Origin of the sequence: Dokdonia genika (genome assembly GCF_042652845.1) — a bacterium.
In the GTDB taxonomy this organism is placed as follows: Bacteria; Bacteroidota; Bacteroidia; order Flavobacteriales; family Flavobacteriaceae; genus Dokdonia; species Dokdonia donghaensis.
This window is the reverse complement of sequence record NZ_JBHSHB010000023.1, coordinates 173,015-217,465: the sequence shown is the minus strand read 5'-3', so window position 1 is coordinate 217,465 and position 44,451 is coordinate 173,015. Positions and strand designations below refer to the sequence as shown.

The 44,451-nt window shown below is 38.6% G+C and carries 36 protein-coding genes and 2 tRNA genes (1 of these 38 running past the window's edge); 14 read left to right on the top strand and 24 right to left on the bottom strand.

All coding sequences use genetic code 11. The features are described from left to right. The 6 genes from ACFO5T_RS12215 to ACFO5T_RS12190 all read left to right on the top strand — a co-directional run. On the top strand, positions 1-341 hold a 341-nt coding region (locus ACFO5T_RS12215; protein ID WP_380034421.1), incomplete at its 5' end, for a T9SS type B sorting domain-containing protein. Between the two features lie 482 nt (positions 342-823). Continuing rightward, entirely contained in the window at positions 824-1,492 is a 669-nt protein-coding gene (locus ACFO5T_RS12210) for a TetR/AcrR family transcriptional regulator (RefSeq protein ID WP_380034754.1), read from the top strand. 27 nt (positions 1,493-1,519) lie between these two features. Next, the gene (locus tag ACFO5T_RS12205; protein WP_375253142.1) at positions 1,520-3,187 is read left to right on the top strand and encodes a peptidase domain-containing ABC transporter; all 1,668 of its coding nucleotides are present in this window, start codon (positions 1,520-1,522) and stop codon (positions 3,185-3,187) included. After that, the gene (locus ACFO5T_RS12200; protein WP_380034752.1) at positions 3,188-4,540 is read left to right on the top strand and encodes an HlyD family secretion protein; all 1,353 of its coding nucleotides are present in this window, start codon (positions 3,188-3,190) and stop codon (positions 4,538-4,540) included. Continuing rightward, on the top strand, positions 4,540-5,946 hold the full coding sequence (locus tag ACFO5T_RS12195) for a TolC family protein (protein ID WP_380034749.1): 1,407 nt from the start codon (positions 4,540-4,542) through the stop codon (positions 5,944-5,946). Before ACFO5T_RS12200 ends, ACFO5T_RS12195 begins: the two co-directional genes overlap by 1 nt. Before the next feature lie 156 nt (positions 5,947-6,102). After that, positions 6,103-7,248 (top strand): glycoside hydrolase family 5 protein, encoded by a 1,146-nt coding sequence (locus ACFO5T_RS12190; RefSeq protein WP_380034746.1) that lies wholly within the window; start codon positions 6,103-6,105, stop codon positions 7,246-7,248. A gap of 81 nt (positions 7,249-7,329) precedes the next feature. On the opposite strand, the gene ACFO5T_RS12185 is transcribed toward ACFO5T_RS12190, so the two are convergent. The 11 genes from ACFO5T_RS12185 to ACFO5T_RS12135 form a co-directional block, all read right to left on the bottom strand. Next, positions 7,330-11,010 (bottom strand): ABC transporter permease/M1 family aminopeptidase, encoded by a 3,681-nt coding sequence (locus tag ACFO5T_RS12185; protein WP_380034743.1) that lies wholly within the window; start codon positions 11,008-11,010, stop codon positions 7,330-7,332. A gap of 2 nt (positions 11,011-11,012) precedes the next feature. Next, positions 11,013-11,903: an ABC transporter ATP-binding protein gene (locus ACFO5T_RS12180; protein ID WP_380034740.1), complete on the bottom strand. Its 891-nt coding sequence runs from the start codon at positions 11,901-11,903 to the stop codon at positions 11,013-11,015. Between the two features lie 191 nt (positions 11,904-12,094). Next, positions 12,095-12,169 (bottom strand) — tRNA-Val (locus ACFO5T_RS12175). Positions 12,170-12,204: 35 nt separating this feature from the next. Beyond that, positions 12,205-12,279: transfer RNA gene (locus tag ACFO5T_RS12170), tRNA-Val, on the bottom strand. A 107-nt stretch (positions 12,280-12,386) separates the two neighbouring features. Then, a complete protein-coding gene (locus ACFO5T_RS12165; RefSeq protein WP_380034737.1) occupies positions 12,387-13,604 on the bottom strand; it encodes a bifunctional folylpolyglutamate synthase/dihydrofolate synthase in 1,218 nt (405 codons plus the stop codon). A gap of 28 nt (positions 13,605-13,632) precedes the next feature. After that, entirely contained in the window at positions 13,633-14,466 is an 834-nt protein-coding gene (locus ACFO5T_RS12160) for an energy transducer TonB (RefSeq protein WP_380034734.1), read from the bottom strand. A 62-nt stretch (positions 14,467-14,528) separates the two neighbouring features. Beyond that, complete coding sequence (locus ACFO5T_RS12155; RefSeq protein WP_021778197.1) at positions 14,529-14,921, bottom strand: ExbD/TolR family protein; 393 nt, start codon at positions 14,919-14,921, stop codon at positions 14,529-14,531. A 1-nt stretch (position 14,922) separates the two neighbouring features. Further along, a complete protein-coding gene (locus ACFO5T_RS12150) occupies positions 14,923-15,627 on the bottom strand; it encodes a MotA/TolQ/ExbB proton channel family protein (protein WP_021778196.1) in 705 nt (234 codons plus the stop codon). 59 nt (positions 15,628-15,686) lie between these two features. Beyond that, positions 15,687-17,090, bottom strand: a complete 1,404-nt coding sequence (gene nhaD, locus ACFO5T_RS12145) for a sodium:proton antiporter NhaD (RefSeq protein ID WP_021778195.1) — start codon at positions 17,088-17,090, stop codon at positions 15,687-15,689. A 46-nt stretch (positions 17,091-17,136) separates the two neighbouring features. Beyond that, positions 17,137-18,369 carry a Glu/Leu/Phe/Val dehydrogenase dimerization domain-containing protein gene (locus tag ACFO5T_RS12140; RefSeq protein WP_021778194.1) on the bottom strand — a complete coding sequence of 411 codons (1,233 nt, stop codon included), beginning with the start codon at positions 18,367-18,369 and terminating at the stop codon, positions 17,137-17,139. Positions 18,370-18,434: 65 nt separating this feature from the next. Then, a complete protein-coding gene (locus tag ACFO5T_RS12135; RefSeq protein ID WP_380034729.1) occupies positions 18,435-19,541 on the bottom strand; it encodes an anhydro-N-acetylmuramic acid kinase in 1,107 nt (368 codons plus the stop codon). Positions 19,542-19,625: 84 nt separating this feature from the next. Here ACFO5T_RS12135 and ACFO5T_RS12130 point away from each other — a divergent pair, with 84 nt between their 5' ends. Beyond that, positions 19,626-20,768: an acyl-CoA dehydrogenase gene (locus ACFO5T_RS12130; protein ID WP_035325475.1), complete on the top strand. Its 1,143-nt coding sequence runs from the start codon at positions 19,626-19,628 to the stop codon at positions 20,766-20,768. A gap of 60 nt (positions 20,769-20,828) precedes the next feature. Here the strand turns inward: ACFO5T_RS12130 and ACFO5T_RS12125 are convergent, their stop codons facing one another. The 3 genes from ACFO5T_RS12125 to ACFO5T_RS12115 are packed head-to-tail and all read right to left on the bottom strand — an operon-like array spanning position 20,829 to position 24,905. Then, positions 20,829-21,638, bottom strand: a complete 810-nt coding sequence (locus ACFO5T_RS12125; protein WP_380034726.1) for a DNA/RNA non-specific endonuclease — start codon at positions 21,636-21,638, stop codon at positions 20,829-20,831. 9 nt (positions 21,639-21,647) lie between these two features. Then, positions 21,648-22,748, bottom strand: a complete 1,101-nt coding sequence (locus ACFO5T_RS12120; protein ID WP_380034723.1) for an ABC transporter permease — start codon at positions 22,746-22,748, stop codon at positions 21,648-21,650. 3 nt (positions 22,749-22,751) lie between these two features. Continuing rightward, complete coding sequence (locus tag ACFO5T_RS12115; protein ID WP_380034720.1) at positions 22,752-24,905, bottom strand: carboxy terminal-processing peptidase; 2,154 nt, start codon at positions 24,903-24,905, stop codon at positions 22,752-22,754. Between the two features lie 147 nt (positions 24,906-25,052). Between ACFO5T_RS12115 and surE the strand changes: the two genes are divergently transcribed. The 5 genes from surE (at position 25,053) to ACFO5T_RS12090 (ending at position 29,888) form a co-directional block, all read left to right on the top strand. Then, complete coding sequence (gene surE / locus ACFO5T_RS12110) at positions 25,053-25,826, top strand: 5'/3'-nucleotidase SurE (RefSeq protein WP_380034717.1); 774 nt, start codon at positions 25,053-25,055, stop codon at positions 25,824-25,826. A 63-nt stretch (positions 25,827-25,889) separates the two neighbouring features. Then, entirely contained in the window at positions 25,890-26,177 is a 288-nt protein-coding gene (locus tag ACFO5T_RS12105) for a hypothetical protein (RefSeq protein ID WP_380034714.1), read from the top strand. Beyond that, entirely contained in the window at positions 26,177-27,298 is a 1,122-nt protein-coding gene (gene lpxB, locus ACFO5T_RS12100) for a lipid-A-disaccharide synthase (protein WP_380034711.1), read from the top strand. The genes ACFO5T_RS12105 and lpxB overlap by 1 nt, the downstream gene beginning before the upstream one ends. A 29-nt stretch (positions 27,299-27,327) precedes the next feature. Next, complete coding sequence (locus ACFO5T_RS12095; RefSeq protein ID WP_380034708.1) at positions 27,328-27,801, top strand: C40 family peptidase; 474 nt, start codon at positions 27,328-27,330, stop codon at positions 27,799-27,801. A 62-nt stretch (positions 27,802-27,863) separates the two neighbouring features. Further along, positions 27,864-29,888: a ComEC/Rec2 family competence protein gene (locus tag ACFO5T_RS12090; RefSeq protein WP_380034705.1), complete on the top strand. Its 2,025-nt coding sequence runs from the start codon at positions 27,864-27,866 to the stop codon at positions 29,886-29,888. 5 nt (positions 29,889-29,893) lie between these two features. Here the strand turns inward: ACFO5T_RS12090 and ACFO5T_RS12085 are convergent, their stop codons facing one another. The 3 genes from ACFO5T_RS12085 to ACFO5T_RS12075 all read right to left on the bottom strand — a co-directional run bounded on the left by ACFO5T_RS12085 (position 29,894) and on the right by ACFO5T_RS12075 (position 34,364). Continuing rightward, the gene (locus ACFO5T_RS12085; protein ID WP_380034702.1) at positions 29,894-30,433 is read right to left on the bottom strand and encodes a thioredoxin family protein; all 540 of its coding nucleotides are present in this window, start codon (positions 30,431-30,433) and stop codon (positions 29,894-29,896) included. 110 nt (positions 30,434-30,543) lie between these two features. Beyond that, entirely contained in the window at positions 30,544-32,133 is a 1,590-nt protein-coding gene (locus tag ACFO5T_RS12080; protein WP_380034699.1) for a peptide MFS transporter, read from the bottom strand. 41 nt (positions 32,134-32,174) lie between these two features. Next, positions 32,175-34,364 (bottom strand): S9 family peptidase, encoded by a 2,190-nt coding sequence (locus ACFO5T_RS12075; protein ID WP_380034696.1) that lies wholly within the window; start codon positions 34,362-34,364, stop codon positions 32,175-32,177. A gap of 174 nt (positions 34,365-34,538) precedes the next feature. Between ACFO5T_RS12075 and ACFO5T_RS12070 the strand changes: the two genes are divergently transcribed. Both ACFO5T_RS12070 and ACFO5T_RS12065 read left to right on the top strand, forming a co-directional pair. Continuing rightward, positions 34,539-35,852: a hydroxymethylglutaryl-CoA reductase, degradative gene (locus ACFO5T_RS12070; RefSeq protein WP_380034693.1), complete on the top strand. Its 1,314-nt coding sequence runs from the start codon at positions 34,539-34,541 to the stop codon at positions 35,850-35,852. An 11-nt stretch (positions 35,853-35,863) separates the two neighbouring features. Further along, positions 35,864-36,778, top strand: a complete 915-nt coding sequence (locus ACFO5T_RS12065; protein WP_380034690.1) for a GYDIA family GHMP kinase — start codon at positions 35,864-35,866, stop codon at positions 36,776-36,778. 85 nt (positions 36,779-36,863) lie between these two features. On the opposite strand, the gene ACFO5T_RS12060 is transcribed toward ACFO5T_RS12065, so the two are convergent. The 7 genes from ACFO5T_RS12060 to ACFO5T_RS12030 all read right to left on the bottom strand — a co-directional run. Further along, on the bottom strand, positions 36,864-39,005 hold the full coding sequence (locus ACFO5T_RS12060) for a peptidylprolyl isomerase (RefSeq protein ID WP_375252780.1): 2,142 nt from the start codon (positions 39,003-39,005) through the stop codon (positions 36,864-36,866). A 77-nt stretch (positions 39,006-39,082) separates the two neighbouring features. Then, complete coding sequence (locus ACFO5T_RS12055) at positions 39,083-40,381, bottom strand: hemolysin family protein (protein ID WP_380034686.1); 1,299 nt, start codon at positions 40,379-40,381, stop codon at positions 39,083-39,085. Further along, positions 40,381-40,575 carry a hypothetical protein gene (locus ACFO5T_RS12050; protein ID WP_021778176.1) on the bottom strand — a complete coding sequence of 65 codons (195 nt, stop codon included), beginning with the start codon at positions 40,573-40,575 and terminating at the stop codon, positions 40,381-40,383. The genes ACFO5T_RS12055 and ACFO5T_RS12050 overlap by 1 nt, the downstream gene beginning before the upstream one ends. Next, positions 40,572-41,144 carry an LPS export ABC transporter periplasmic protein LptC gene (lptC, locus tag ACFO5T_RS12045; protein ID WP_380034683.1) on the bottom strand — a complete coding sequence of 191 codons (573 nt, stop codon included), beginning with the start codon at positions 41,142-41,144 and terminating at the stop codon, positions 40,572-40,574. Before lptC ends, ACFO5T_RS12050 begins: the two co-directional genes overlap by 4 nt. Further along, positions 41,144-42,523 (bottom strand): tetratricopeptide repeat protein, encoded by a 1,380-nt coding sequence (locus tag ACFO5T_RS12040; protein WP_380034680.1) that lies wholly within the window; start codon positions 42,521-42,523, stop codon positions 41,144-41,146. The genes lptC and ACFO5T_RS12040 overlap by 1 nt, the downstream gene beginning before the upstream one ends. 17 nt (positions 42,524-42,540) lie before the next feature. Further along, positions 42,541-43,788: a hypothetical protein gene (locus ACFO5T_RS12035; protein WP_380034677.1), complete on the bottom strand. Its 1,248-nt coding sequence runs from the start codon at positions 43,786-43,788 to the stop codon at positions 42,541-42,543. Continuing rightward, positions 43,781-44,451, bottom strand: partial view of a type III pantothenate kinase gene (locus tag ACFO5T_RS12030; protein ID WP_380034674.1) — the 3' portion only. 55 nt of this gene lie beyond the right edge of the window; the window shows 671 of its 726 coding nt (coding positions 56-726); its start codon lies off the right edge, out of view; its stop codon occupies positions 43,781-43,783. The genes ACFO5T_RS12035 and ACFO5T_RS12030 overlap by 8 nt, the downstream gene beginning before the upstream one ends.

The following is a 44,451-nucleotide window of genomic DNA, read 5'->3' as shown; positions in this document are numbered from 1 at the left end:
CCATTTTTGGAAGACTAGCAAGTGGTAACTGTTCGATCTCTGAGTTTGAAATAGGGATTATAGATTACCCACGTTTCTTTACACCTAATGCAGATGGTTTTCACGATACGTGGAATATTATAGGGCTAGGGGTGGATCCTAACCTGAATGCGAAGATTTTTATCTTTGATAGATACGGGAAGCTCTTAAAACAGCTGAGCCCTACTAGCCCAGGATGGGACGGTACCTTTAATGGCCAACCGATGCCGAGTAACGACTACTGGTTTAGAGTAGAGTTTACAGAGGTAGATGACCTAGGGACACAGAGAACGGTTAATGGGCACTTTACGTTGAAGCGATAGGTCTTAAGAACTCATAATGCACTAACAAATTTTAAACATTCATTTTCAACAATTTAATTAAAGAAGAATTGTGGTTAAAACCTCTGTGTAGAAATGAAACCAAAGTATGATCTTGAAACTCTGGAAATGGAACTAAGTCAGAAGGAATTTGTTTAACTTTTACTTTATAGCATTCAAAACTAAATAGATCCAATAACTTTACTTTATAGCCCCGATTGCAATGAAAATCCCGCAACTGCCTGGCAAGGCCGGCGTGAGGAATTGCAATGTAAAGCGGGAAACTCCCTATTTAGAGAGGCTCTAGCCATCGTGCTCCTTATAATTATAAAAGTTTACACACGTAGAAACTTTCTTTACAATATAATTATATTCTACGTCTATAAACTATATTACAACTGTTGCTACCTCAACAAAATGCATCACTTTCATAACAAATAGTTAAACTTTTAATCATAATAGTATTACTATCATATCTTTGTGATATGGAAAGATTACGCATACAAATCACAATAGATCCAGCCTTGTACACTCGTGATCCAGAGACCACAGACCTAGGTCGTAAGATCGTGAGTAAGAGTATTGAGATGATAGATGAGCTAGGTTTTGAAAAGTTTACTTTTAAGAAGCTTGGCCTTGCAATTAACTCTAATGAGAGCTCGATATACCGATATTTTGAAAGCAAACACGCTCTTCTAGTATATCTTGTAAGCTGGTACTGGAGCTGGATTGAGTACAAAATTGTTTTTGCGACTACTAACGTAAGTGACCCTTCTATAAAACTACTATCTTGTATAGATCTCCTTACTAAAGATGTTATAGAAGACACGAGTATATCTTATGTAAACGAAGTAATACTGCACCGCATAATCGTAGCGGAATCATCAAAAGCATACCATACTAAAGATATAGATAAAGAAAACTCAAAGGGATACTATAAAACTTATAAGCGAGTAGTACAGCGTGTGAGTGACTTTGTTACAGATATACACCCTACGTATGAGTACCCGCATATGCTTATCTCTACAGTAATAGAGGGCGCACATCACCAGCGCTACTTTTCAAAGCATTTGCCATCACTTACAAATGTATGTGAAGGAAAAAATAACATTACAGAATTTTATAAGGAATTAGTACTTAATGCTATTAAATAGTTGCATTATATAAAGACACATCTTATTATGAATAAAGAAATGACTCCTTGGAAACGTTTTCTAAATATGCTCAAACTGGACAGGCGTGACATCAAGCAAATTTTATTTTATGCGATTTTTGCAGGTCTAGTAGCACTCACACTACCTCTGGGTATACAAGCAATTATAAACTTAATACAGGGTGCGCAAGTGAGTACCTCTTGGATTGTGCTTGTTGTACTCGTGACACTAGGTGTTGCCTTTCAAGGTATATTGCAACTTATGCAAATACGCATACTTGAGAATATACAGCAAAAGATTTTTACAAGATCATCTTTTGAATTTGCTTATCGTTTTCCTAAAGTTAAAATGAGCGAATTGCGTGATGTTTACCCACCAGAGCTTGCAAATAGATTTTTTGATACTCTTACAGTACAAAAAGGATTATCAAAAATATTATTAGATTTTCCAGCGGCGATATTACAAATTGTCTTTGGTTTAATGCTTCTCTCCTTTTACCATCCATTTTTTATTATTTACGGTTTTTTACTTGTCATCTTAGTGTATCTCGTTTTTAAATTTACCGCAATAAGAGGGCTACAGACCAGTCTTTCAGAATCTAAGAGTAAGTATAAAGTGGCACACTGGCTACAAGAAATAGCGAGATCTCTTATAAGCTTTAAACTCTCGGGCCGCACCTCACTAGCTATGGAGCGCAATAACACACTTACCGAAAAATACCTTGAGGCTAGAGAGAGTCACTTTAGAATTCTGGTTATACAGTTTATACAAATGATAGGCTTCAAAGTGCTTGTCACTGCGGGACTCTTACTCATAGGTGGACTACTAGTTTTAAACCAGCAAATGAACATTGGTCAGTTTGTAGCTGCAGAGATTATAATCTTACTCGTAATAAGCTCTGTAGAAAAGCTTATTACTGGGCTTGAGAGTTTTTATGATGTACTTACATCTTTAGAAAAAATAGGGCAAGTGGTAGATAAAGAGATAGATCCTCAGGTAGGTTTTGATCCTTTTGAAAATCATAAAGACACAGATATTCAAATAGATAATGTTACCTACGCTACCCCACAAACGGGTGATATACTCTCAAACATAAAACTCAAAATAGAGACAAAAGACAGGTTGCTCATAGATGGGGTGTCTGGGTCTGGTAAAACTACTTTATTAAAACTTATCTCTGGTATCATAGAGCCTACCGCTGGCGCTATTTATATAAACGATCTATCTCTCAAAGGGCTACATCCTAATGCATATAGGTCTCAAATAGGGCAAGTACTCCCGGAGCAAAATCCTTTTGAGGGCACGATACTAGAAAACATCACATTTGGCAATAAAGAGATTTCTCAAGAGAGACTTAATGAGGTTATAAAAATAGTAGGCCTACAAGATTTTGTGCGACAGCAGTCTAATGGTTTGCGTACAATGCTCTTTCCAGAAGGACAGCAAATCCCACATACCATATCTAAGCGCATCTTGCTTGCAAGGGCAATAGTACACGAGCCTAGAGTACTACTTCTCAAAGATGCTCTCGAGCATTTTGAAAGTACAGAGGCACGCGCGATTATGGATTACCTCATCCACCCAGATAGACCTTGGGCACTCGCTGTCTCTAGTAATAATAAAGACTGGCAAGCTCAATGTAATCGATATATCAAACTCGAGAATGGAAAAATCATAACTCAAAAGAAAAACTAAATGCTTAATATATCTGAAAATCAACTTAACAAGAAGGTGGATATACGTGGGTATTCCGCTTTCGCGAAAGCGCAAAAAAAACAGCACTTTAAGTACTTTAATAGATTTCTCGTGGCCTTTGCCATTATAGGCGTGATTATCCTCTTTTTACCTTGGACACAAAATGTTACAGGAAAAGGGTTTGTAACCACTCTCACACCAGACCAAAGACCACAAACTATACAGTCTCAAATACCAGGACGTATAGAACAATGGTTTGTACGCGAGGGAGATTATGTGAAGAAGGGCGACACTATACTGCGCATTTCTGAAATTAAAAATGAATATCAAGATCCGCTTCTTGCCGAAAGAACTAGACAGCAGCGTGATGCAAAAAGTAATGCAGTAGGCTCTTATAAGTCTAAAGTACAAGCGCTAGAAAATCAGCTAGGGGCTTTACAGCGTGAGCGCGGTTTAAAACTACAACAGGCAGAAAACAAACTCAAGCAGTCTCGTTTTAAAGTACAGAGTGATAGTATAGACCTAGTAGCTGCAAGAACAAATAGAGATATTGCTCAAACACAGTACGAACGTACCGCAACATTACAATCTGAAGGTTTAAAAAGTACAGCAGAGGTAGAAGATAAGCGCCTTAAATTACAAGAGACAGAGGCAAAACTTATCTCTCAAGAAAATAAATTACTAGCGAGTCAAAACGAGGTGCTTAATGCAACCCTTGAGATCTCTAGAACACAAGCTACCTATGCCGAAAAAATAAGTAAAGCTCAGAGTGATAAATTTACAGCCTCTTCTGCTCAATATGACACAGAAGCACAGGTAAGTAAACTAGACAATGCATCTACTAATTATGAGATACGTAGCACATTACAATATGTAGTTGCTCCTCAAAATGGATACATAAACAAAGCTATAAAAGCAGGTATAGGAGAAACTTTTAAAGAAGGTGAGCAACTGGTAGGCATTATGCCAGCCGACTATGACCTAGCTGTAGAGACTTTTGTAAGACCTATAGACTTACCACTCATACATACCGGTGAGAGCATACGTGTACAATTTGATGGATGGCCGGCTATCGTATTTAGTGGGTGGCCAGATGCCTCTTTTGGGACCTATGGAGGTACCGTGGTTGCTGTCGAAACTTTTATAAGTAGTAACGGAAAATTTAGAGTTCTTATCGCTCCAGATCCAGAGGCCGAAAGCTGGCCAAAAAACGTACGTGTAGGCTCTGGTGCACAAACTATTGCTTTACTTAATGATGTACCTATCTGGTATGAACTATGGAGACAGCTCAATGGTTTCCCTGCAGACTATTATTTACCAGATGGAAAAGAACCTGTAAAAAATAAAAAGTAATGAGATTAAACACTTTCATTATATTAACAAGCTTGTTAAGTCTGTTTACTACTGTGAGTCACGCTCAAGAGAATGTCTCAACCCTAGAAAACACTTTTACTTTTGAAGAGTTTATAGGCTATGTAAAGCAGCACCATCCGCTTATTAAACAGGCAGAGCTTGTACTTACTACTGGCGAGGCAAACTTACTTAAAGCTCGAGGGGGATTTGACCCAAAAATTGAGGTAGACTACGACCGCAAGAAGTTTAAAGGGACTGAGTACTACGACCAGCTCAATGCTACTTTTAAAATTCCTACCTGGTACGGGATAGACCTTAAAGGAAATTTTGAAGAAAATACTGGAGAGTTTCTCAATCCTAACCTTACGGTTCCAGAAGATGGACTGTACAGTGCTGGTGTATCCTTTTCTCTTGCACAAGGACTTCTCATTAATGAGCGTATGGCAACGCTCAAAAAGGCTCGCTTTTTTGAACAACAAACGCAGGCAGATAGGGACTTGTTGGTCAACAATCTCATATTTGAAGGAAGTCTGGCCTATTTTGACTGGCTAGAGGCAGAAAATGAAAAACGCATCTACACCACCTTTTTAAAAAATGCAACGACTAGACGTAAAGCTGTAGAGCGCAGTGTAGAAGAGGGTGATAAGGCTGCTATAGATATTACCGAAGCTCGTATTACAGAGCAAAACAGACGACTCAATCTCGAAGTCGCAACACTCAAAGCGCAAAAAGCTCGTCTTGTGGTGAGTAACTTTTTATGGCTAGACGGTGTCCCATTAGAAATAAATGAGACTGTAAACCCAGTGTTTCCAGATCTTACGGTACTTGATGCCTCACTCCTACTAGCTGGTATTACAGACGTCTCAGTTTTTATGGCAAACCACCCTAAGTTGAGAAGCCTAGACGCAAAAATCAATAGTTTAGAAGTAGATAGATTTCTTAAGAAGAATAAGCTTTTACCTAAGGTAAACTTGCAATACAACTTCTTAACCCCAGATGGAGACCAACTTAATAGCCTCAATACGGCAAACTATAAGGCCTTTGTAGATGTAAGCTTCCCTATATTTTTACGTAAAGAACGTGGTGACCTTAGGCTTGCAAAAATAAAGGTACAAGATGCAGAGTATGAGCGTAGCGCAAGCACCCTTTCTATACAAAACAAACTAGAAGCCACACAGGCAGAAATCACATCTCTGGCTACCCAAAATACACTTATTGCAAATATCGTAACAGATTATGAAGCACTCGTAAAGGCCGAAGAACGTAAATTCTTTTTAGGAGGTAGCTCACTCTTTCTTATCAACTCACGTGAGCAAAAGCTTATAGATTCAAGACTCAAGTCTAACGCACTACTGGTAAAACAACTGGCTGCTAAGGCTAAGTTATACAACGCTGCAGGATTATAACTTTTTACGCTTTCGCGAAAGCGTAATCACCCTCAACACAAATATCTTATTACACATAACATTGCCTTATGATACTCTGGCAATGTTATGTTTTTATATTTTGTAATTTTAATAGAATTTTTTCTACAAAAAGGAAATGCACAAACCTATTAAATTATGAAACTACAGCTGAACAAGTACATCTTATCTATACTTATAAGTATAAGCTCGCTGGCCTGCTCTGACAACGAAACGCCAGAAACGACAAATCAAAATCTTCCAGAAGATGAAAACCCTGTGGCAGATACAAGTATAGACATACCAGGTACTATAAGAGACATCTCATCTACAACACTTGTTGCCGAAATGGGTATAGGATGGAATCTTGGTAATAGCCTAGATGTAGAAAATGCAGATAAAACCGCCTGGGGAAACCCATTACCCTCACAAGCTATTATAGATAAGGTATACGAGATGGGCTTTAGAACACTAAGAGTACCTATCACGTGGGGATACGACCAGCAGTCTACAGCACCGTATACTGTTAATGAAGATTTTATGACTCAAGTGCAAGAGACAGTAAATTATGGAATAAGTAAGGATATGCACGTTATTATAGACGTGCATCACGATAATGCCTGGTTACGTCCTACTACAGAAGATGCACCGGCCGCAAAAGAACGACTAGCAAGTTTATGGACACAAATAGCAAATCGATTTAAGAGTTATGGTGACAAACTCATCTTTGAAACACTCAATGAAAATAGACTTCTTAACTCTCCAGAAGAGTGGTCTGGCGGTACAGAAGAGGGAAGAACAATCCTCAATGAGTATCACCAGACAGCGCTTAATGCTATAAGAGCTACTGGAGGCAACAACCTAGGTCGTCATGTTATGATAAGTACTTATGCAGCAAGTACAACACCCGCGGCGATGGATGGACTTGTACTGCCAGAAGATGACCACCTTATAGTTTCTTTACATACCTATTTCCCTTGGCCATTTACAGGTCAAGAAGATGGCACAGCAAACTGGGGAACAGATGAAGAGAGAGCACAACTCGAAAATGAATTTGACTACATTAGAGAAAAATGGATTGTACAACAAGGACGTCCTGTAATATTAGGCGAGTGGGGCGCTATAGACAGAGATAACACAAGCACTAGAGAAGCCTATATGCAGTTTTATGTTGAGCAAAGTTTAGCACGTGGTCTCTTACCTATAGTTTGGGATGATGGAGGGAACTTTAGACTCTTAGATAGATCAAATCTAGAGTGGCACTTCCCCACCCTAGCAGAAACTATAATTGAAGCAAGTAACTAGTACTGTAGAAAATGACATAAACAAACAAGCCTCACTCTTAATTAAGTGAGGCTTGTTTGCTTATAAGCGATGTATCTAGTTTTACTCTTCTATAGTAGCGGTGTTTTCTGTTACCTTTTTACGGTTATCACTTCCTCTTCTATCTATGAGTTTATTAAATGGATCTATACCAGCTTCTACAGGTTTTTGATCTACGATGACATCAAAATTATTATTGATATCGCTCACCTTTATCTTCTGTAAGTATAGAACGTTCTCATCACCTGTCTCCTCATTTTCTTCTCCAAAGATACCAAGCTCTATATAATCACTTAGTAGTAAAGATACTATTGCATCTTCTTCTCCTTCTGGAGTATAGGCAACACTGTCTCCTTGTTTTGAAACAAATTGCTTTTTACCTTTTTTCTGAGAGTGATATTTACTCACAAATGCTTTTACATTTACAGCATACTTACCATCTGGAAGTTCTGTATAATTAGCCTCATCTACTTTATTATCATACAGTGTGATTTTTTCAAACATATCTGTAATAAGATATTGTAATGAGTCTGGTGTTACCGCTCTTAAGTCATTTACAAACTCTGTAGCCGTAGGATATGGACTGGCCTTAAATTGATACTTCTCTGCAAATCTTTTGGCAACTCCATTAAAGACGTCTTCACCTAGATAGTCACTCATTGCGTAAAGTACTAGCGACCCTTTTTGATAATGGATATATTGCTGGTTTTCATTATACATTAATGGCTGTTCTTTTATTTGCTCGGCTGTTCTACCTGTGAGATAGCCATCCATAGCATCTTTTAAGAAACGACGCATTTGGGTTTTTCCATACGTTTTTTCTAACACCTTAAGTGAGCTATACTCAGACATACTTTCTGATAACAAAGTAGCTCCTTTTACCGGAGCACCTATCACTTGGTGTGCCCACCACTGGTGTGCAAGCTCGTGAGCAGTAATAGACAGAGGGTAATCTACCGCATCTTGATCCTCGTCATCTACATCTGCTACAAAACCTAAGCCTTCACTAAAAGGGATTGTATTTGCAAATGCCTGTGCAAAAGTTCCGTAAGCCTTTGGGAACTCAATAATGCGCACCTGCTTATGCTGGTATGGGGTATAATTAGTACCGTAATAGTCTAGCCCCTTTTTCATACCGTTCATCATACGATCTAAGTTATATGTATGATCTGGATGGTGATAAATCTCAAGGTTAATACCATTATACACCTCTCTCTTGACCTCGTAAGATGCACTTAAGAAGGAGTAAAAGTTAAGCATCTTAGAGTCCATCTTATAGTGATAGTACTTGCGTCCATCTTCTTCCCACTCTTTTGTGAGGTATCCTGGTGCGATTGCAATTTGATCTGGAGCCGTGCTCAAGGTTGCCTCAAAGTCTATCCAGTCACTATATCCTCCTATATAGTTACGATCTCTTGCTCCCGGGGTGTCTGGGTCTGGCATTCTATCTTTAGGCGCGAGGTCATACTTTTTACGCACCTCTGTATTACGTATTTCAAAACGCTCATCATACCCTATAGAAGGAAACATCCCGTAGTTTACAAAAGTTCCGTTTGTAGAAATAGGAGACTTATCGTCTAAAAATTTGTTCTCCTCATTCTCCATTGTAAACTTAAATACCAGTGTGTCTCCAGGTTGCATTGCTTTCGCGAAAGCGTACATTTTATAGTTATAATCTTCATTATCATAAACAATCTCTGCCTCACGATCTAGTGTGATTTCTGTAGGGTAATCTGTGAGGTTTACGTGCAGGGTATCTATGGCTACTGAGTCTTTATTTACCATTGTAAATGTTGCCCCAGCTTTAAAATCACGCGACTCTGGATACATATCCATAAAAGTATTTACAGCAACAAGTCGTGGCTGTGGGATGCCGGCATATTTACCTAAATCTCTTTCGGCCTGCACGCGTAATTCTTCTCTTTCTTTACCGGTGAGCAGCTCATTTTCTACATTATTTATGTACCAAGAATAACTACCTATCGCTAAAAAGACAATGAGGCTTGCCACTGCTGTGGTAATGACGGGTGTAGTTAATCTCGCTTTCGCGAAAGCAAAACGCGCCTTTGCCGTAGCCCCCATACCGCGCCTATAGAACACTATAGCCGCCATAAGTAAGATAATACCGAAAGCAATCCAATATACTCTAAACGTATAAAAACGCGGTAGTACGGTACCATAACCATCAAAATCTGACGGGCTAGGCGTTCCTCCAGAGTTAAAGTCAAAAATAGCTTGCTGGACACCGATCGCATTCTGAAGTAATGGAACTCCTATACCTATGACCAGTAAGGTAACAAGACCTACCCATTTATTTTTAATTAAAGTATGTACGAGTAATGCCAGTAATATCCACGGTACATATTTCCATACATTAATTAAAAATGCTTGAAATACGTAGAGATCTATCTGGTAGTCATAAAACCCTTTTAAGGTTTGAAAAGCGAGACCACAAAGTATTAATACAACTTGTAAAAAAGCTGTCATTAGGAATAATGAAATACCTCTAGAGACTAGAAATACCCAATCTTTTGTAGGTGTCACATCTACAATCTGATTGATGTGAGCTGCCTTTGCCCTGTCCATTAAAAATCCAGAATATAAGTGTATGAGCAAGAATGAAAATAACACGATATATGCAGATGGCTCTGCGAGCATTGTCCACGTTTTTGGTAAGATTGCCGTATTATATATAAGTTGAGAGAAACTCATCATTACAAAGGTCAGTACAATAGCTAGAAACGTAATTATTATAAACGGCCAGCCAGTAATGATGTATTTAGTATCACTTTTTACGAGCTGCCATAGCGTTTTAAACTGCCCCACTATTGAGAAGTCTGTAGTGACGGCAGGCATCTCTATGCGTTGTATTTTACTAGAATTTTTCTTTACTGCTCTAACTGCCTTTTTCTTAAAGAAATTAAAGCGCATAGCGTGCTGCTGAAAGTTAAAACGTGCAATGATTAAAAAGAGGATTCCAAAGGATATGCCTGCCCACAATAATCTATTGTAAAGTAAAGTACCCACCATAGGTATAGATTTATTGTTTTGCTCAACTGGTGTCCAGTACTCTGTAGCATCTGCTAGTGCCACATTTGCCATAGGGTCAAAAAGCGCATACCACAATGTATCGTCTGCATTATCTGCCATACTTGTCGCTATAAGCTGGATAATAATCATCGTGAGTACAGTCATAAATCCAATGTTGAGATTACGAGTAAACACGACTATAGCAAAAACAATCGCACTGTAAAAAAGCACATTAGGAAATATGATAAAAGCAAACGGCTGTACATAATTCCATAAACTAAAAGGACCCAAAAGTGCCTCATTAGATCCTGGAAGGACAGATCCTACAAGAAGACCTAATATGGTAGCGATAGCTATTAATAAGTTAATGGTTATTGCTGCCGAGAATTTGGCAAGTAAGTACTGCACCTTAGTAAGCGGGTACGAGTACAAAACATTGTGCATATTGTTTTTAAAATCTCGATCTATTGTGCCTCCTGTAATAGAAGGAATTAATAGATAAGCAAGCATTGCCAGCTGTGATAAAATACCCGTTATAGCCAGCGGACTATTTAGATAAACATTGCTAGTCACTGTAACATTATCATTACTAAAAACGCCTAAGCCAGCTGCCATTATAAGTACAGCTAGTAAAAACATTATGGCAGAAAATATATAAAAAAGCGGTTTCTTAAACCACGTCTTTATCTCGTGTAGATAGATAGTACTAAACATAACTATGCTACCGTTTGAGATTGATTCTTATTGAGTGTTGTAAAATACACATCTTCTAGTGTGGCAGCTACTGGTTCAAAACCTTCTCCTGGCATACTCTCGCTATAAACTCGCACATCTAGATCGTTTGTATCATTAAAGCTAGATGATATTACATTATGGCTATTCTGTAATACTTCTACACCTTCTCTAGAGGTTGTAGTTTTCCAGATATGTCCCTCTAGGCTTTGCACTAATTCCTTTGGAGTGCTTTGCGATAAGATTTTACCTCCATTAAGAATTGCCATATCTGTACATAATTCTTTTACATCATCTACAATGTGTGTTGAAAATATAACGATGTGGTTTGTCCCTATCTCACGTAATACATTTAAAAATCTATGACGCTCTGCTGGATCAAGACCTGCTGTAGGCTCATCTACAATAATTAGTTTTGGGTTATTAAGCAATAACTGGGCGATACCAAAGCGTTGCTTCATCCCTCCAGAATATCCTGCTACGTGTTTATTACGCACATCACTGAGGTTAGTCACCTCAAGCGCTTTATCTACAATAGCTGTACGCTCCACTTTATTTGTAATTCCCTTTAGGCTTGCAAAATAGTGTAGCAAGTCACTGGCACTCATTTTAGGGTATACTCCAAACTCTTGAGGTAAGTACCCAAGTGTTTTTCTAAATTCAATTTTGTTGTTAAGTATATCAAGTCCATTAAAGTCTATCTCTCCTGTATCTGGCTCTTGTAATGTTGCAATAGTTCTCATAAGAGAAGACTTTCCTGCACCGTTAGGTCCTAGTAGACCAAACATTCCTGCCTTTATATCTATGGTTACATTATCAAGGGCTTTTACACCGTTAGGGTACGTTTTTGAGACATTCTTTAAACTTAGAATCATATATATGGTTTTTGTTAGTGCATAAGTATATCAATAATACATATTGTTACACCACAAGAGCGCATATAAAAGAATTAACCACCTGCTGCATATGCTCAATGACTGATAGTTCCTTTGTAAGTAATGCATTACAAGATAGTATAGAGGAAATATAATGCATAAAAAAAGGCTCCCATTTCTGGAAGCCTCTGTGGGCGCTAAGGGATTCGAACCCCTGACCCCTTGGGTGTAAACCAAGTGCTCTGAACCAACTGAGCTAAGCGCCCGATTATTTTTAGACAAGTTTATCGTTTCTTGTTTGTGGGCGCTAAGGGATTCGAACCCCTGACCCCTTGGGTGTAAACCAAGTGCTCTGAACCAACTGAGCTAAGCGCCCCGACTTATGTAGTCAAGTAACATTAAAATGATAGCGTCGCCATTATTTCAATGCGGGTGCAAATATAGAATTAAAGTTTAATAGTGTAAAATCTTTTGCAATAAAAATTAAATTATTTCTGCTACAACAAAGGTGCTTCCGCCTATAAAAATAAGATCACTGGTTCCTGCAACCTTTTTTGCCGCCTTAAATGCCTCTTTTACACTAGGGTATGCTTTACCCTTAAGTCCTAAGCCTTCTGCTTCCTTTTTTAATTGTTGTACTTCCATTCCTCTTGGCACGGCAGGTTTACAAAAGTAATAAGAGGCATATCCCGGAAATAATGGTAAAATGCTCTCTAAATCCTTATCTGAAACTACGCCTAGTACAATATGTAAATTCTTATAACGCTCCTTACCTAATTGATTCATCACATAAGTAAGCCCTTCCTTATTGTGCCCAGTATCACAAATCACCTTTGGCTCCTCTTGTAATATTTGCCACCTTCCCTGGAGGCCCGTATTTTTTACCACGTTCTTTAATCCCTTTGCAATATGCTGGATCCCTACGTGAAAACTCGCTCCCTGCAAAACAGAAAACGCTACTTGAACCGTACGTATGTTGTTTTTTTGATAATCTCCCACTAGGTCAGATTGCATAGGCATTAAGTCAAAATCGTAGGCTTTGTGAAGGGGTGCATTACGCTTTCGCGAAAGCGTACTAAAGACCTTCTCTGTCTCTTCATTATACTCACCTATTACAACAGGCACATTCTCTTTAATAATGCCTCCTTTCTCTGCAGCTATAAGCGGGATGGTATCACCCAAAAACTGCGTGTGATCCATACCAATATTTGTTATAACCGAAAGTACGGGTGTAATAATATTTGTGGCATCTAGCCTACCTCCTAAGCCTACCTCTATGATAGCAATATCCACTTCTTTTGCTGCAAAATAAGAGAAGGCCATCCCCACAGTCATTTCAAAAAATGATAGTTGATGCTCTTCAAAAAAGGCTTTGTACTTTTTTACAAACCCCATTACAAACTGCTTACTACAAAGCTCACCGTTTATTTTTATGCGCTCTCTAAAGTCTTTAAGATGTGGTGAGGTATATAGCCCTACTTTATAACCTGCTTCTTGTAAAACAGATGCCATCATATGACTAGTAGATCCTTTACCGTTTGTGCCTGCTACGTGAACGGTTTTAAATGCGGTATGGGGATTGCCTAGATGTGCTGCTAGAAGATTTATGTTACTTAGGTCTGCCTTGTATGCAGCAGCTCCCTTACGTTGATACATAGGTAGCTGGTTAAAAAGCCAGTCTAAGGTTTCTTGATATGTCATTGTGATATAAAGATAGGTGTTACGACTATTAGTCTGAGAGACTAAAGCGGTATACTATTTTTCCTATTTGTTTTGAAGGCGCTTTTGAGTCCGCATTAAATTTTGTGGCAAGTGCTGCTGCTTTTGCTGGCTCTAAGAGACATCGTGTGTTATTTGTAGTGCCTCGCACTCCTGGTGTGGCTTTTATAACTTTACCGGTACGGTCTACCTCAATACTCACCACAACTACTCCTGACTCATTACACTCTTGCTGGCGTTTTGGTTTTCCTAGCGCTTTACGACCTCCTAGCTGGTAGTTACCATCGCCATCTAGACCTCTTCCGGTACCATAATAACTAGATGCGTTAGGGTCACCATTAGGGTCGCCCTTGTCTCCAGCTTGGCTATCATTACCTTCACCTCCTTGTGCTACTCCATCCTTTTTAGGACCATTAATAAGTGCGTCTAGTGCACTTGTGGTAGACTTATCTGGTTTAGGATCTGGCTTTGCTTCTTCTACTGGTTTTTCTACGGGCTTTTCTTTTGGTTTCTCAACCTTAGGCTTTGGTGTTTCCTTTGGTTTTTTTTCTATAACCGGAGCATCTTCTGTGTCTTGCGTGACAACCTCATCCTTAATTTCTGGTTCTGGAGGAGTGGGTTCTGGTTGTGGTGCTGTATTTTTTGGTGCAGATGCTACAGGCTTTGTAGGCTGTACATTACCAGAACCTACACTAGAGGTTCCAAAGTTTACGGCTATACCTCCTTCTTCTGGCGGGTCCATATAATTCATCCCCACCATAAACATAAGCAATAATATAATCGCCATAATAATACTACTTATGGTGAAAGATTTGCGTTTATGTATGGTATCTAGGTATGCCAAGGTATATTTATTTAAGAGTGTAATTACGCTTTCGCGAAAGCGTACCAAAAACCATTTATCAATTAGTTAGGCCTTACCGCTAGTACAATTTTGTACTTATTACGGTTTGCGATATCCATAATCTTTACGGCATTTTCTATAGGCACTCCTTCTTCTGCTCTTAGTATAATGGTAGGTTCTTCTACTCCAGCTAGCTCGCTATTGATAAAGCCTTCTATACCGTTTTCTGTCACACGCTCCTTGTTCACATAATAGTCAAGGTCTTTTGTGATGCTTACAGATAGGTTTTGCTTGTTACTGGTTTTTCCTTTTGCTTTAGGCAAAATAAGATCTAGGGCATCTGGCGTGATGGCTGGTGAGGTTAACAGAAAGAATACAAGTAGTAAAAAAACAATGTCTGTCATACTACTCATACTGAACTCTGGGCTCACTTTATTTCTTCCGCGCAGATTCATACTAGCTAGGCTCGTTTAATAGGTCTAAGAAATCTACCGCATTTGCCTCCATAGAGTGTACTACTTTATCTGTACGCACTACAAGGTGGTTATATCCCATATAAGCAATAATACCCACAATAAGACCAGCAACTGTAGTGGTCATCGCGGTATAAATACCCTCTGCAAGCGTACCCATCTCTGCTTGTCCAGAACTTGTTGCTAGTGTATGAAAGGCAAGTACCATACCTATTACAGTCCCTAAGAACCCAATCATAGGAGCTGCTCCCGCTATGGTAGCAAGTACACTCACATTGCGCTCTAGTTTATAGACTTCTAGTTTCCCTTGATTTTCTATAGCTGTATTAATATCCTCAAGAGGGCTCCCTATACGAGAGATTCCCTTTGCGGTTAATCTAGATACTGGAGAGTTAGCCTGAGCACAGTATATTTTTGCTCCTTCTATGTTACCAGAAGCGACATTATCTCTTATTTGATTCATAAAATTACCATCTACTTTTGAGGCTGCTTTTATAGCAAAGAGTCTTTCAAAATAGATATAGATAGCCACAAAAAGTAGTACAAATAGAACAGCAATAATGATAATTCCCGCTGTACCTCCAGTTAAGAGCAAATCTATGATAGATAGTGTCTTCTCTACGGGCTCGTCTGTAGCAAGAATATCTGCCGCATCTTGAGCTCCGTCTTGAATAAGTGTATTAAGCATATGTTTATTAATTGAGGCTTTAGAATGAAACGAACGTTATTTTAGAAAATTGCCTAGACTTAAGCACCCATTGTTCCTCCCGTAAGAAGAACAAAGGCAATAGCTCCCGCAGCAAACCCTACAAAGGCTAACCACGTGATCTTTTTAAGGTACCAGATAAAATCTATCTTTTCCATTCCCATAGCTGCAACTCCTGCCGCAGAACCTATGATAAGCATACTTCCTCCTGTTCCGGCAGAGTATGCAATAAAGTGCCATAGTAAACTGTCTGTCTCTGCAGTATACATACCCATAGAGGCAGCCACAAGTGGCACGTTATCAATAATAGCAGATAGAATACCAAGTATTACTACCACAACATCTTGATTAGGTACCGCTCCATTAAGAATCTCTGCAACATAACGTAATGTTCCCACTGGATCACCAGCTTCAGACACACCATATACAAGACTTTCAAGTCCTGCTACCGCCATTAATATTCCTAAAAAGAAAAGGATACTTGAGATCTCGATACGAGAAAGTGCTTTGTGAGCACTGTATAAGTGCTTACGCTCTTTTGTGAAGTCTTCTTCTGGGTGAATGTACTCAGATACTAACCACACTACACCTAGTGCAAGCATCATACCCATATAAGGAGGTAAGTGTGTTATTGTCTTAAAAATAGGCACAGATACTATCATACCTAGCCCTAAGAAAAGCATTGTTTTACTACTTAGTAATCTTCCAGCTTCTTCATCTTCTTGTGTGTCTACAACTATATCACCTTTAAAAGCTGGCAAGTAGGTTGCAATAAAGAATGGTATAACAAAACAAATTACAGAAGGTATAATTACAAACTTAATAAGTCCCATTGCTGTAACATTATCTGCAATCCAAAGCATTGTAGTTGTAACATCTCCAATAGGTGACCAAGCTCCCCCTGCATTTGCAGCAATTACTACCATTGCAGCAAACCAAAGACGTTGCTCTCTGTTTACAATAAGCTTACGTAATAAGGTAATAAGTACAATTGTAGCGGTAAGGTTATCTATTATAGCAGAAAGTATGAATGCTAGTATCCCTATAATCCATAACAACTTCTTCTTGCTACGAGTTCTTACAGCTCCTTTAAGAACTTCAAAACCTCTGTGAAGATCTATAATCTCAACAATGGTCATCGCTCCTATAAGGAAGATAAGTATCTCTGCTGTTTTACCTAAGTGGTGTAAAAGTGTGTTGTCAAAACCGTGCTCTGCATCGTGCAAGGCATCTCCCGTAAGAGGCACCCCATTAGGAAACAAGCTATAAGCTTGCTCATAGGTGTCTATTACGTCAAACCAGCCTAGGTGAAAACCTACTGCTAGAAATGCCCAGATAAGTGATGCCATAATAAGTGCAGGCACTGTTTTATCAAGTTTAAGAGGATGCTCAAGGGTTATAGAAAGGTACCCGATAATAAAAATGAGAATAATTACTGATTCCATATGTATATAAAGTTGGTGTGATTATTACATCTTACAGATGCAAGTATTAAAGTAATTCTTTTAATGCAATTTCAAAAGCTGTCTTGCTTATATTTTGTTTTGAACTGTTATTCTGATACGTATTTTCTATAGCATTACGTATAGTTTGTGATGTATCGTTAAAGATAGCATCATCTGTCATTTGTACGCGGCGCTCCATAAAGTATGCAAATACTCTTGCCATACCACAGTTTGAAATAAAGTCTGGTATAAGACTCACCTTTGCGTCTGTATGCTCCATTATAGGTCCAAAGAAAATTTCTTTATCTGCAAACGGTACGTTTGCACCACAAGAAATAACTTCCAGCCCCGTATCTATCATTCTATTAATTTGATCTTCTGTAATAAGACGAGAAGCTGCACAAGGAGCAAAAATCTCTGTCTCAAGATTCCATATCTCCTCGTTCATTTGTGAGAATGGTATCAATCCTTCTGTAGAGGCGTTAAGTGTATTACCTGTTTTATTAAGATACATATCTCGTATCTCCTCAAAGGTAAAACCTTCTTTGTTTATAAAACCTCCTACAATATCTATAATGCCTACTACTTTTGCACCCATTTGCGCTAGGTAGTAAGCCGCTGCTGCGCCTACGTTTCCAAAACCTTGTACCACGGCACGCTTGCCCTTTACATCACCTCCGTAAATATCATAATAATGACGTACTGCTTCTGCAACACCATATCCAGTAATCATATCTGCTACGGTATACTTGCGTGTTACATCTGGAGAAAATGACGGGTTTTCTATCACCTTTATGACTCCTTGCCTAAGTTGTCCTATACGGTTAATCTTATCTGCCTCTGTAGGTTGAAAGTGCCCAGTAAAAACGCCTTCTTGTGGGTGCCATACGCCACTCTCTTCTGTAATAGGTATTACCTCGTGTATCTCGTCTACATTAAGATCACCTCCCGTACCATAATAACTTTTAAGTAGTGGTGACACGGCTTTATACCAGCGCTCTAGTACTCCTTTCTTACGAGGATCTTTTGGGTCAAAGTTAATTCCAGATTTTGCTCCACCTATAGCTGGACCAGAAACTGTAAACTTAACCTCCATAGTTTTGGCTAGAGAAAGGACTTCATTTTTATCAAGTCCTACACGCATACGTGTACCACCACCAGCGGCACCTCCTCTTAAAGAGTTAATAACTACCCACCCCTCTGCTTCGGTTTCTGGGTCGTTCCAGTGAAAAACAATCTCTGGTGACTTATCTTCGTATCGCTGTAAAAGCTCTCTCATATATTTGATTAAGTAAGCCCCAAATATACAAACTTGAATCACCTTCTAGAAGAAGTGTGCATAAATTAAGAATCATATAACATTCCGCTAGAGTGGTCTTTTGATGCTCCGGTGACACTTGCAAGGCAATTAGGAAGCCCCTCAAGCCTTAAAATCCCTAATAAACCAAAAACGAGAGCCTCTTTAAATTCAATAAGTTGCGCATCTGGCACTATAAGATTTAACACAGCTCCCTTGACCCTATTTGCTTTATACTGAGCTTGCACACGACCTAGTAAATAGCTATTGTAAGCTCCTCCTCCTGTGACTAAAACTGAGGTGTTTTCTTTAAACTGAGTGGCAATTTGCACAGCAATATGCTCTGTAAACGTCGCCAGCAAATCTATATCAGAGACTTTATAAGATTCAATTATTGGGAATACCTGTTCGTGCACCCACTCTATCCCCAGAGATTTTGGTGCTGGAGAGCCATAATATGGTAAACTATTCAATTCCTTTAATAAGGGAGCGTGTACGGTTCCCGCTTTCGCGAAAGCGCCCTCATCATCAAACGGTTTACCCAACTTATGAGCATAGGTATTGAGCACAACATTAACTGGACAAATATCATACGCCAGCCGAACTCCATTTTCCTCAGTCGAAACATTTGCAAATCCACCAAGATTGAGACAATAATCATATGTGCCAAACAACAGCTTATCTCCTATAGGAACAAGCGGTGCGCCTTGCCCACCTAGCGCTACATCTTGCACCCTGAAGTCGCAAACCACTTTATGACTAAGCAACTGAGCAAGTTCTGGAAGATTACCTATCTGTAAAGTAAAACCATCTTGTGGCTGGTGTAATATAGTGTGGCCGTGGGAGCATACAGCATCTACCTGCTTTATACGATACTTAGCTTTAAATGTATTTATCACCTGAGCTAAATATATTGTATATGATGCATTTAATGTAGAGAGCGCCACTGTTGAGAGTGTATGTGCTGTTCTTAGTTTATCTACCCAGTCATTTGGGTAAGCAATCGTTTCTGCATTGATTATCTGAGCATTAAAGACTGGATAAACCTCACCAGCAATTTGAGGTGACATACTCACTTTAATAAGCGCGCAGTCTATTCCATCTAAGCTGGTACCACTCATCACACCTATAACGTTATAGTTTTTTTGTTCCATCACCCTAAATCTATTGAGAAAAGCATAAGAAACAAGTATATTTGTACAGATTTTTTACACAATCGTTAATATTTAGAATTGACTATGGATTTTAGCTTAACAGAAGAACACCTTATGATACGCGACGCTGCTCGCGATTTTGCACGTACAGAATTACTAGACGGAGTAATAGAAAGAGATAACATACAACAGTTTCCTGCAGAACTTGTAAAGAAAATGGGTGACCTAGGCTTTATGGGTATTATGGTTGATCCAAAATATGGGGGAAGTGGTATGGACGCAATTTCATATGTTCTTGTTATGGAAGAGCTGTCTAAAATAGATGCCTCTGCATCTGTAATTGTTTCTGTAAACAACTCATTGGTATGCTACGGTCTTGAAGCTTATGGGTCTGAAGAGCAAAAACAAAAATACCTTACTAAACTTGCTACAGGTGAAATGGTAGGTGCTTTTTGTCTTTCTGAGCCAGAAGCTGGATCTGATGCAACTTCACAAGCTACTACAGCAATAGATAAAGGAGATCACTACGTACTTAATGGTACAAAAAACTGGATTACAAATGGAGGACGCTCTGATGTGTATCTTGTAATCGCTCAAACTGATAGAGAAAAAGGTCACCGCGGTATCAACGCTTTTATAGTTGAGAAAGGGATGGAAGGTTTTGAGGTAGGGCCTAAAGAAGACAAACTAGGTATACGTGGTAGTGACACGCACACACTACAGTTTAATGACGTAAAAGTACCTAAGGAAAATAGAATAGGTGAAGACGGATTTGGTTTCAAATTTGCAATGAAAACACTTTCTGGAGGACGTATAGGTATTGCCGCACAAGCACTAGGTATTGCTTCTGGAGCATACGAGCTTGCTCTTAAATATTCTAAAGAGCGTAAAGCCTTTGGTACAGAGATTTGTAACCACCAAGCTATCGCTTTTAAACTTGCAGATATGTATGTAGAGATAGAAGCCGCACGTCACCTGGTGATGAAAGCCGCTTGGGATAAAGATCAAGGTAACAACTATGATCAATCTAGCGCTATGGCAAAACTTTATGCATCAAAGGTTGCAATGGAGCAAACAGTAGAAGCTGTACAAATACACGGCGGTAACGGTTTTGTAAAAGAATACCACGTAGAGCGATTAATGCGTGACGCAAAAATCACTCAGATATATGAAGGAACTAGTGAGATTCAAAAAATTGTAATCTCTAGAAGTCTTATAAAAGGATAATTACTTATCTCTTTACAAATAAAAAAAGCGGCACTAGGCCGCTTTTTTTATATTATACTTTTATCTAAGCTTCCAGCCCTTAGTACTAGTGCTGCCCTCTAGCCTATCTTCTACACTATCTTCAAGCTCTGGAAAGAAGTCTATGCCAGTAAGCTTTTCTATCTGATCTACAGAGGTGACAAATGTTTTAAGAGACTTATTTGATGCTTTGTGATTCATTAAAAAGGCAATCATTTTTGCATCTCCTCCAGATTGATCATAAACAATTTTATAAAAGGATTCTGGTACGGTAACTCCCTCTGTACCTATGGCGCCCATTTTATCTTTTAACACACCACCAGTCACTACATAAACTCCATCATACTTCTTTGCCCAGTAACGCACTTGCTGCTCAAGTTCATTCCAGATACCAGCATTAAAATCGTGCCTTTGCGGACTAATATTACTTGTCAAAAAAGTTTCTTCATAGGCCGCTTTACTAAACTCCCTATCACCTGCTGGGCACAAATGCCCACGATCATATCCAGATTTTTTATAATTACGCCAGTGTGCAGACTCCGTCTCCACCTGAGGGTCTACCTCAAAATAAGGACGTTTAAAATCATTATTTACAATGTGGCTTTTCTTAAGTTCGTAGGCCACCCATTCTGCTTGTTCATCTCTCTCACTATAACTGAGCGAGTAATAATTATGGTGAACCACCTGCCCCGTGGTAGATGTAGGTAAAAAGTAGGTGTTTGTAGTTGCCTTCGGCTGTCTGCCCTGCTCTATCATAGGAGCATCTACAGCCTTGTTTGCATAATTTTCAAATGCATACCAAGCAAGTGTAAAAACAATAACTAGTAACGGATAGGTGTATTTTCTTTTCATTAATAAAATCTAATTTTTTACATCCAGTGCGTCCCTTAGAGCATTACCTACTAGCATAAATGCCATTACAAGCAACATTATCGAAATACCTGGGATGATGGCAAGATACGGCTTCCCAAGGATGATATAACTATAGTGATCTTTAATCATAGCTCCCCAGCTGGGTGTAGGTGGTTGTGCTCCTATACCTAAAAAACTCAATCCGCTTTCTATAAGGATGGCCCCTGCAAAGTTTGCTGCCGAAATCACTATGAGCGGCGCTATAACGTTAGGTAAAATATGCTTTACAATAATACGCCCATCTGTATACCCTAGTGCTCTTGCTGCTGTAACATATTGAATTTGTTTTACACCCATAACCTGCCCTCGCACAACACGAGCCACCTCAACCCACATTGTAAGCCCTACTGCGATAAAAACTTGCCAGTATCCCTTACCTAATGCAAGAGTAATTGCAATAACAAGAAGCAAGGTTGGGATAGACCAAGTCACATTAATAATCCACATAATAGCGGCATCTACTTTTCCGCCAAAATAACCTGCTAGCGAGCCCATAAACAGACCTATAATAAGCGATATAAAAACCGCTACAAATCCTATAGAAAAAGATATTCTCGCACCTATGAGCATCCTACTCAAAAGATCTCGGCCGTACTTATCGGTACCTAGTATAAATGTACGTGGGGATATGTACGCTTTCGCGAAAGCGTTATAATCTTCAACCCCATTTATAGTAACTTTTTTTGGTAAACCCACCACTCCGTCACTCATATACGGGATGTATGTAATACCATCGTTTTCTAGATTATAAGTGGTTATGGGTATTTCTGTATCTGAATTAATCTTGCCCGAAAACCATCTAGAAATAAATGACTGCTCCACCTTTAAGTCACTTGGGATAGTGAGTACATCTACCGTAAAGCCGGGCGTTTGTGAGTGGATAGAGAGGTGCATCTGGTTTGCATTCTCACTACTATCTGGAGCGATCACATAAGCAAATAAAGCAGCTAGACCGCACAATATGATATACACCAAACTCAAAACGCCCCAAAAATTTCTTTTAAATTTTTGGAGCGCTAGGCTTGTTAATGAATTTGCTCTTTGCGACATTTATTAATCCTTAATAGTCACAAGCTTATCTCTTCTAATATTGTTGATTTTTAAATCATTAAGCACATTAAGTGCCTCTTCTACATAAGCGTCTTTTGCTAAATTTTTGTGCCAGCGCTCACGCTTTTCTTGAAGGATAGTATCTTTTTCAAAAAGTTGCTGCTCATACGGTAGTGACTCATAAGTGAGCTTTGTATCGTAATCATCTATGGCATCAAACTTCTTTGCAAATGACTCACTTTTTGCTAGTCTTGCTTTGTATTTATCATAGTTGAGCGACCACTCTTTATCATCGCGACGTTCTTTAATCCACTTTGCATACTCATCTACTAGCTGCAAGTGCTCACTCCTAGACATACGTTGGTTACTGTTTTCGATAGTTTGCTCAAAGTCTACATAACCATCCCACACATCATAATCTGCAGCTTTTATTTTATCCCAAGGAAGTGGATTTTCTTGATCACGCTCGCCTATGTCTACATATGTAAAACGATCTGGAACAACTACGTCACTCTTTACACCTTCTAGCTGTGTTGACCCTCCATTTACTCTATAGAATTTTTGAGTTGTAAGTTTAAGAGCTCCTAGATCTCCATAAGGGTTTTTACGCAGGTAAGAATTAAGGTCTGCTACGTTTTGCACAGTCCCTTTACCATAGGTCTGTTTCCCTCCTATAATAATGGCTCTTTTATAATCTTGCATTGCTGCAGCAAGTATCTCACTGGCAGATGCAGATATCTCGTTTACTAAAATCACGAGGGGTCCATCCCATAATACAGAAGAGTCTCTATCTTCTAGCACCTCTGGTTGATCACCATTAGAAGCTACTTGTACAATAGGTCCATCTTTTATAAACAAGCCGGCAATATCTACCACAGTTTTAAGCGATCCTCCACCATTGTTTCTAAGATCTATTACTAGTCCTTCTACTCCCTCTTTCTTGAGACGTTCTATCTCCTTCTTTACATCACTTGCAGCATTTTTTTCTTTGTAATCATCCATTGTAAAGTAAAACTTAGGCAGGTTTACGATGCCGTATTTTTTACCATCTTTCACCACCTCTGCAGACTTTGCATAGGTTTCTTCTAGCTCTACAATATCACGTTCTATAGTAATCTCCTTTGTACTACCGTCTAACTTAGTCTTTACTGTGAGAATAACTTTAGTTCCTTTAGGGCCTTTTATGAATTCTATCGCATCTTGAAGACGCATACCTACAATACTTAAGGCATCTTTCTCATCTTCTTGACGAACTTTCATAATGATATCTCCCTCACGTAGCTCATCGCCTCTCCAGGCTGGACCACCAGAAATAATATCTGTAATACGTACTTCGCCTCCCTTCTTTTGAAGTCTAGCACCTATCCCTTGAAACTGACCACTCATTTGTGTATCAAAACGATCTTTTGCCACTGGTGCAAAATAATAGGTGTGAGGATCAAACTCTTCTACTATAGCATTTAAGAATACTGCAAACCAGTCTTTGCGCTCAAGCTCTAATGTAAATTCGAAAAACTCTTTTGTATTATCTGCAACTTCTTCTCGTGCTTTTAACTCAAGCTCTTCATTAGAAAGAACCTCTTTCGGCTCAGCTGCTTCTTTATCATCTTCCTCTTCATCTACCTTTTCTTGGTCTTCTCTTAAATCATAGTAAGAGCTAAGCGCATTAAGCTTAAGTTGCTGTCTCCATCTGTTTTTAAGCTCTTTTTTGTTTTTTGCAAAAGGTTGCTTTTCATACTCTGTATTGAGAATCTCTTCCTTTTCAAAGTCAAAAGGTTTTTTAAGTAACTCTTCTTGTATTTTATTTGCCTCCTCTGTACGTTCTATAAGACGGTTGTAAGTAAGATCAAAAAATGATAAATCTTTATCTCTTATCGCATCATCTATTTGTGTTTTATACTTTTCAAACTCTTCTATATCCTTTTTGTAGAAAAAACGACGATATGGATCTAGCGCGTCTATGTAATCATCAAAGACATTTGCAGAAAACTCATCGTTTATATCTTTTGCGTCATAATGACCTCGCTCGAGTAAGTAAGCAATAAGATCTAAAAGGGTTTTATCTTTATCTGGATCGTCAAACGACTTTGTAGTAAAACTGCAACTCGCAACTGAAAACAACAGTAACAGCGCTATTAATTTTAAATTCCTCTTCATAAAATTCAGTATTTTCACGTAACTAGCAATTTACATTAAAAATTGTGCCACAAAAAGAGCTGCGGTCGTAATCTTTTGTTAAACCCCGCCAGCACACTTATTAATGTACAATTTACGTATTTTCGTATATAGAACACAACTCCTGCTATGAACAAAAAACCACTTATACTTATTACTAATGATGATGGCATCACCGCACCCGGCATACGCAACCTTATAGATGTGATGCTCAACATAGGTGATGTTGTTGTAGTTGCTCCAGATAGCCCACAAAGTGGGATGGGGCACGCCATTACCATAAATGACACACTCTACTGCGATCCTGTTAAACTAGATCCAGATGCTACGCACAAAGAATACACGTGTTCTGGAACTCCTGCAGACTGTGTAAAACTTGCAAACCAGCAAATTCTCACCCGCAAACCAGATATTTGTGTAAGTGGCATTAACCACGGCAGTAACTCAAGTATAAATGTTATATACAGCGGCACGATGAGTGCAGCAGTAGAGGCCGGTGTAGAAGGCATCCCAGCAATAGGGTTTTCGCTTTTAGATTACAGTCACGATGCAGATTTTGAACCTGCAAAAAAATATGTAGAACGCATCACAAAACAAGTTCTCAAAAACGGCTTACCTAAAGGCATCGTTCTAAACGTAAATATCCCAAAATTACCTGCAGATAAAATTAAGGGCACCAAAGTATGTCGCCAGGCAAAAGCACAATGGGTAGAAGATTTTGACAAGCGCACAAACCCTATGGGTAGAGACTATTACTGGCTCACGGGCGAGTTTGTAAATCAAGACAAAGGTGAAGATACAGATGAGTGGGCACTATCACAAGGCTATGTTTCTATCGTACCCGTACAGTTTGATCTTACGGCACATCACTTTATTCAAGAACTTAATGAGTGGGAAGGATAGTAATTACGCTTTCGCGAAAGCGCATCTATTCCCTTTAAAACTTTTCGCGAAAGCGGAAAAATTATGAAAAAAGATATTCTCATAGGCATAATTATAGGACTACTAGCAAACACCATAGGCGTTATTATTTTTTCCTTTTACATAGGCACAACACAAGATCGCACTCTTACTAATGTATTACAAACTGCCCTGGCAGAGGGAAGACTTGGCAAAATTATAGCAATAGGTGCCGTTCTTAATCTAGTAGCATTTTTTGGACTTCTTAGACAAGGACAAGATGCACGAGCAAGAGGAGTACTCCTTATGACCATCGCTATGGCTTTTGTGACAATGATATTAATGTTTAGCTAATGAAGTATTACATTCTTGCCGGTGAGGCTAGCGGAGATTTGCACGGTTCAAATCTTATGAAAGCCTTGTATAAACAAGATCCTGAGGCAGAGATACGCTTCTGGGGTGGTGACCTTATGCAAGAGGTGGGCGGTACTCTAGTCACACACTATAAAGAAAGAGCCTTTATGGGCTTTATGGAGGTGATTACCAACCTCCGTAAAATTAGTGGACTTATAAAAGAATGTAAAAGAGACATTGCTAGATTTGAGCCAGATGCACTTATTCTTATAGACAACAGCGGTTTTAACCTACGTATAGCAGCGTGGGCACACCCACTAGGTGTCACTACACATTATTATATAAGCCCTCAAGTGTGGGCATCACGATCTGGTCGTGTAAAAAAAATTAAGGCCTGTGTGGACCATATGTATGTCATTTTACCATTTGTAAAAGATTTTTATGACACGTATGATTATGATGTAAACTTTGTAGGACACCCACTACTTGATGCTGTGGCAAACAGAGAGCAAGCAGATGCTGTGGCATTTGCACAAGAGCATAATCTTGATGAACGCCCTATGATTGCCCTACTTCCCGGTAGCCGCACACAAGAAATTAATGCGATGCTAGAGGTGATGCTTAGTGTTATACCTAACTATCCAGACTATCAATTTGTGATTGCAGGCGCGCCTAGCCAAGAAGCCTCTTTTTACGAGTCATTTTTAAAAAATCACGATGTACAACTCGTGATGAATAAAACCTATGACATACTAAGCTTTGCAAACGCCGCACTTATCACTTCTGGTACCGCGACACTTGAGGCTGCAATATTTAAAGTACCCCAAGTGGTTTGTTATAAGGCAAATGCGGTTTCTTATAGTATTGCAAAACGTATTATAAAAACCAAATACATCTCACTTGTAAATCTTATTATGGACAGAGAAGTCGTAAAAGAACTGATACAAGGTGACCTCAACACAAAAAACCTAAAGCACGAGCTAGACAAGATTACAAACGACTCGTATAGAGAGCAACTATTTACAGACTATTTTGAACTAGAGAAAAAACTGGGTGGTGCTGGCGCTAGTGATAAAACTGCAAAACTTATTGTAGATATCACAAATAACGAAAACAACTAACAAGATCACTCCAAATCTCATAGCTCCTTATGAAACACTTTTTTGCCGTATTATCTCTACTACTAGTACTTACCTCTTGCGGTAGCTCAAAAAGAACCGCTGTAAAAGAAATTAGTACCACAAAAACAGAGCGCATTATAAAGCAGGCGCAAGCATTTTCTGGAACTCGTTATAAATTTGGTGGGACTACGCGCAAGGGTATGGATTGCTCTGGTCTTATCTATGTTGCTTTTCAAAAAGAAAACATTGTCTTACCTAGAGTGTCAAGAGATATGGCACAACGAGGCAAACCCGTAAAAAATAAAGATATTGATAAAGGTGACCTCTTATTTTTTAGAACTTCAAAAAGCGGCAAACGCATAAACCACGTAGGCCTAGTAACAAAGGTAGATGGCGATGACATTTATTTTATACACGCCACAACCTCAAAAGGAGTACTTACCTCAAATCTTAACGAGCGTTACTGGAATCGTGCTTATGTAATGGCGAGACGTGTTCTATAAAACATAATTTACTATCTTTCAGACAATTAATACTTGTAAAAAGCGAGTATTTATAGTTATCTGTGAGAAAAGTAAATATTCCTATTTTAACGCTACTCATATCTATCACCATAGGTATAGTACTGTATGACTACATTAAGATCCAAGCTATTACAGTTTGGATTTGCTCAATACTCTTATCCCTTACTGGAGTTTTACTTAATACATTTAGCCGTAAAAAAATCATAGGCTCAGCACTCTTTATGTGCTGTACTTCTGCATTATTTATCACCATAGGTTATCTATCTAGAACTTATACTGATGATACGCGCTCGCAGACTCATTATACACATACTAACACAGAGGGTTCACACACGCTACTTGTTAAAATAAATAGGGAATTAAAACCTACGTTGTATCAACATAAGTATCTAGTAGATCTCAAAGCCATAGATAGCACTATTACTACTGGTAAATTACTTCTCAACATTTATAAAGACTCTGCAACCATATTACCAAAAACTGGAGAATGGTGGTATGCAAGAACTGCTCTGTTGCCCGTACCCCATCCCAAAAATCCGTATCAGTTTGATTATGGTGCTTATCTCAATAAGCAAGAAATATACAGACAGGTTTCTGCAAAGCCTCAAGAGATGTTGCGCGCTAATAAGGAAACGTATGATGTTAGTGTGTGGGCGTCACGCTTTCGCGAAAGCGTAAAAAATTCCCTTCACCTCCAATCTTTTACACCAAGACAACTTGCAGTCATTGAAGCGCTCGTACTGGGCCAAAGACAGGGTATAGATAAAGAGATGAGTTCTCAGTATGCCGCAGCAGGTATGATGCACATACTCGCCGTATCTGGACTGCACGTAGGTGTAATTTTACTTATTCTAAGATTCTTATTTGGTTTTATAAAATGGCGGCAACTGCAATGGGTAAAATCACTACTCATTATCTCACTCATCTGGAGCTTTGCCATTATTACTGGCTTATCTCCATCTGTGCTAAGAGCTGCAACTATGTTTAGCTTTCTTGAGGTAGGTGAGCTCCTGGGCGGAAAAAGAAAGTCGCAAGATGCTGTGCTAGCTTCTGCTATATTCTTACTTCTACTCGACCCACTGCTTATATATCAGGTGGGGTTTCAGCTCAGTTATCTAGCTGTGATAGCCATTTTATGGGTGCAACCTTGGCTAGCCAGTTTCTGGTCTCCAGAGGTGTTTATATTAAGAAAGCTACGGGACGTGGTATCTGTAACTATTGCAGCACAACTTGGCGTTATGCCACTTAGCCTCTTTTACTTTCATCAGTTTCCTGGGTTATTTATTATTTCTAATGTTTTAATTATTCCGTTTTTAGGTCTCATACTAGGCGGTGGCTTGCTTGTGTGTTTTCTGAGCGTCACAGACCTTCTACCAGAGTTTATAGCACAAACTTATGGAGGAACTATAGATGTAATGAATAATTATATAGCTTGGGTGGCAGGACAAGAAGATTTTGTGGCTAGACATATAAGTGTATCTGCAACACTTATGATACTCGTTTATATGTTTATGATTACTACACACCTTTTGTGTATGAAATATTCAAAACGCAGACTTATTGTTGCTAGCCTAGCAACAATAATTTTGACAGGTTTTATAGTGTTAGAAAATAATCAGCCTGCTTCTCAACACCTGGCAATACTTAATAGAAATGCATCAACAACACTTACTCAACTACAAGAAAAGCAACTTACGGTGTTTAATAATGACACCCTTTATCTTACCTACACAGATAGTAGAGTAAAGGCATATCAAGATGCTCTCAAAATAGATACTGTTGTGCAGAAATCTCACGGAAATTATTTTCGCTTTAAGCGAAAAGAAATACTTATTGTAGATAGTTTAGATATATACAATCTTGAAGAGGCAAATCCAGATTATGTGATACTCACGCACTCGCCAAAAATTAATATGAATAGACTCATTGAGCGATACCCTAACTGTACAATTGTTGCAGATGGGTCTAATTATCACAGTTATGTATCCCGATGGAAAGCGACTTGTACAAAACAAAAAATCCCTTTCCATAGCACGTATGAAAAGGGAGCTTTTATAATAGATTGAGTAAATTACTTAGACCAAGTATACACGAAGTCTTCTTGATATTTTGCCCATTTTTCTTGAGTTGTGAGCGTCTTATAGTCGTCATTACTCACCATCTTTACATAAATCTCAAGACGTCTAGGGGTGTGGTACCCCACAATAGGCTGTATGTAATTACCCTGCTCATCAAAAAACACCATTGTAGGGTATCCTCTTAGTTTTAAAGCTGCTGCTAGCTCGTGCTGGCTATTACGCCCTTTTCTATTGGGGTCGTGCCTTGGGTTTGTATATACGTTACCTAGATAATTAATTTCTTCAGTACCCTCTGCGTTAAACTTTACTGCATAATAGTTCTCGCTTATAAAAGCGGCCACATCTGGATTTGCAAATGTATTTTTATCAAGCATTTTACAAGGGCCACACCAAGTAGTGTAGACATCCATAAAAATCTTTTTAGGCTCTTCCTTTTGTGCAGCAAGCGCTTCATCCATTGTCATCCAGTTGATTTCTTGAGCACTTATAGATGTTGTAGCTATAAGAAGCAGGAGGTATAGTATTTTATTCATTGCATTTATTTAATTATTAAGTCTGTCTAATTACTAGATTCTTACAGACAAAAAACGTTCCACAATATAGGGAACGTTTTTCTTTATTCATATTATGTACGATGATACCATTATCGTATACCGTGCATCATTCTGATAAGTGTTTTATTTAATAATAACATTACTACACCTGCTCCTGCTGGTATCACTGTAAATATTAAAAAGAATGTTGCCATACCGTGCTCCTCAACAATAGGATCTATATAACTACCCGTTATACCCGCAGCTGTATTTGCAATAAAGTTTGCTACGAACCAGATCCCGAACATAAGTCCTACTAGTTTTGCTGGCGCGAGTTTACTCACATAAGATAATCCTACAGGAGATACACATAACTCACCTAGCGTATGAAAAAGGTATGCTAGTACTAAAAATACCATACTTACAGAAGCTGTCTTTGCTCCTAATGGAATACCCATAGACCCAAAAGAAAGAATACCAAAACCAAGACCTAATAAAATAAGACCTATAGCAAACTTTACAGGTCCACTAGGATTGTATTTACTCTTCCATATTTTTGAAAATAATGGTGCAAAAGCAATGATAAAGAATGAGTTTAAGATACCAAACCAAGAAGCTGGAACCTCTGGAGCATCATCTGCAAACTGGCGAGATAACATCCAGATTACAATACCCCATATTACTACAAAACCTAATCCTAAAATGATATTAGACAATGCATACTTACCATATGTTTGTTTAAATAACATACCTAGTACCCAGGTAATAATAATCATAGGTACAACGGTGAGAAGCGTGTTTATTATTTTAAAGGTCATACCACTACTTCCTTCTAGCACTCTATCTGTATAGTCTGCTGCAAAGATGGTCATAGATCCTCCTGCCTGCTCAAATGCCCACCAGAAGAAAATTGTAAAGAATGCAAGTACACTAATCACGATAAGTCGATCACGAGTTACCTTAGACTTCTCTGCATCATCTATAACGCTATCTATAGCGTCGGCAGCGTTTTCTACGCTATCTTCTATAACATCATCAAGCTCGTCTGCTTTTGCTGGCTTAGAACCTATTTTACCAAAAATACCTTGAGCAAAATAGAATTGTAACATCCCTACAAGCATAAAGATTCCTGCAAGACCAAAACCATAGTGCCATCCTACAGACTCACCTATGTAACCACATAATAAAATACCTAAGAAAGCCCCAGAGTTAATACCCATATAGAATATGGTATATCCCGCATCTTTTTCTTTTCCTTGGTCTTTATAAAGCTGCCCCACCATAGAAGAAATATTTGGCTTAAACATACCATTACCTACTATAAGTAACACAAGTCCTGCATAGAAAAAAATATCTGAGCTTATCTCAAAAGCCATAGATGCGTGTCCTAGTGTCATTAAAAATGCACCTATGATAACGGCTTTTCTATACCCCGTAATTTTATCGGCTATTAACCCTCCAAAGATTGGTGTTACATAAACTAGCCCTGTGTAGAAAGCATATAATTGTAATGCCTCTGCACGCTCCCAGCCCCAGCCGCCATCAAGTACTGCCGAAACTAAAAATAAAACAAGTAATGCGCGCATTCCGTAATAAGAAAAACGCTCCCACATCTCTGTAAAGAAGAGGACAAAAAGACCAGAAGGATGTCCTAAAACAGTCTTTTGATTGGTTTCAGAACCACCGAATTTATATTCCATATTGTAATTAATTATTTAGTGCTAATATAAGTCGTTTATATCTAAAGTTTTTCTTTGATAAAATCTGTCATCATTGTAAATAGGTGTAAACGTGTGTTACCTCCGTAAATACCGTGATTTTTATCTGGATAGTTAAAGTAATCAAACTGCTTGTTTGCCTGTACTAGTGATTCTACAAGACGCGTTGCGTTTTGCACGTGCACATTATCATCTGCACTACCGTGCACTAGTAAAAAGTCTCCCTCTAGTTTACTGACGTGACTCATAGGTGAGTTATTATCATAACCACTTGCGTTTTCTTGTGGGGTTTGCATATAACGCTCTGTGTATATAGTGTCATAAAATCTCCACGATGTTACCGGTGCAACAGCTATAGCCATCTCAAAGGTATCTGCTCCTTGAAAAAGACAATTTGAGGCCATAAAACCTCCATAACTCCATCCCCAGATACCTGTACGATCTTCATCTATGTAAGCACGCTTGCTCAACTCTTTTGCTGCAGCAATCTGGTCTTGTACTTCGTACTTACCTAGTTCTTTTTGGGTTACTTTTTTAAAGTCACGTCCTTTTAATCCGGTCCCTCTTGGATCTACACACACTACGATATAGTCGTTTTGTGCTAGCATATGAAACCAGTAATCGTTAGACGTATCCCACTTATTTGCCACACTCTGTGATCCTGGCCCAGAATATTGTGTCATAAACATAGGGTACTTTTTAGATGGATCAAAATCTGTAGGCTTAATCATATAAGCGTTAAGCGATACTCCATTTACATCTATCTCAAAAAATTCTTTTGGAGAGATATCATAACCTGCATATAAGTCTTTTAAAGCTTGGTTATCTTTTATAACGCGTATTTGCTTTCCATCTTTTGCGCTGTTTAGTGTAAAGCGGTATGGTGTTGTTGTATTTGAATACGTATGTATAAAGTTGCTGAAGTTTGCGCTAAAGTCTGCACTGTTAGTCCCTTCTTTATCTGCAAGGGGTTGTTTCTTTTTACCATTAAGACCTATAGCATACACACCACGGTTAATAGAACCATTTTCTGAGCTTTGGTAAAAAATACGTTTTGTACCTGCGTCATAACCATAATAACCTGTCACTTCCCAGTTACCAGAAGTTACTTGATTTTTTAAAGACCCATCTGCATTATGGTGATAGATGTGATTCCACCCATCTTTTTCGCTTGTCCAGATAAAGCTATTGTCATCTAGAAAAGTAAGGTTATCTGTCACATCTACATATGCTTTATCTGTTTCTAGCACGGCAAGTGTACTCTGGTAGGTACTCGCATTAAAAAGCGAAAGCTTTAAGGTATCTTGATGACGATTAAGTGTTTGTACAGAAAGCACGCTAGGGTCTTTTGACCAAGAGATGCGTGGTATGTAGTACCCGGCGTTATCACCTAGATTAATTTCTACATCTTTTGCTTTACGACTGTTACCTGTATCTAGGTTATGCAAGCGTAGGCTCACTTTTGCGTTAGGCTCTCCAGCTTTTGGGTATTTAAAAACAGTCTGTGTCTGGTATAATTTATTACCATATACATCCATTGAGAATTCTGGAACTTCACTCTCATCAAAACGTATGTAAGCAATTTTCTTACTATCTGCACTCCAGTCAAAGGCGCGCACAAAGCCAAATTCTTCTTCATACACCCAGTCTGTAATTCCATTTATAATGCTGTTCTTCTTTCCATCTGTAGTGAGCTGTTGTGTTGCTCCAGATGCAATATCAAAAACAAAGAGGTTATTATCCTTTCCATAAGCTATTTTCTTTCCGTCTGGTGAAAATGTTGGCTCTTGAATAAGATCGTCAGATACTTTAGTCAGCTTTCGCGAAAGCGTATTCCACACATAATATTCACCCAGCGTAGATCTTCTAAAGATAGACTGCAATTTTGTAGCCAGTAGCACCTGCTGCTCATCATCACTAAACTCATAACTTATAAAGTAATCAAGCCCGTCTATATCTGCACTACTTACAGCCGTACGCACTTTCTTGCCCGTATCATAGCTATAAATATCTACACTACCTGTGCGGGTTGCCCTATCAAAGTTTTGTACAGCATACTCTTGACCATTTGCCATAGAGTGTATAGACTGTAGTCGCTCTGCTCTAAAAGTGCCATTTTTCCAAATATCTTCAAGGCTTATTTGTTTTTTTTGCGCAGTTGCGCTCTGGATTGCAAGAAGAAATACAGCAATCAAAAAGGTATGTAATCTCATATATTTTTACCAATTGTGTAAAGTATTTCAATTTTACTAAAAATAAGGCAGAAAACCCTGCTTTTTGCTGTTAAAAACCTTCATAATGTTAAGAACTCACACTGCTATAATCACCCATTAGACTTAGGTTAACCACATTCTCATTATCTTTATCACTTTCTAAAAAACTGCTTAATGACAAAGGCGATATCTGGTTTTTCTAAACTATCAAAAACTGAGAAGATTACGTGGCTTACCACGAACTTCTTTAATAATTCTGAGACAGCAACCCAGACTTTAACTTCATACTGGAACACAGATTCAAAGCTCCAGCAACTACACGATGAGTTTATAGAAAATACCATCACAAATTACTACCTACCCCTAGGAGTAGCGCCTAATTTTACAATAAACGACACCATCTACACCATCCCGATGGCTATAGAAGAAAGCTCTGTGGTAGCTGCGGCGAGTAAGGCTGGTAAATTCTGGCAAGAGAGAGGCGGTTTTAAAACCACCGTTCTAGGCACCACTAAGGTAGGACAGGTACACTTTACTTATGATGGTGATAAAGAAGACTTACAACAGTACTTTGATAAAATCACACCAAAGCTCTATGAAGATGTAGAAGAGATTACGGTTAATATGAAAAAACGTGGTGGCGGCATAAAAAACATCGCCCTACGAGATAAAACAGCCGCTGTAGATGACTACTACCAGCTGCACTGCACCTTTGAGACGCTAGATGCAATGGGCGCAAACTTTATAAACAGCTGTTTGGAGCAATTTGCAACCACTTTTAAAGAAGGGTTTGAGGCAGATGCCCGCTTTCGCGAAAGCGGAAACACGTTAGATATCATTATGTCCATTTTATCTAACTATGTTCCAGATTGTCTTGTACGTGCAGAGGTAAGTTGCCCTATAGATCAACTCACCGAAAAAAATATAGACGGCGAGACCTTTGCCAAAAAATTTATTCAAGCAGTTACCATTGCCGAAGAAGAACCTTATCGAGCTGTTACCCACAACAAAGGAATAATGAACGGTATAGACGCCGTAATACTTGCTACTGGAAATGACTTTAGAGCGGTGGAAGCAGGCGTGCACGCATATGCAGCAAGAGATGGACAATACAGAAGCCTTACGCACGCAAGTATCAAGGATGGCATTTTTACCTTCTGGATAGAGATACCACTAGCACTAGGTACCGTAGGAGGTCTCACAAAACTACACCCACTAGTAAAGTGGAGTATGGAGCTACTAGGAAACCCATCTGCAAAGGAACTTATGCAAATTGTTGCCGTCGCCGGTCTAGCTCAAAACTTTGCTGCACTTAAGTCGCTCACCACAACTGGCATACAGCAAGGGCATATGAAAATGCACCTTATGAATATTTTAAACCAGATGAATGCGACTCCAGATGAGAAGCAACAAACGGTAAATCACTTTAAATCAAACACCGTTACTCATAGCGCAGTTGTCACTTTTATAGACGGACTACGCTCATAAAATCTCGTTTTTTGAAACACCACTATTACAGTCACGGCAAACTATTACTCACCTCAGAATATCTTGTTCTAGATGGGACACAAGCGCTAGCGCTACCTACAAAAAAGGGGCAGCATCTAGATGTAAAGCCCATAGATCAAGAAGCAATCATATGGCTTAGTTATTTAAGCACTGGAGAGCTGTGGTTAGATTATAAGTTTAGCTTTCCCCTAGATAGTAATGATGGAAGAGAAGATGCCATTTACGAGCGTCTTTTAAGCATTTTACAAGCTGCACAAAAACTCAATAGCTCATTTTTAAATACGCCACAAGGTTATGAGATCGAAAGTAGACTAGAGTTTCAAAAAGACTGGGGGCTAGGCTCCTCTTCTACTCTACTCGCAAACATTGCCAGATGGGCCTCTGTAGACCCTTACAAGCTACTTGATATGACCTTTGGCGGTAGTGGATATGATATCGCTTGCGCCACAACAGAGAGCGCTCTCATCTATCAAAAAACCAGCACGAAACCTATAGTCACACCCGTGACATATAGCCCGCCTTTTAAGGACGAACTTTACTTTGTTTATCTCAATAAGAAACAAAATAGTAGAGAGAGCATACAACATTACAGGAGTCTTGATCAAAACGCCCTAACTGAGGAGAAGGCTAGATTTTCTAGGTTTACACAAGACCTTTTGAGTTGTAAATCTATTTTAGCTTTTGAAAAACTACTTTCAGAACACGAGGATAATTTGTCTCGCATTCTTAAAACACCCACAATAAAAACACAACTTTTTGCAGATTATCCTCGCGCTATAAAAAGCTTAGGAGGCTGGGGCGGTGACTTTGTTTTGGCAGTAGGAACAGCTTCTCAAATGGACTATTTTAGAAACAAAGGGTATGACACTATCGTGCCTTATAAAGAAATGATACTGGGAGAATAACGCTTTCGCGAAAGCGTAAACACGCACCAAAAAAAAAGGCTCGAACAATAATTGTTCGAGCCTTTTTTACTTGAAATACAATCTACTAGTAGAATGTAGCTCTGTTATCTTCAATATCTGCAGCTTCTTTAAGAGCGTTAAGCACTTTTGTACTTACAGCTGCTCTAGATTTTTGAGCCTGCTGACCAGCAAAGGCAGCGTAGTTCTCTAAGCCTGGTGCTTCAGAGACTTTTACAACCTCTATTACATATACTCCTCTTGATCCTTCTATAGGTGAAGACACTTCTCCTTCTTTTAATCCGAAGGCTGCTCCTACAACTTTAGGCTCATTTCCTGCTCCAGCGATAGTAGGCGCATTCATAGATACGGCACCAGCTGTTTTTACAGTTGTTCCTTGAGATTGTGCGATTTCTGAAAGTGTTGATCCAGAAATTTTATTTTTAATGATCTCTGCTTTCTTCATATTACGTATGATAGGCGTTACTTGTAGTGATACATCTTCTACTCTCTCTGTACCTGCAGGCGTTCTACGTGTAACCTGAGCTACTATGTATCCATCATTTGTAGCAAAACGCTTAATATCTCCTACATTAGTATCTTCTTCAAAAGCCCATTGTACAACAGTTCTCTGTGCTCCTTCTCCAGGTAGCGTTTCATCCATAGCACGTATACGTTGTACTGGACGTACTGCATAACCATTTTCTGTTGCTACAGTTTGAAAATCTCCTTCGGCAGCAGCAAGTTCAAACTTTTGAGTTGTGTTGTAAATATTAGAAATCGTTTTATCTGAAGGTAATATTTCCTTCACTACAGTTGCAACCTTAATAACATCTTGTACGTTCTTTTGATCTACAATATTAATTACGTGGTAACCAAAGTTAGTTTCTGCAATACCTATTGTTCCTTCATTATTGTCTACAATAAAGTCTCTGTATCCGGCTGCAAATAGATTTGGGTTTTGATAATCTAGATCTCCACCGTTATCACTATTAGACTTATCTGTAGAAAACTCTTTTGCAAGATCTTCAAACTTGTTTTTGTTTCTTTTTAAAACAGAAAGTAAGCTATCTGCAAGTTTCTTTGCATCTTCTTTAGATCTCGTCGCAGAAGAAGGGATAGGTCCTCTAGCCGTATTTGTAACAGCTCCTTGAAAATCTATAAGGATATGACTTGTCTTTACAGAGTCTGGCATTTTTCTCACGTCTACAACACGAGAAAGGTTCATATATCTACCGTCTTTATAAGGACCGTAAACTCCACCTTTACCTAAGGCAAAAAGTGTATCTGCATTAGTAGAAGGTAAATCTTTCTTAAAGAACCAACGATCTACAAATGGCACATCTGAGTTATCTATAAGAAAATCTTCAATCTCTTCTGTCTTATCAAATCCAGCAAAAGTTTCTGTTACTCCTGTTGCACCATTACGAGCTGTATACTCATTTCTTAATTTTGAAAGCTCTGCTTTAAGCGCATTCTCATCTTCTAGAGAAGCTTCTTCAACAAATTTTACAAAACGTATAGAACGTGTTTCCTCTGTTTGAAATTCATCTTTATGATCATTTACATACTCTTGAATTTCATCTTTACTTACTGGAGCTTCCTCGTCTGGTACAGATGTGTATAACATTTGCACATACTGTATATCCACCGTATTATTATCAAGCTTATAAGCTACCTCTCCATCCTTAAGAGTAGCTCCTACACCAGCTCTTACTAGATTATAGTAAATCTCTTGCTTTTCTTGATTTCTTAAGCTTTCTTCAAAAACTAACCAAGACTGGTAATCACCAGGGTTCTGACTATCTTTTAAAGTAGCAATAAACTCTTGCATCTTTGCCTCGCTAAAGAACCCGTCTGCATCTTGAAAACGCACATCATTTTGAAGTGCTTGCTTAAGTAACTCTTGTGTGCGGTCTTTACCCACTTGTATACCTAACTCTTCATACTGCTCCTCAAGAAGCACTCTGTTTACTTCTTGCTCCCATACAGCGTTTACGGCTCTTGTAGTAGAGCTATTTGCTCCTGCTCTACGCGTTTGTGCCTCTACCTTTGTGGCAAAGTCTTCACGATCCAAGTTTACACCGTTTATAGATGCAACACGGTTTTGCTTATCTGCATTAAAACCTCCACTATCTAAAATAGATGAGAAGATAAATGCAAACAGTGCAAGTGCGATAATAATGATCAAGAAGATACTCTTGCTACGTATTTTATTTAAAATTGCCATTGTATGTTGTTTATGCTATAATAGTGGGCGAAAATACCATTATTATAGCATAATAAAAAATAAAAAAACAAGGCAATTTACTCTTTAGAAGTACGGACTTCTAATAGCTCAATTTTTGTATTTGAAGTCTCTAAGATGTGAAAGATTATTCCCGCTATCTCAATGGTCTCTCCTTCTTCTGGAATTTCTTCGGTATGGCTTACCACAAGGCCTCCTAGGGTTTCATAGTTCTCACTTTCTGGAAGATCAAGTTTGTAAGTCTCATTAAGGTAGTCTACCTCGTGCCTAGCAGAGAGCTTATACACAAACTCACTTAACTGTTCTTCTACAAGTGCTACTGTATCGTGCTCATCCTCTATCTCGCCAAAAAGTTCTTCTACGATATCCTCTACAGTCATCATACCACTTGTCCCACCATATTCATCTATAACTACACAAATGCTTTTGCGTTTTTTAGTAAGCACATTAAGCACATCTTTTACCAGCATAGTCTCCGGCACATAGACTACCGGCATCAAAACACTACTTATAGTTTTAGGTCTTTTAAAGAGCTCAAAAGAGTGCACGTAACCTATTATATCATCTATTGTGTCTTTATAAACTAGTATTTTAGAAAGCCCCGTCTCTATAAAAATCTTATTTATTGCAGCAGGTGTAGTGCGCTCATCTACAGCTACAATCTCTGTACGTGGCAACATCACTTCTCGCGACTTTACCTCAGAGAACTCTAGTGCATTTTGAAAAATCTGTATTTCTGTATCCACCTCATCAGAGTCATTTACAGATTCCATTTGTTCAGATATATAATTTCCTAGTTCCACTTTCGTGAAAGCTAACTGCACCTCATCTCCATCTGTCTTAAATAAGTATTTAAGAACGAGGTCTGATATCCAAATAATAAATGCGCTTAGCACATAAAATAAGAGGTAAAAGAAATAAGCAGGTATTGCAAAAAACTTAAGAAGCTTATTTGCATAAATCTGAAAGAAAACTTTTGGTAAAAATTCGGCTGTGATTAAAATCACCAATGTAGAAATAATTGTCTGACTGAACAGGCTAAATTCTTGCACGAAGGTATTGAGCCACGTTAAACTTTCGCCGAAAGGCATATTCTCCAGCCACCCTTGTAAGAGTGCTCCCATAAAGTAACCATATACAACCAAGGCAATATTATTACCCAGTAGCATTGTTGCTATAAACTTGGAAGGTTTTGCAGTAAGTTTTTTGAGAACAATAGAGAGAAAATCATTTTGTTTCTTCTCTATTTCAATATGTATTTTATTTGCCGACACATATGCAATCTCCATTCCTGAAAAAAACGCAGAAAGTATGAGCGAGCAGCATATGGTTATAATCTGTCCTTCAAAACTTCCCATTAGGAGTTTTTCCTGTTTTCAAACTTCTTACGGAAATGACGTCTAAAGAAGTACATCCCCACACTCACAGCAAAGAAAAATAAGAACAAATATGCTCTAGAGCGATCTTCACCCCAAAGTGAAACTGTTTTATAACCTGCAAGCACGGCAACTATTATGTATACATACTCTGTGTATTTTGCATATCGCATCATAAGTCTTCAGTATTTTCTTTTACGTATTGTTTTGCTACGTTGTTTAAAGATACAAAATTTGTAAAGTCTTCATTTGAGTCAAAGAGGTCTCCGTCGTTACGAGAGCCATCTTTAAGAATAAGCGTGTACGGCTGGTCTGTAAAAATCCAACTATTAGATTGATCCCAGTATAGCTGTTGTGCTTTTAAGGTTATAGAGTCGTGGGTAAACAACACCACATTATCTTGTAAATCTATAAGGTTTGTGCCCTTATAACGTATGGCATAGTTTGAAGTAATTAAATTCTCCTTGCCATCTTCACTTATAAAAGTGACTTCTATGCCATCTGGAAACTCCTCATAAGGAAAGGAGGCGTTTGCATAGTTTTTTATGTAAGGTGTTTTTAAATGTGCAGTGACTTTACCAGAATCTACATACTTAAGATTAATACCTCTACCTTCTGTAACAGGACCATCAGACTTCATACTTAACCTACGTATATCGTCTGCTTTACTATCACAACTTAAAAACAAAGTCACGGCAAAAGCCGTGACTAAGATTTTTAATATATTTCTATGTAGTAGTGACATTAGTTATTTGGAACTCTTACACTTGATCCAATCCAACATCCTATCTTGATAGTTTGACCAGCTTTTCCAGATGTAAATACATCTGCAGTACTTGGAGCTAATGCTCTATAACTTGCTGCTGTCTTGTTTGCAGTACCAGCTAGTGATGGACTTACACGCCCAGCTCTTTGTGCTGTACTAGCAGCTAACCAGTATACGGCTCTCTTATCAAAAGTAGTCTGACCACAGTTATTTGCACTTGCTGCATACATTGCTGCAATTCTCAAGTAAACAATACCGTAAGATGGATCTTCACTAAGTGCCTTGTTATAAAGACCTCTTGCTTTACCGTAGCTACCACTTTTTCTTGCTTTTTCTGCAAGTCTGTAATAAGCATTTGCTCTTTCTTTTGGATCTGTTTCAAGATCGATAGCTTCTTGGTAATATCTTGCCTCTGCAGCAGAGTCTCCTCTGTTTCCAGCTAAGATACCTAGGTACTTTGCAGATTTTGCAGAAGGCTCAAGTCTGTGAAGATTCTCAACCATTTGCTTAAATAAATCTGTATCTGTACAATCTTTACTTGCAAGACGTCCTGCAGCTTTCTTGATCCACTCTTTATCGTTTTTCATAGAATCAAAATCCTTCTGATAAAGTGGCACAAGGTTCTCACAGTTACCTAACTCTCCAAGAGCTCCATCTGTACTTCCTCCAAAGATTCCGAAAGCCTTAAGGTTCGTATTATAACCTTTTACTCTTCTTTTCTCTTTTGCACTAAGTGCAGTACCAGATTCTTCTTTTTCTACTAGCTTCTGTAATTTTGAATCTAGTGCAGTCGCTTCTTTATTAAGCTTTGCTTGTGTATCATCGTATAGATCAAAAACCTCTTGAAGTTGCACTTGCTGTCCATTCTTATAAAGATCTACTGCTAGCTTAAAACGAGTGTAGATATTTTTTGCACTTGTAATAGAGTTTGCATCCATATTAAATGCATTTTGAAAGGCATCAAATTGTGCTTTAGGCGTTCCAAGTTTGTTATCAAACATTATTTGCGCCTGTGCTGCTGCGTTCTTTCCTTTTGGAGTTTTTGCAGGGAAGTATTGCTCTCTCTTCTTTAAAAACTCAATAAGCTTTTGCGCTACGGCTCCTTTTTCGGCATCGCTTGCAGCTTTAAGATCTGCTTTAAGTAAACGCTCTCCATACTGGTATAAAGCTAGAGAGTAGTTAGGGCAATCTTTTTGAAGTTTTTCAAAAGGTGCTCTTGCAGCCTCATAGTTTTTAACTTTAGCAGCTTCTACAAATATAGAACCCGTCGTAAGGCACTCCTCACTTATTTGTGCATTTGCTGTAAATCCGCCAGCTATGACGAGCGCTACAAAAAATGTGGTTAATCTAGTTTTCATAATGTTAGGTTTTACTGTTAATTAAATTTAGATTGGACAAACCATAAGTCATTTATAGATAAACTTACGCCTACGTTAAAAAAGTTTTCTTGTATAAGGTTTGCGTTTGTTGTTCCTCTCTGTCCTACTTCAAATTGTAAGTTAAGATTACTAATTCTTCGTCCTGTAGGTAGTCCAACTCCAAAAGATATGCCAAACTCATTTATATCTTCATTAGAAACTACAAGTCCAGTCTCTTCATATCTAAATCCTGCACGGTAAGTCATACGCTCCCAGTAACTTGAGATAGAATTATATTTTGGTGTATAAAAACCACCTAGTCTCATTTGTGTTGCATCTTCAAAGGAAACATTATCTGGAGTAAAGGTTCTATTACTAAAACTACTTGTTTGCTGGCTTGTGTACTCACCACCAAAGAACCACTTATTCTTTTCTCCTATACCAAGACCTACCGTTACCGAAGAAGGAAGATCAAAATCTGTATCTGGAACATTAATCACTTCCGTATCTACATCTTGTAACAACCCTAAGCTGTTAAATAATACCGTAGAAACCACTCTTTCATTTTCTGTACCTATAGTTGCAGATGGAACATACTTTATTGATGATCTAAGCTCAAGCTTATCACTAATCATTGTTTCATACTGAGCACCAAGTTCAAAAGCCAATCCAGAAAAGTCACTTCTATTAGACTCCCTAGTACCTAGCTCTGCTTCTTCTTGAGATCGTATAGCCTCGTTTTGAATATTTCCAAAGTAATAGTAGGCACTTGCACCTACAGTAAGTCCTTTTGCTAGTGTATACCCTGTAGAAAGAAATGCACGGTTAAGACCGCCACGACCTGTAAAACGGTTAAGAACCTCATCTGTACTATCATCCAGTTTATACCCTACTGCAGTATATGGCATAAGACCTATGCTCACCCCTCCTTTTTTTGAAATAGGAAATCCTATGGCTAGATAATCAAAAGTAGATTTTGAAGAACCCTCCTTTGTCGTAGCATCTTCTGCATTTACTTGATTATGATTACCACCTACTGTAAAAGTAGTATAGCGCAATTTACCTAGTGATGCGGGATTTAATAGATTGAGGTGTAAGCTATCGCTATACGTCTGTATGCCTCCCATAGATTTATTTTCTACGGTTCCTCTAAACTGTTGTATCCCCACTCCATAAAAAGAGTATGGAGAAGTAGTAGCTCCTTCTTGGGCAAGACCTTTAACGGCCATCATCAGCACTGCTACAATAAAAAGTTTTTTAATCATTCTGATATGTTAAGATATAATTGAGGCCCTCAAGCAAAAAATTTGAGTGCGCAAAGATGCTATTTTTTAATCGTTTTGCCAAGAATTCTCCATCACCACCCGTTATTATTACGGTATCCACATTATAATGCTCTTTGTAATGATTTATTGCACCATCTATTTCAAGTAAAGTGCCTTGCACAACTCCAGAGTGTATAGATTCTTCTGTACTAGTCCCTATTATACTATCTGGCATTTGTTTTTCTAACAGCGGAAGATTTGCCGTAAGTCTATTAAGTGTCTCATAACGCAAGCGCAACCCTGGCGAGATTGCTCCACCTTTATAAGAACCTTTATTAGTTATAAAATCATAGGTAATACAAGTACCCGCATCTATAATGAGTCCATTTTTTTTAGGATATGACTGCATAAAAGCGGCCACAAGAGCCATTCTATCTACACCCAGCGTCTCTGGCGTACCGTAATCGTTTGTAAACGGAAGCCTTGTATTGTGCGAGAGCACAATCGTAGGAAAACGTAATTGTACAGATCTGGCTTGCTCATCTGTAAGCCTTCCTACAGAAGATATAATTGCCTTTTTAATAGGATAAAGACCCGCAAACTCACCTACCTCTTCACTAAAGTCTTGTAATGCAAAGTGATGCTTAGCTTGCAGCGCATCTC

Coding starts and splice junctions, on each gene's coding strand:
- ACFO5T_RS12210 (WP_380034754.1), top strand. CDS start 824: ATGGAAAGATTACGCATACAAATCACAATAGATCCAGCCTTGTACACT.
- ACFO5T_RS12205 (WP_375253142.1), top strand. CDS start 1,520: ATGAATAAAGAAATGACTCCTTGGAAACGTTTTCTAAATATGCTCAAA.
- ACFO5T_RS12200 (WP_380034752.1), top strand. CDS start 3,188: ATGCTTAATATATCTGAAAATCAACTTAACAAGAAGGTGGATATACGT.
- ACFO5T_RS12195 (WP_380034749.1), top strand. CDS start 4,540: ATGAGATTAAACACTTTCATTATATTAACAAGCTTGTTAAGTCTGTTT.
- ACFO5T_RS12190 (WP_380034746.1), top strand. CDS start 6,103: ATGAAACTACAGCTGAACAAGTACATCTTATCTATACTTATAAGTATA.
- ACFO5T_RS12185 (WP_380034743.1), bottom strand. CDS start 11,010: ATGTTTAGTACTATCTATCTACACGAGATAAAGACGTGGTTTAAGAAA.
- ACFO5T_RS12180 (WP_380034740.1), bottom strand. CDS start 11,903: ATGATTCTAAGTTTAAAGAATGTCTCAAAAACGTACCCTAACGGTGTA.
- ACFO5T_RS12165 (WP_380034737.1), bottom strand. CDS start 13,604: ATGACATATCAAGAAACCTTAGACTGGCTTTTTAACCAGCTACCTATG.
- ACFO5T_RS12155 (WP_021778197.1), bottom strand. CDS start 14,921: ATGAATCTGCGCGGAAGAAATAAAGTGAGCCCAGAGTTCAGTATGAGT.
- ACFO5T_RS12150 (WP_021778196.1), bottom strand. CDS start 15,627: ATGCTTAATACACTTATTCAAGACGGAGCTCAAGATGCGGCAGATATT.
- nhaD (WP_021778195.1), bottom strand. CDS start 17,090: ATGGAATCAGTAATTATTCTCATTTTTATTATCGGGTACCTTTCTATA.
- ACFO5T_RS12140 (WP_021778194.1), bottom strand. CDS start 18,369: ATGAGAGAGCTTTTACAGCGATACGAAGATAAGTCACCAGAGATTGTT.
- ACFO5T_RS12135 (WP_380034729.1), bottom strand. CDS start 19,541: ATGGAACAAAAAAACTATAACGTTATAGGTGTGATGAGTGGTACCAGC.
- ACFO5T_RS12130 (WP_035325475.1), top strand. CDS start 19,626: ATGGATTTTAGCTTAACAGAAGAACACCTTATGATACGCGACGCTGCT.
- ACFO5T_RS12125 (WP_380034726.1), bottom strand. CDS start 21,638: ATGAAAAGAAAATACACCTATCCGTTACTAGTTATTGTTTTTACACTT.
- ACFO5T_RS12120 (WP_380034723.1), bottom strand. CDS start 22,748: ATGTCGCAAAGAGCAAATTCATTAACAAGCCTAGCGCTCCAAAAATTT.
- ACFO5T_RS12115 (WP_380034720.1), bottom strand. CDS start 24,905: ATGAAGAGGAATTTAAAATTAATAGCGCTGTTACTGTTGTTTTCAGTT.
- surE (WP_380034717.1), top strand. CDS start 25,053: ATGAACAAAAAACCACTTATACTTATTACTAATGATGATGGCATCACC.
- ACFO5T_RS12105 (WP_380034714.1), top strand. CDS start 25,890: ATGAAAAAAGATATTCTCATAGGCATAATTATAGGACTACTAGCAAAC.
- lpxB (WP_380034711.1), top strand. CDS start 26,177: ATGAAGTATTACATTCTTGCCGGTGAGGCTAGCGGAGATTTGCACGGT.
- ACFO5T_RS12095 (WP_380034708.1), top strand. CDS start 27,328: ATGAAACACTTTTTTGCCGTATTATCTCTACTACTAGTACTTACCTCT.
- ACFO5T_RS12085 (WP_380034702.1), bottom strand. CDS start 30,433: ATGAATAAAATACTATACCTCCTGCTTCTTATAGCTACAACATCTATA.
- ACFO5T_RS12080 (WP_380034699.1), bottom strand. CDS start 32,133: ATGGAATATAAATTCGGTGGTTCTGAAACCAATCAAAAGACTGTTTTA.
- ACFO5T_RS12075 (WP_380034696.1), bottom strand. CDS start 34,364: ATGAGATTACATACCTTTTTGATTGCTGTATTTCTTCTTGCAATCCAG.
- ACFO5T_RS12070 (WP_380034693.1), top strand. CDS start 34,539: ATGACAAAGGCGATATCTGGTTTTTCTAAACTATCAAAAACTGAGAAG.
- ACFO5T_RS12060 (WP_375252780.1), bottom strand. CDS start 39,005: ATGGCAATTTTAAATAAAATACGTAGCAAGAGTATCTTCTTGATCATT.
- ACFO5T_RS12055 (WP_380034686.1), bottom strand. CDS start 40,381: ATGGGAAGTTTTGAAGGACAGATTATAACCATATGCTGCTCGCTCATA.
- ACFO5T_RS12050 (WP_021778176.1), bottom strand. CDS start 40,575: ATGATGCGATATGCAAAATACACAGAGTATGTATACATAATAGTTGCC.
- lptC (WP_380034683.1), bottom strand. CDS start 41,144: ATGTCACTACTACATAGAAATATATTAAAAATCTTAGTCACGGCTTTT.
- ACFO5T_RS12040 (WP_380034680.1), bottom strand. CDS start 42,523: ATGAAAACTAGATTAACCACATTTTTTGTAGCGCTCGTCATAGCTGGC.
- ACFO5T_RS12035 (WP_380034677.1), bottom strand. CDS start 43,788: ATGATTAAAAAACTTTTTATTGTAGCAGTGCTGATGATGGCCGTTAAA.